At 48.2% G+C, this 57,671-nt stretch carries 41 protein-coding genes and 2 pseudogenes (2 of these 43 running past the window's edge); 29 read left to right on the top strand and 14 right to left on the bottom strand.

Annotated features, from left to right (window positions below; translation table 11 throughout):
- The 3 genes from MHB80_RS25735 to MHB80_RS25725 form a co-directional block, all read left to right on the top strand.
- Positions 1–2,072, top strand: partial view of a hypothetical protein gene (locus MHB80_RS25735; protein ID WP_341279631.1) — the 3' portion only. The gene continues 337 nt to the left of window position 1, outside the view; the window shows 2,072 of its 2,409 coding nt (coding positions 338–2,409); its start codon lies off the left edge, out of view; it ends in the stop codon at positions 2,070–2,072.
- A gap of 50 nt (positions 2,073–2,122) precedes the next feature.
- The gene (locus MHB80_RS25730) at positions 2,123–2,437 is read left to right on the top strand and encodes a cupin domain-containing protein (protein WP_046232396.1); all 315 of its coding nucleotides are present in this window, start codon (positions 2,123–2,125) and stop codon (positions 2,435–2,437) included.
- A gap of 185 nt (positions 2,438–2,622) precedes the next feature.
- Positions 2,623–3,420 carry a hypothetical protein gene (locus MHB80_RS25725; RefSeq protein WP_341279630.1) on the top strand — a complete coding sequence of 266 codons (798 nt, stop codon included), beginning with the start codon at positions 2,623–2,625 and terminating at the stop codon, positions 3,418–3,420.
- A gap of 93 nt (positions 3,421–3,513) precedes the next feature.
- Here the strand turns inward: MHB80_RS25725 and MHB80_RS25720 are convergent, their stop codons facing one another.
- Both MHB80_RS25720 and MHB80_RS25715 read right to left on the bottom strand, forming a co-directional pair.
- Positions 3,514–5,526, bottom strand: coding sequence for a methyl-accepting chemotaxis protein (locus MHB80_RS25720; RefSeq protein ID WP_341279629.1), 2,013 nt, complete (start codon positions 5,524–5,526; stop codon positions 3,514–3,516).
- A 359-nt stretch (positions 5,527–5,885) separates the two neighbouring features.
- The gene (locus tag MHB80_RS25715; RefSeq protein WP_341279628.1) at positions 5,886–6,494 is read right to left on the bottom strand and encodes a TetR/AcrR family transcriptional regulator; all 609 of its coding nucleotides are present in this window, start codon (positions 6,492–6,494) and stop codon (positions 5,886–5,888) included.
- Between the two features lie 180 nt (positions 6,495–6,674).
- Here MHB80_RS25715 and MHB80_RS25710 point away from each other — a divergent pair, with 180 nt between their 5' ends.
- Complete coding sequence (locus MHB80_RS25710; RefSeq protein ID WP_341279627.1) at positions 6,675–7,433, top strand: SDR family oxidoreductase; 759 nt, start codon at positions 6,675–6,677, stop codon at positions 7,431–7,433.
- Between the two features lie 131 nt (positions 7,434–7,564).
- On the opposite strand, the gene MHB80_RS25705 is transcribed toward MHB80_RS25710, so the two are convergent.
- Positions 7,565–8,698, bottom strand: coding sequence for an S-layer homology domain-containing protein (locus MHB80_RS25705; protein ID WP_341279626.1), 1,134 nt, complete (start codon positions 8,696–8,698; stop codon positions 7,565–7,567).
- Between the two features lie 198 nt (positions 8,699–8,896).
- Here MHB80_RS25705 and MHB80_RS25700 point away from each other — a divergent pair, with 198 nt between their 5' ends.
- The 8 genes from MHB80_RS25700 to MHB80_RS25665 all read left to right on the top strand — a co-directional run bounded on the left by MHB80_RS25700 (position 8,897) and on the right by MHB80_RS25665 (position 16,323).
- Positions 8,897–9,325, top strand: coding sequence for a MerR family transcriptional regulator (locus MHB80_RS25700; RefSeq protein WP_341279625.1), 429 nt, complete (start codon positions 8,897–8,899; stop codon positions 9,323–9,325).
- A 358-nt stretch (positions 9,326–9,683) separates the two neighbouring features.
- Complete coding sequence (locus tag MHB80_RS25695) at positions 9,684–11,894, top strand: HNH endonuclease (RefSeq protein WP_341279624.1); 2,211 nt, start codon at positions 9,684–9,686, stop codon at positions 11,892–11,894.
- Positions 11,895–11,945: 51 nt separating this feature from the next.
- Positions 11,946–12,413: an SMI1/KNR4 family protein gene (locus MHB80_RS25690; RefSeq protein WP_341279623.1), complete on the top strand. Its 468-nt coding sequence runs from the start codon at positions 11,946–11,948 to the stop codon at positions 12,411–12,413.
- Between the two features lie 262 nt (positions 12,414–12,675).
- Positions 12,676–13,944 (top strand): HNH endonuclease, encoded by a 1,269-nt coding sequence (locus tag MHB80_RS25685; protein WP_341279622.1) that lies wholly within the window; start codon positions 12,676–12,678, stop codon positions 13,942–13,944.
- Positions 13,945–13,959: 15 nt separating this feature from the next.
- Complete coding sequence (locus MHB80_RS25680) at positions 13,960–14,427, top strand: DUF2004 domain-containing protein (protein ID WP_341279621.1); 468 nt, start codon at positions 13,960–13,962, stop codon at positions 14,425–14,427.
- Between the two features lie 277 nt (positions 14,428–14,704).
- Entirely contained in the window at positions 14,705–14,791 is an 87-nt protein-coding gene (locus tag MHB80_RS25675; protein WP_341283077.1) for an HNH endonuclease, read from the top strand.
- Between the two features lie 51 nt (positions 14,792–14,842).
- Entirely contained in the window at positions 14,843–15,277 is a 435-nt protein-coding gene (locus MHB80_RS25670; protein WP_341279620.1) for an SMI1/KNR4 family protein, read from the top strand.
- A 245-nt stretch (positions 15,278–15,522) separates the two neighbouring features.
- On the top strand, positions 15,523–16,323 hold the full coding sequence (locus MHB80_RS25665; RefSeq protein ID WP_341279619.1) for a GNAT family N-acetyltransferase: 801 nt from the start codon (positions 15,523–15,525) through the stop codon (positions 16,321–16,323).
- Between the two features lie 65 nt (positions 16,324–16,388).
- Here the strand turns inward: MHB80_RS25665 and MHB80_RS25660 are convergent, their stop codons facing one another.
- From MHB80_RS25660 to MHB80_RS25640, 5 genes are all read right to left on the bottom strand, one after another.
- Complete coding sequence (locus tag MHB80_RS25660) at positions 16,389–16,727, bottom strand: L,D-transpeptidase (protein ID WP_341279618.1); 339 nt, start codon at positions 16,725–16,727, stop codon at positions 16,389–16,391.
- A 188-nt stretch (positions 16,728–16,915) separates the two neighbouring features.
- A complete protein-coding gene (uraA, locus tag MHB80_RS25655; RefSeq protein WP_341279617.1) occupies positions 16,916–18,229 on the bottom strand; it encodes a uracil permease in 1,314 nt (437 codons plus the stop codon).
- Positions 18,230–18,565: 336 nt separating this feature from the next.
- Positions 18,566–20,500 (bottom strand): S-layer homology domain-containing protein, encoded by a 1,935-nt coding sequence (locus MHB80_RS25650; RefSeq protein WP_341279616.1) that lies wholly within the window; start codon positions 20,498–20,500, stop codon positions 18,566–18,568.
- Positions 20,501–20,595: 95 nt separating this feature from the next.
- On the bottom strand, positions 20,596–21,930 hold the full coding sequence (locus MHB80_RS25645) for a dockerin type I domain-containing protein (RefSeq protein WP_341279615.1): 1,335 nt from the start codon (positions 21,928–21,930) through the stop codon (positions 20,596–20,598).
- Positions 21,931–22,131: 201 nt separating this feature from the next.
- Positions 22,132–22,887 carry an exodeoxyribonuclease III gene (locus MHB80_RS25640; RefSeq protein WP_341279614.1) on the bottom strand — a complete coding sequence of 252 codons (756 nt, stop codon included), beginning with the start codon at positions 22,885–22,887 and terminating at the stop codon, positions 22,132–22,134.
- Between the two features lie 182 nt (positions 22,888–23,069).
- Between MHB80_RS25640 and MHB80_RS25635 the strand changes: the two genes are divergently transcribed.
- The 14 genes and pseudogenes from MHB80_RS25635 to MHB80_RS25570 all read left to right on the top strand — a co-directional run bounded on the left by MHB80_RS25635 (position 23,070) and on the right by MHB80_RS25570 (position 38,996).
- Positions 23,070–23,282 (top strand): hypothetical protein, encoded by a 213-nt coding sequence (locus tag MHB80_RS25635; protein WP_341279613.1) that lies wholly within the window; start codon positions 23,070–23,072, stop codon positions 23,280–23,282.
- 60 nt (positions 23,283–23,342) lie between these two features.
- Positions 23,343–24,155 carry an undecaprenyl-diphosphate phosphatase gene (locus tag MHB80_RS25630; protein ID WP_341279612.1) on the top strand — a complete coding sequence of 271 codons (813 nt, stop codon included), beginning with the start codon at positions 23,343–23,345 and terminating at the stop codon, positions 24,153–24,155.
- Positions 24,156–24,983: 828 nt separating this feature from the next.
- Positions 24,984–25,363: pseudogene (tnpA, locus tag MHB80_RS25625) on the top strand (IS200/IS605 family transposase).
- A 27-nt stretch (positions 25,364–25,390) separates the two neighbouring features.
- Positions 25,391–26,464, top strand: a complete 1,074-nt coding sequence (gene tnpB / locus MHB80_RS25620; RefSeq protein ID WP_341279611.1) for an IS200/IS605 family element RNA-guided endonuclease TnpB — start codon at positions 25,391–25,393, stop codon at positions 26,462–26,464.
- A gap of 143 nt (positions 26,465–26,607) precedes the next feature.
- On the top strand, positions 26,608–27,624 hold the full coding sequence (locus MHB80_RS25615; protein ID WP_341279610.1) for an ABC transporter ATP-binding protein: 1,017 nt from the start codon (positions 26,608–26,610) through the stop codon (positions 27,622–27,624).
- Complete coding sequence (locus MHB80_RS25610; protein WP_341279609.1) at positions 27,611–28,549, top strand: ATP-binding cassette domain-containing protein; 939 nt, start codon at positions 27,611–27,613, stop codon at positions 28,547–28,549. Before MHB80_RS25615 ends, MHB80_RS25610 begins: the two co-directional genes overlap by 14 nt.
- Positions 28,550–28,551: 2 nt before the next feature.
- A complete protein-coding gene (gene opp4B / locus MHB80_RS25605) occupies positions 28,552–29,514 on the top strand; it encodes an oligopeptide ABC transporter permease (protein WP_341279608.1) in 963 nt (320 codons plus the stop codon).
- Positions 29,515–29,535: 21 nt separating this feature from the next.
- Positions 29,536–30,426 carry an ABC transporter permease gene (locus MHB80_RS25600; protein WP_341279607.1) on the top strand — a complete coding sequence of 297 codons (891 nt, stop codon included), beginning with the start codon at positions 29,536–29,538 and terminating at the stop codon, positions 30,424–30,426.
- Between the two features lie 20 nt (positions 30,427–30,446).
- Positions 30,447–32,291 carry an oligopeptide ABC transporter substrate-binding protein gene (locus MHB80_RS25595; protein WP_341279606.1) on the top strand — a complete coding sequence of 615 codons (1,845 nt, stop codon included), beginning with the start codon at positions 30,447–30,449 and terminating at the stop codon, positions 32,289–32,291.
- A 220-nt stretch (positions 32,292–32,511) separates the two neighbouring features.
- Positions 32,512–33,030 (top strand): DinB family protein, encoded by a 519-nt coding sequence (locus MHB80_RS25590; RefSeq protein ID WP_341279605.1) that lies wholly within the window; start codon positions 32,512–32,514, stop codon positions 33,028–33,030.
- Between the two features lie 31 nt (positions 33,031–33,061).
- Entirely contained in the window at positions 33,062–34,510 is a 1,449-nt protein-coding gene (locus MHB80_RS25585) for a DEAD/DEAH box helicase (RefSeq protein WP_341283076.1), read from the top strand.
- A gap of 361 nt (positions 34,511–34,871) precedes the next feature.
- Entirely contained in the window at positions 34,872–36,167 is a 1,296-nt protein-coding gene (locus tag MHB80_RS25580) for an IS110 family transposase (protein ID WP_341279604.1), read from the top strand.
- A 401-nt stretch (positions 36,168–36,568) separates the two neighbouring features.
- Complete coding sequence (locus tag MHB80_RS25575; RefSeq protein ID WP_341279603.1) at positions 36,569–37,951, top strand: cohesin domain-containing protein; 1,383 nt, start codon at positions 36,569–36,571, stop codon at positions 37,949–37,951.
- Positions 37,952–38,168: 217 nt separating this feature from the next.
- Positions 38,169–38,996: a GNAT family N-acetyltransferase gene (locus MHB80_RS25570; protein WP_341279602.1), complete on the top strand. Its 828-nt coding sequence runs from the start codon at positions 38,169–38,171 to the stop codon at positions 38,994–38,996.
- A gap of 69 nt (positions 38,997–39,065) precedes the next feature.
- Here MHB80_RS25570 and MHB80_RS25565 read toward each other — a convergent pair whose 3' ends face one another.
- A complete protein-coding gene (locus MHB80_RS25565; protein WP_341279601.1) occupies positions 39,066–41,459 on the bottom strand; it encodes a transglutaminase domain-containing protein in 2,394 nt (797 codons plus the stop codon).
- 339 nt (positions 41,460–41,798) lie between these two features.
- Here MHB80_RS25565 and MHB80_RS25560 point away from each other — a divergent pair, with 339 nt between their 5' ends.
- Together MHB80_RS25560 and MHB80_RS25555 are read left to right on the top strand one after the other, a co-directional pair.
- Positions 41,799–48,206 (top strand): immunoglobulin-like domain-containing protein, encoded by a 6,408-nt coding sequence (locus MHB80_RS25560; protein WP_341279600.1) that lies wholly within the window; start codon positions 41,799–41,801, stop codon positions 48,204–48,206.
- 271 nt (positions 48,207–48,477) lie between these two features.
- Positions 48,478–48,975 carry a DinB family protein gene (locus MHB80_RS25555; RefSeq protein WP_341279599.1) on the top strand — a complete coding sequence of 166 codons (498 nt, stop codon included), beginning with the start codon at positions 48,478–48,480 and terminating at the stop codon, positions 48,973–48,975.
- Between the two features lie 66 nt (positions 48,976–49,041).
- On the opposite strand, the pseudogene MHB80_RS25550 reads toward MHB80_RS25555, so the two are convergent.
- The 5 genes and pseudogenes from MHB80_RS25550 to MHB80_RS25530 form a co-directional block, all read right to left on the bottom strand.
- Positions 49,042–49,326 (bottom strand): annotated as a pseudogene (locus tag MHB80_RS25550) (YbaK/EbsC family protein); the annotation flags it as partial.
- A gap of 18 nt (positions 49,327–49,344) precedes the next feature.
- On the bottom strand, positions 49,345–52,485 hold the full coding sequence (locus MHB80_RS25545; protein ID WP_341279598.1) for an ATP-binding protein: 3,141 nt from the start codon (positions 52,483–52,485) through the stop codon (positions 49,345–49,347).
- A 183-nt stretch (positions 52,486–52,668) separates the two neighbouring features.
- Positions 52,669–53,742: a substrate-binding domain-containing protein gene (locus MHB80_RS25540; protein WP_341279597.1), complete on the bottom strand. Its 1,074-nt coding sequence runs from the start codon at positions 53,740–53,742 to the stop codon at positions 52,669–52,671.
- Positions 53,711–55,369 (bottom strand): response regulator, encoded by a 1,659-nt coding sequence (locus tag MHB80_RS25535; protein WP_341279596.1) that lies wholly within the window; start codon positions 55,367–55,369, stop codon positions 53,711–53,713. The genes MHB80_RS25540 and MHB80_RS25535 overlap by 32 nt, the downstream gene beginning before the upstream one ends.
- Positions 55,347–57,176 (bottom strand): sensor histidine kinase, encoded by a 1,830-nt coding sequence (locus MHB80_RS25530; RefSeq protein ID WP_341279595.1) that lies wholly within the window; start codon positions 57,174–57,176, stop codon positions 55,347–55,349. Before MHB80_RS25530 ends, MHB80_RS25535 begins: the two co-directional genes overlap by 23 nt.
- Before the next feature lie 277 nt (positions 57,177–57,453).
- Between MHB80_RS25530 and MHB80_RS25525 the strand changes: the two genes are divergently transcribed.
- Positions 57,454–57,671, top strand: the start of a protein-coding gene (locus MHB80_RS25525; protein ID WP_341279594.1) for an ABC transporter substrate-binding protein. It continues 826 nt past the right edge of the window; only the first 218 of its 1,044 coding nucleotides appear in the window; the start codon lies at positions 57,454–57,456; the stop codon falls past the right edge of the window.

Here is a 57,671-nt window from a genome sequence, read left to right as displayed (position 1 = left end):
CAGCGATAGAAGTATGGCTCAATGGGGAGAAGGTAAGCTCCGTTGCCGAGCCGGTTTATAAGCCGATTAATAAACAGGAAATGCAGCTGCCTTTGCGCAAGGGCAGCAACACCATGGTTATCCGCATGCAAAATTTGGCGGTGCGAGATACGCGGAATATTTTTGGCATTCAATTAGTGGAGCATTTGGACCAAATTACAGTGACGCTGCCGGATGCGGAGCAGGCCGAGCCGTTTCTTGCGCTGGACCGCTTCCTGTCAGGCATTACGCTGAAAGGAAGCGAGCTTTGCTTCCCGGTGGAAGCGCCGTGCAGCATCTATCTGGCATACGGGGAAGACTTGAATGATAGCCTGATTAGCGAGGACATTAGCGGAAAGAGCAGTGTGAAGCTTGACGATGGTGCACCAATGGGCATAGTATATGGTGAAATCGGAACGAGAAAGCTGATTCGCAAAATCGAGCTGCTGCAAAACAAAAAGCCGACTTACCGTAGCGGAGCGGCGGTGTCCGAGGTCAAAGGCGCCATGTTTGAGGAGATTGCCGCCATAGGCACAGAGAAGGCGTTTCAACCGCTGCGCTTTGGTTTATTTTACGTGCTGGCGCGCTGGAACTTGGGACAACCCGGTGTTCATGATGAACAGCATATTCTGCACGCGCTTGGTCAAATTGAGCGGCGCGAGGATTGCTCGGACTTTATCCTCGCGGGCTTGCTTCGCTTCATGCAGCAGCAAAAGCTGCCAGCCCATTTAACGGAACGTACCAAGCAGGCGATTTTAGACTATCGCTTCTGGATGACCGAGAATGGCTCCGACGGCATGTGCTTCTGGAGCGAAAATCACGCGCTGATGTTCTATATTTGCGCTTATATGGCGGGCCGCGAATACCCGGATCAGCTATTCGCAAGATCGGGCCGCACAGGCGTCCAGGCAAGCGAAGTCGCGCTCGGCAAAATCCGCGAGTGGCTGGCAGATGTGGAGGAATACGGCTTTGAGGAGTTTCTCAGCGCCGACTATATGTGTGTGACGCTTGGCGCACTGCTAAATGTCGTCGATTATATGGAGGAAGAGGAGTCTGCTCGGGCCAGCCATTTAATTGACGAAATGCTGAAATCCTTCGCCTACCATACGTTCCGCGGCTCAATCGTCGCGCCGCAGGCCCGTATTTACCGCTCCGTCATTTTGCCGTTTACCCAGTCAGCCCAGTCTTTAATTCATCTGCTGAATCCTGATACACCTATGGGCAACAGCGAATGGATCGTGTTTCTGATGAACAGCAAATACGTGATGCCGCAGCATCTCACAAGCCTGATGAATGAGTCCTTGGAGCTGGAGTATCAGACTGGCAACGCATGGGTGAAGCTTAATAAACAGCCCGATTATATACTGACCTCGGTTCAATCACCAAGATATGATGCGAACCCGTCCTTCTGGCCAAATATTAGCTTTGACGAGTCCGTTGACACCGAATCGGGCGAATATGTTAAATCGTTTAATGAGCGTTTTCACGGCACCTCGCGTTTCGAGCCGGGCGTGTACGGGTATCAGCAGCATATGTGGTATGCGGCGCTGGACAACGATACGGTGCTGTATACGAACCATCCAGGAGAGCTGGCTGACGATGGCGGCATGCGTCCAGGCTATTGGTATGGGAATGGCATCATGCCAGCGGTCAAGCAGCAGGGCAGCGTGCTGGGCGCGATTTATGAAATCGGGGAGGACCATCCGGTTGCGTTTACGCATCTCTTTTTCCCGGAAGCGAAGTTTGATGCGTTTGTTCAAGACGGACATTGGCTGTTTGGGAAAAAAGGCAGCGGCTATGCCGCCATCTGGTGCAGCGAGCGCATGGTTCCCCATCATGACCGCTTGTTCCATTGTGAGTACCGGGCATACAGCCGCCTGAACGCGTATTTCTGCAAGCTGGGCTCGGAGGAGGAATTCGGGAGCTGGGAGCAGTTTAAAGCGGCTTGCTACAAGCTTGCTCCTGCCTTCGATTCTGAGGCGCTCAAGCTGACCGCAGCGGATGCTTATGAGCTTAGCTTCGTCCGCAGCAATAACAAAACGCAATATGTTTAGCCGCAATATGTGTATACCAATCCAATAATAGTTGAGAGGAATGACGAATGATGAGCAGATTGAACAATTGGGAAAATGCCGAGCCAGGCGTAAAACGGAAGATCTTCACACCAGGCGATACGATTATGATGATGGAGGTGCATTTTGAGGAAGGAGCGGAAGGTTATTTGCACAGCCATGTGCATGAGCAGTTTTCCTACTGCCTGGAAGGGCAGCTGGAGTTTTCTATAAATGGAGAAAAGACCGTCATTTCGGCGGGCGAGACGATCTTCATTCCTAGCAATGCCGAGCATGGCTGCCGCGCTTTGAAAGCAAGCAAGCTGCTTGATACCTTCACGCCGCTTCGGCAGGACTTGATCAATTAGTTTATAAGGCTGTACTAGAGCGCTAAGCTGAGTGAGTACGCTATGCTGCGAGGGTTGTCCCAAAGTCATGCTTGATGGCTTTTGGGACAACCCTATTTTTATGGAGATAAGTACAGCGCAGCCGTTCCCGTATTTCTGAAACATTGACATGGGCAGAAGCGTCTAGGGAAATGAGGTGATTGAAGATGAATGGAATCAAGCTTACTAGCCAGACTTTAATCGTGCTGCTCCTTATGCTGACAGCTGCCGGCTGCGGCGGTGGGAGTATCGCGATGGAAAGGGGAGCGTCCAAGGTGCCGGAGGTCCAAGTAAAAGCTGCGGGGCCAGAACCCGAGCAACCAGCTGAATCATGTAATGCGATTATTGAGTGGGTCGATTTTCTGATGATTAATGGCATCAAATATCAATATAACTACGAGGGGACTGGGAAGACAGCTGACGATCAGCTTGGCGAAAAAGTAGGCGAGGTATCTTATATGCTGAACGACCATGCTTGCACGGATCATGTGGAGAAGGATGGGAATGCCGCCTTTTTGCCAATCGGTACAGAGATTTTTGCTATGAAGGGTTATAAACCGGAGTTCCGTGTCATAGCCAGCAACAAGGTTTATGAGGTGATGGATAATCCTAAGGCGGCAACGCTAGGGCAATTACTCGATATTGAAGGCAAAGTCGATAAAGTCGGCCTGGAAAGTGCCAAGGATGGCAGTCCAATCGGCGACTTCAGTGCTGAAGCGTCAGCACAATTTATTCAAGAGCTGCTTCCTCTGCAGCACGTGGGGTTTAATCAGGTTTATGAAAAAATCAAGCATGAATCCGGTGTTTTTCTGAGAGTGCATTTGCTGGACGGCACCTCATTCCGGCTCGTTTATTATCCCGAAGGGAACGGCTTTACGGCTGGGGCATTCGGAACAGACAGCCTGAAAGCTTTAATAATGGAGCAGCAGGCCCAAATCAAAGCGGCAGCAGGTCTGGATAAATAAGCAGCAAAAAATCCCGATGAATCGTCAGCAGCAAAAGCACGAGGCTTTTTGCTGCTTTTGACCATGCACCGGGACTTTTCTTATCATTCCATGCTACAGCTTGAATTTATTAATTTGAATACGCAGCTTCTCTGCCATATTAGCAAGCTCTGCGGAGGATGAGGCAACTTCCTCCATCGAAGCCATTTGCTCCTCTGCCGCAGCGGAAACATTTTGTGATTCTGCCGCCGTTTCACTAGCCGAGTCGGAGATGAGGCGAATGGATTCCACCAACGTGGTTGTACCGGACACCATCTCGCCGGATGCTGCTGATACGCCTTGAATGCTCGCTGCTACCTCTTGAATAGAAGAGCGAATGCGAGCGAACAGCTCACGGGCTTCTTCACCTGTATGTCTTCCTTCAGCCGCTTGGGAAACAGTCTGTTCGGAGGCCTGCAGCGTCCGATCAATTTCGAGGCGGATACTTCCGATGAATCCGGCAATTTGCTCCGCTGACTCCATCGATTGGCCTGCAAGCTTGCGAATTTCATCCGCTACGACGGCAAAGCCGCGCCCCGCTTCTCCAGAACGTGAAGCCTCAATCGCTGCATTCAACGATAAAATATTCGTTTGGCGGGCGATTTGGCTGATGCTGCCCACGACATCGCCGATTTTGCCGGACAATCCGCTCAGCGCATGAATCGTTTGGGCAAGCTCGCCGATGCCTTGCTCCATCTCCGCCATTTTTCCATTAAGCTGATCCATGGAAGCCGCTCCATCATCGGAGAGATTGGAGGCCTGGGAAGCGATGTCAGACGCATTTGTACTATAAGAAGCGATACCATCAATTTGCACCGCGATGCTGTCGGCGGCTTGGCTTCCATCCTGCAAGCTGGACGTTTGGCGCTCCGAGCTTTCGGCTACGACGAGAATCGCTTCGGAAATGCTTTGCGCGGCACGCGCACCTTGATCCGCTCCCTCTGCAAGCTGCTTCGCAGAATCCGTCAGCTGCTCGGACAAGCCGTTAACCTCCATCATCAACAGCTGCATTTGATCCCCAGCGGCATTAAAGGAATGCAGCGCCTTGCTAATATCGGTTTTGCCTTTGACCGGAATGCGATACGTTAAATCGCCTTGTGCCAAAACATCAATGCCATGTGTTAATTGGCGAATAGGATACACAATCCGCAGAGCAATCAGAATCGTTGTCATCAGCGCAAGGATGATAATGCCTGAACCAACCAAGAGAATCAAACTCAGCAAAGTATCGACAGGCTTTAAAATTTCATTTTCTTCCGCATACATCGTAATCACCCAGCCCAGGCCAGTCACACTCATAAACCCAATTTTTTCAACGCCATTTTCCGTATAATGAATCGGGGCGGTAATGCCTTGGGTGGCATTGGTGAGAGCTTGATCAAGTGGGGCGATGCCCAGATCGGACAGTTTTTTGTTTAACACAAACGATTCATCCGTGTACGAAAGGAACGTTCCGTCCGCTAACGTCATATAAGCTTTTCCGGTCTCGCCGAATTGAGCTTTGCTGACGCTTTCTACCGCTTGACTAATCGAATAGGAGGCACCGTAAAATCCATAGGCTTTGCCGTCTTTGATTAGTGGAGCGCCGACAATAACAACCATCGTGCCCATCGTTTTGGAAATTACCGGCTCAGAAATGAATGGTTTGCCTTCTTGGGCAAGCTTAATGTAAGGCCGATCAGCTAGATCGACGTCCGTATTTTTAATGTTAACGGCGTTGGCGCCTATTAAATCAAGCGAGAAAAAAATCGATTCAAACTCGGGATGCTGATTATGGGCTTGGATGAGAAAATCAAGCTGCTGCTGCCGATCTGCTTCCACCTTGGAGCCTTGCTCGGCGATGACCTGCATAATAGCCTGCTTTTCTACTAAGTTGGCATCAATCTCTTTAGCTAGAAGACTGGAGTAGAGCTCCATTTGCTTTTCGGCTTGGATTTGGACTTCTCTGGAGGTTGGTACATAGAACGTGTACGAGAGGACGGAGACACAAACGACAATAATAAGCAGTGTGGACAATACAATTCGACCTGCGGTCTGACGGATTGAACCCAGAATAAGCAAATTTCGAATAAAACGTGAATTCTTCAATGGCTTTACTATTCTCCTTTTATAAAAGTTTATATACTATTAATATCGGTTGCTGCCTGCAGATTTATGACTATTATTTTCATTTTATTTTGAAAAATCTTGATTTTAAATAAAGCTAAAATGTAATCGCTTGCAAAAAAGTTTGGGAAAGTCTGTTTAATTATGATTTATAGTGGAGGAAAAATAATTTATTAAGAATTAGTGGAAAAGAAGTTTTTACGAGGGTGGTTTTATGGGTATTCTCCGCTTGGAAGATGGAGGGTGCGGGGAACGACATGGCAGGCGCAAGGGGCATGTGATGAAAATGCTCCTGCGCCTGTTTCATTCTAGCTAAATAAGGAAGCGTTTTGTTAGCACAGCTATTTGGGCTGCTTTCCTGTACGCGCCATATTTGCATGGATAGGATTCAAATTAATGATTTTAACGAGCTGTTCCTGCATGTATTCAGGTGGATGCTTAAAGCCAGTTTCAATCCAGTGCCATACGAGACCAAGCACAGAACTCATGCTATAGGTGGCTAGCAGCTCTGAATCAATATCAACCGTAGGATCAAAAAGCTCTGCCATCGAAATTTCCTTAAGGACATGAAGCATTTTTTCCTTCATATTGGGCAGTACATCATTTTTCATAAGAATCGTGTAGACGCCCGAATGCTCGTAAATATGATTGAAAATCGTGACGGCATGGGCAGGCAGCTCACTAACGTTAAAGAACTCGACATGCTCGTAGGGTGCCCGAAACGATTGCAGCAGCTTATCCAGCAGCTCAGTCGTAATTTCATCCAGCAGCGCTTCTTTACTATCATAATTGGCATAAAAGGTTCCCCGGTTGTAGCCAGCGCATTCTACTATATCCGTAATGGAGATCGCTTGGAATGGCTTATTCGCCATCAAAGTGAGCAGCGCTTCCCGCATAGCGCGTCTGCTGCGCAAAGTTCGACGGTCGACTTTTTGGTTGTTTTCGGACATTATGCTCCACCTTCTTGAAGTGTTCATAGACATAAAATCGGTTTTTGTCTGTTACCATGCAAATACGGTTTTTTTGCTGATTGTCAGCGGTTTCTACACTTTATTATACTCGAAGTAACAGATGCTTAAGTAATGAGCATGTGTTTATTGTATCCCTGATTCAAAATGGAGGAATGAACCGTGAGACTAACAGGAAAAGTGGCTGTCGTAACTGGCGCAGCATCAGGTATGGGTAAAGCGATTGCGGAGCTGTTCGCAGCAGAAGGAGCTAAGGTTGTCGTTTCGGATCTTCGCGTAGAAGCTGCACAAACGGTTGTTGCTGCTATTGAAGCAAGTGGTGGACAAGCGGTTGCCATCGCTGCCAATGTTGCCAAAGAAGAAGATGTCCATCAATTAATAGATACGACCGTAGCAACTTACGGCACAGTGGATATTTTAATAAATAATGCGGGAATTATGGACAACTTTGTTCCAGCGGCGGACGTAACAGACGAGCTGTGGGAGCGGGTATTCGCGATTAATACAACAGGACCGATGCGTACGATCCGGAAAGTGCTGCCTCTTTTCACCGAGAAAAAGAGTGGGGTTATCGTCAATGTTGCTTCTGCTGGAGGTCTGCAAGGCTCTAGAGCGGGCGCTGCTTATACAGCTTCCAAGCATGCCGTTGTGGGCCTCACGAAAAATATTGGGTTCCAATATGCCGATCTCGGCATTCGCTGCAATGCGATTGCACCAGGTGGTGTGAAAACGAATATTTCGACGACGATTAATGAGCCTAACCCCTTCGGAGCATCGCGCGTCATGGCAGGCATGGGTCTTAACCCGCGTACGGGCGAGCCGGAGGAAATCGCTAAGGTTGCCCTGTTCCTCGCTTCTGATGACGCAAGCTTCGTTAACGGTACGGTTGTAACCGCAGATGCGGGCTGGTTGGCTTACTAATACAGGTCAAGCACAAAAATCTAATAGACCAAAACAATAAATTCCCTCTTGCGATATCCAGCTCCTCATACACAACTATGGAGGAGGCTTGAATCAATCAAGAGGGATTTTTATGCTGCAAGCATTAAGAGTTAATTGTAGTCATAGTTCCCCAATGCATTTGGCAGCCAACTAACCATTATAAAATCGACTTTTGAAGTCTCTGTATTGAAGCTAAAGTAGATGGTGTAGGTCTTTTTTTCGTTTAAAGTTTGTGATCTACTGAAAGCGGGGGCCAACGGCGTATAGCTGCCATCCTCTGCTTCTTCATAAAAATAAAAGGCACTACCCGGACTTGAATATCCGGCTGTTCCGTATTGCTGTAGAACATCCGATATCGTACTTTTTTCCAATACAATGCCTTTATAAGTTGAGAAGAGCTTGCTCGCTTCCAAATGGTCTTTATCGCTAGCTATATTCCACGAGTCCACTTGGCCTGCTTTATTATAATGAACCGTGAAAGTGGAATATTGGTTGCGTTTAATCATACCGGCCTGCTGTGATTCACCAAAGCGAGAGTCAATGGCCTGTTTACTTTCCCAAAGCTTTACGCCCATAGCTGGATTATTTCCAATTAGATCAAAATCTGCTCTTGTAACAGGTTGAGTACTGAATAAAGGCAGCGCCTTGGGAGCAGTTGCAGGATCAGGCAGCTTGCCGAGTTCGGAAAGTGCTTTCGGCCGTTCTTTAATGTCAAGCATACCCGCAACTGTCAATTGTCTTATCCATTGAATCGCTTCTGCGCGTGTTAAAGCAGCATCAGGTTGAAAAGTCGATAATGTGGCATCAGGGCTGCTTCCCATTCCATTCCCGAGCAAGTATATAATATTATTATTACCCTCGTAGTGGACTCCTCTGGCTGATGCGATAATGGCTGCTGCTTGACCTTGCGTTATAGATACTGACCTCAGGGCAGGCTTGGAATAACCAACAATGGGGTGGTTCCAGCTTTTCGCAAGCTGATAGGCTGTGCTAATTGGATGATTGTCTAGCCGGACATCAAAAGCTCGATACAAGACGACTAAAAACTCTGCCTCGCTTATTAACCTGTCCGGCTGGAAGCTTCCGTCGGAATACCCCTCCATTATTTTTACATGGCTCGCCCATTGAAGTAGCATATCAGCCCAATGACCATTTGGTTTATATGAATCGGCGTAAGCCGTTATTCCTCCAGTCATAGTCGATATAAGCAAAAGACAAATGAACGTCCGACGAACAATAGACATGTGTATCTCAGCCCTTCTTATTTTTAGTGTTTTTGTGAATGTAGTCCCTTAAATGGAGCTTTCTAAATAGTATTATCGGTTGAAAAGTGATTTTTTGTAAGGTTTTACCTTAGGGATTGCACCTCAGCTTATGAACTGGTAATTTCTCCGAAACCTTGTTACGCTTTCTATATCTAGGTTGAAACAGGGGGAAGCGGGATGCCGGAAGCAAAGGAAGTACTGGAAGGAAAGACTACGCCGGAAATAAAGAGGGTACAAGGTAGTGAGAACAAATACACGATTAAAGAAGCGGCGGAACAAAGCGGCTTGTCGGAGGATACCATTCGTTATTATGAGAAGATCGGCGTTTTGCCGCAGGCGGAGCGTAAAAACAATACCCATCGTTTTTACCGTGAAAAGGACATTGAAACGATGAAAATGCTCGTTTGCTTGAAAAAAACAGGTATGTCGCTAGACGAAATAAGACCGTTTATAGGTGTGTCCTTCATCAATATACCGTCGGATTACCCCGAGCTGGTGCAATTAATGCTGAACCATAAGCAGCAAATTCGGCGGCAAATAGCGGATTTGCAGCAGGTGCTGGACTTTATTGATGACAAGCTGAAAATCACCTCTTTGGAGCAGTGAGGAATTGTTTTTTGCAGCGTGGATAGGGTAGAAAAGGGGGGAGCACATAAAACTAGGTTCAGAGCTACTGACAGTTCTCAAATTTATACATACATGAAATCGAATTGAATTTTGCGTGGGTATAGCTAATAATTCTTGTTAATTCTCTCTTTTAAACTACAAGGACTGTGTTTAACAATCGCTATCCCGTACAATATATACAAGAATATGTGGTAAATTAGGTATTTAAATGTGATAATGAGTAAGGTAATTAATTGGAAATAAAGTTCTTATATTTCATATAAGAAAGAAGTATTTCTCAGTGGGAAACGACTTCCAAGGCACGGGGAGATAGAACGAGTGGGCAAGGAGGTGTACAATGGCTGGAAAGCAGGTTGTATTTAAACCAGATGAAGTGAGGAATTTGCAGCGCCGAATGATTCAAATCGGGGCAGACACGGATGAGCTGCGACGGCGGGTGAGCGGGAAGATCGCGAGCTGGGATCGCTCTTTGCCGATGCTGAGCAGCCTGGAGCAAATCCAAAGGCAGCTGACGGGCTTGACGCAGGAAGCAGAGCAGATGACGGAAGTGATCAGCAAAGCGCTGAAGGGCATCGAGCGGGTGCAGGCGGAAGCGGCGCAGGAAGCGAAGCAGCTGGCGAAGGGGCTGAGCGGGCTGGAGCGTTTTGACCTGTTGAAGCGGGTAGGGACGACAGGCGGCGGCAGCTACACGCCCGTACCCGTCACCTTCCGTCCGATGGTGACGGACCTGATCGACCGAATCTTGCCGCAAGCCAGCCGGGACCGCTGGTCGAGCGATCCGTTGGTGAAGGAGCTTCGGCGGATCGCAGGTCTCCAAGGTTCGACAGCAGCAGAGAAGCTGGATGCGGAAATGAAGCTGGAGGCGATCTTCGCGGAGCGGGATCTGATCGCGAAGGCGCAGACGGCGTATGCGGTGTACAAGCAGTTCGGAAACCATCTGCTGATGGCGGAGATGCACAAGCAGGCGGAGATTAGCCGGGAGAAGCTGAAGGCGCTTGGCGTAGCAGAGAGCTATTTTGCCCCAAATGTGAATATGACGAGCTATTTCAAGCAGGTGCCGCTACTGGCGTGTGACTATGATCCATCGTTTGCGCTGGAAGGGGATCTGACGACACGGGTGCCGCTGCCGGACAACGCACGTTATTTGTTTATGGTGATGATGGCGCAAACGCAGGGTCCGGCAGGTGAACTGGCGAGGGTGCAGCTCAAGGAAATTCATGCGCTGCAGCAAACGATTCGAACAGCGGCTGGAGGATTAGTAACGGATGTACAGCAGGGGCAAGTAAAAAGCGGGCTGCTGAACGTGCTGACGATTTTGCAGAGCATGCAGGCATTAAGCAAATACGATCCCCCACCAAAGGAAGTTATCGTCGAGGAAAAGCCGGGCATGCTGGAGAAGTTTGGGCAGGATTCGATGCGAAGCCTTGAGATCTACTGGAGCGTGCTAAAAAACCAAGCATCAGTGGAATGGGCTGCGATTAAGCAAACCGGAAATAGCATAGCTGAAGTGGGAACGGATATATATAATGCTCATGTAGAACGAGCGAACAAAAGCAACGACTCCGTCTATGATTTTTTTAACCACGCGACGTTGGGCTTGATCAGTGTACCTGGGGCGCTATGGAAGGAACATGAAGATCGAACGGCGAATCGGAATGAGTCGGTGTCTGCCTATTTGGATTATTTGAGCCTGGGTCTAACGGGGATGGTGCAGGGAGCGTTTGCACCGGAAAATCCGAATTCCAAGGAGCATGTGCAGGATGTAATCGGAGTGCTCGGCTTATTGTTCTCGGTTAAAATAAAGGCACCAGGAGGGATGGAACCAACAGTACCGAAAAGTCCAGCGGTCAAACCGGAGGGTGCAGGAAGTGGCCGTGGATTAGGCTTTGGCAATCAGCTTGTGACCCCTGAAGGGTTCCAATTCATGGACTCTTTTCCTAACAACAAGTCGCTAATTGAACTTCCAAAAACAGACGTGCAGAAGCGGTATCTGGAAGAGATGGATCGACTGAAGCGAGAGGCTGAGGGGACGGGGAAAGGTAATAAGAATATAAGCGAAATCAATTTAAGAAATATAAATGATTTTATTAATGGTACAAAAAAGTTTCAAGATGTACTTGATGACTATGCTAAACTTTATGCAGAGAGAGTGAACTCTAATGAGTTCTGGTCTTGGAACGAAGATATATTAGGTTCAGAAAGTCTTACATTAAAACAAAAGCGTCTTATCAAAGAACAAGCTATCTTAAATGGACAAATTCCTAAAATTACAGTAAATAAAGTCGAGGGCATGAGATATGGATTTGCAGATTTTGCTGGTGCCGGTGTAGTTAAAGAAACTGTTTATTTACCAGAACAATACTGGAAGTTATCTGATAAGGAGCAATTTAAATGGCTTGATGAACAGATTGGAGGTCATCAAGAGGGGATGACTTGGCACCATACGGAGATTTCTGGTAAAATGGAGCTAGTTCCTTTTGGGATTCATAACATTATTCCTCATAATGGTGGTAGGACAACTGGTATGTGGGCAGATGCCCCTAGATAATAAATTTAAGAAGCCGTTCCTGTAATGAATTAAGTAGTGGGAGGTATTTTTGTGGAAATAGATAAAGCGACTATAATTTATCCATTGCCAATTGATGAGTTGTTTGAGAGAAAAGAAAAGTTCTGGCGAGTAAAACTTCCAAAGGATTTTATTGATTTTTTAAAGGAAAATAATGGAGGGAGAACGCTAGAAGGAGCTTTTGAATGTAATGGACGTGAATATGCAATAGATCGCTTTCTATGTTTACTTCAAACACCCAGAGAAAATAGATTAGGTATGTATGATATAGATGTCACACTAACACAACTTGAAGATAGATTAACTGATAATGAAGAGTTAATTGGTGCAGATATTTTGCCAATTGTTGTTTTGTTTGCAGGTGATTTTGTTTGTTTGGATTTTAGGAAGGATAGAGAGAATCCAAGTGTATGTGTTTGGAACCATGAAGAGTCAGGTGATTTAGAACCGGTAACATACTTTGTAGCAGATACATTTAGTGAGTTTATTTCAAAACTATAATTAAAATCTTAAAATTTTTTTTCTCATTTTAATAGAAATTCAAAATGCCTATTCCATCGTGCAATTTAAGATGGAATAGGCATTTTTTTGAGTAGGAAACAAGTTGCTGATGAATCCCTAAACGTTTGAAAATCATAGAGGAAACGTCTCTATTCAGACGGCAACGGAGTCGATTGACTTTGGGAAGAAGTAAATGTAAAGGGAAGAAAAATTTGAGTTAAAGGCGAGTGTAACGCAAACGTATGAGCGAATATTAAGTCGTTTGAGCAACTATGACGAGTTATTTCAAACAGGTGCCGTTGCTGCACAACGCACGTTATCTCTTTATGATGGGTCTGATGGGGGAACTGGCGAGGGTGCAGCTCAAGGAGATTCACGCGCTGCGATTAAGCAAACCGGAAATAGCATAGCTGAAGTGGCGACGGATTTATACAATGCTCACGTTGATCGAGCGAACAAGAGCAACGACTCGGTCTATGATTTTTTTAACAACGCGACAATGGGCTTGATCAGTGTACCTGGGGCGCTATGGAAGGAACATGAAGATCGAACGGCGAATCGGAATGAGTCGGTGTCTGCCTATTTGGATTATTTGAGCCTGGGTCTAACGGGGATGGTGCAGGGAGCGTTTGCACCGGAAAATCCGAATTCCAAGGAGCATGTGCAGGATGTAATCGGAGTGCTCGGCTTATTGTTCTCGGTTAAAATAAAGGCACCAGGAGGGATGGAACCAACGGTACCGAAAAGTCCAGCGGTCAAACCGGAGGGTGCAGGAAGTGGCCGTGGATTAGGCTTTGGCAATCAGCTTGTGACCCCTGAAGGGTTCCAATTCATGGACTCTTTTCCTAACAACAAGTCGCTAATTGAACTTCCAAAAACAGACGTGCAGAAGCGGTATCTGGAAGAGATGGATCGACTGAAGCGAGAGGCTGAGGGGACGGGTAAGATTGATGATACTCCACCTGCCTTCAAGCAAACTGAATTTGCAAGTTCATACGAAGCAAGGTATAAGCAAACACCAGCTCCAGATAACCCGAAAATTGGTTTTGAAGGAGAAAGGGGTGAGTCTAAAGCGATCCTAAAGCCACCTCCTGATCCTAATATAAAGAAGATATTAGACGAAGCTGGAATTGATGGTATACAGTATAAAAATGCAGTTCCTGACTTTTCACCAGTTGCAAAAGCACAGTTAGAAATTCAATATATGCTAGGTGGAAAAATTATTAATGGGAAAAACTTTGGTGGAAAAGCAAGAACATATAATTTTGCTCAAGCAGATGCTGAGTTGGCTAATCAGCTCAATAAATCCCCTGAATTAGCACATCAATTTGGGATGGAGCCTGGTAAGATTACTGGGAAAGATATAAATAAATACAGAGATAAAAACAAATTAACATGGCATGAATTAAATGACGGTAAAATCATTCAACTTATTCCAACTATTATAAACGGTAAATTTGGTCATCTTGGCGGAGTTGGAGAGATAAATGCAGGTGCCTTTGAACCTAAAGGATTTGCCAATAAACGTTAAAGAGGAGCTTTAATAATGAAAATAAACGATCCAATTTTTGGTGAACTTGAGTATGACTACATTTGGTCTAAAGCCACCACAATTAATTTTTTTGGAACAGTAGTGGATATAGACCTTATTGTTAAAGGGGACGAAGATGGAGAATTCGAAGAAGATCAGTATAAGGCGTATCAATCACTAATGAAAAGTTGGGATCAATTGCATCAAAGCCTATTGCAACCTATTTTAGAATACTACCAAGAAAAGCGGCATGAGTTGGGTTATGATATTGCATATGATGAGAATTATCCGTTGGTAGAAACAACAGATAAACTTCTTGAAATGATAAGTTTAGATTCAATTGTTGTTCCATATGCAGGTATTTATGAAGGTCGCGATATGGGAGTACTATTTCAATGTACGTGGGATGTGGAAAATGGAATTGGACTTCGTTTATTAGACGAAGAAATAACTGAAGTAGGTTATCAAGATGTTGCTATTTAAATGAATGGGATAGGGGCTTTATTACACCGGTTATTCAATTAAAAGTATAGTAAAGATCGCACAATACACCAACAATGCCACAATGCGAGCTATCCGCCCGTGTTGTGGTTTCTTTTTTATACAACAATCTATCATAAACGGACAAATTCCTAAAATTACAGTAAATAAAGTCGAAGGCATGAGATATGGATATGCAGATTTTGCTGGTGCCGGAGTAGTTAAAGAAACGGTTTATTTACCAGAAGACTACTAGAAGTTATTTGATAAGGAGCGTAAAATGGAGCTAGTTCCTTTCGGGATTCATAACATTATTCCTCATAATGGTGGTAGGACAACTGGAATGTGGGCAGATGCCCCTAGATAATAAATGTAAGGGGTCATTCCTGTAATGAATTAAGTAGGGGAAGGTATTTTTGTGGAAATAGATAAAGCGACAATAATTTATCCATTGCCGATTGATGAGTTGTTTGAGAGAAAAGAAAAGTTCTGGCGAGTAAAACTTCCAAAGGATTTTGTCGAATTTTTGAAAGAAAATAATGAAGGAAGAACGCTAGAAGGAGCTTTTGAATGTAATGGACGTGAATATGCAATAGATCGCTTTCTAGGTATGTATGATATAGATGTCACACTAACACAGCTTGAAGATAGATTAACTGAAAATGAAGAGTTAATTGGTGCAGATATTTTACCAATTGTTGTTTTGTTTGCAGGCGATTTTGTTTGTTTGGATTTTAGGAAGGATAGTGAAAATCCTAGTGTCTGTGTTTGGAACCATGAAGATTCAGGTGATTTAGAACCGGTTACATACTTTGTAGCAGATACATTTAGTGAGTTTATTTCAAAACTATAATTGAAATCTGTAAAAAATTTCTCATTTTAATAAAAGTTCAAAATGCTTATTCCATTGTGTAATTTTAAGATGGAATAGGCGTTTTTCGGATATTCGCTCTACTGGATGGGTACCACAGACTAGAATGGTTTCATAGATTCGTTCCATTTCAAGAGATTTTTAAACCAGTGGTAGGAAAGAGGAATGGGAAAAACGTATTTAGGTTCTTCGTTGTAAAGCGATTTGTAAACAAAGGAGCAGTTCCTATGCATGAGCTAACAGCAGCAGAGTTTTATATTGTAAATCCAATGCTTGAAAAGGTGGGAAATAAAGCGGTCTATGCTTTATCGGTAATTCAGCAGCTGCAAACAGGAAAGGTGCTAGTAAACGATAGGAACAATGCTACAGCTGCTTTAATAACGAGTGTTGGTGGATTCTACTGCTTGTTAGGAGCTGCAAACGATGCTCCTTTTAACGAAGGGGTTATCGAGTTCCTAAACAATAAAAATAGCCATCCTATTGATTTTTATGCTCTAGCTTTATTTTCAACGGATTGGGAACAACTGCTGGCTGAAAATAATCTGATCAATGCGGCCAAAATTAAACGAGCCTATTTTCATTTTAACAAGGAAAAATTTCTTCAAGCTTATCGCGATTATCCATTTGTGCTCAACCCTGAATTCAACGAAGAAGGATTAAATCCAGAAATAGCAGACCAATATAGAGAGGACTTTTACTCGTATTACAAATTAGTTTGGGATTCGGCCCAACAATTTATCGATAATGGTGTCGGTCATTTTGTGACAAAAGACGATAAGATTATCAGTGTGTGTTCTTCTCCCTATGTTGGAGGTGGCTACGCTGAAATTGACATCATAACAGTAGAAAAATACAAAAGAAAAGGCCTGGCAACGTTGGTTGGTGTCCGTTTTATTAATGAGTGCCTAAATCGAGGGCTGACACCAAATTGGTGTTGTCATTCTGATAATATAGAGTCCTTAAGTGTGGCGCATAAGCTTTGTTTTGAGCAAGTAGACGAACATCCTATGTATTGGTACAACGCTTAGTAATTACGTTACTAGTATAAGGCGAAGGTCAGCGCTTGCTGACCGCCGCAGGTTCTTCCCAATCTTTATTCCCGAATGGTCACGCGGGTATTAATCGGAACCAAATGGGCGAGCGTGACAACATCGTCATTGTACATGCGGATGCAGCCATGCGACACCATACGCCCGATAGATGCAGGATCATTGTTTCCATGAATGCCGTAATGCGGCTTGGACAATCCCATCCAGAAAGCGCCGAACGGCCCGCCGGGATTGGCTTGTTTATTTATAATCGTAAATTCGCCGAGTGGCGATTGTGTCAGCATTTTGCCGATGCCAACAGGATAGGCGTTTACGACCGTATTGCCATCAAGCAAATACAGCCTGCGGTCAGAAAGATCAACGATAATGCGGTATGAAGGCATGAAAGGTTTCCCTCCTCTGCTTCTATCCTATGTAAGAGTGGGATGGAGGGCGTTAGGCATTTCTCCTCCATAAGCCTTTTGATGTTACAGTAAAATGACGCATCAAACTATGGTTAGTTTGTGCGTCATTTTATAGTTAATTTGATACGAATGACTAGCCGCTGCTACTTCGAGCTTTGCTGCTGGTTCTAGTGCCCAGATGCCTCGTGATCGTTGGACAGCTTCAGCACATCAAACAGCTTGAACAGCAGGCTTAGCAAAATCGCTACGACTGTCGCAAGCGCCATACCGGAGATGGCGAAATCGCCTAGCTTGATGGTGACGCCGCTGAGTCCAGTTACCATGACAACTGTCGTCAGAAACAGATTAGTCGGCTTGCTGTAATCGACCTTCGATTCGACAAGCATCCGGAAGCCAGATGCGGCGATAACGCCGAACAGAAGCAGGGAGACGCCGCCCATAACTGGAGTCGGAATGCCTGAAATGAGCGCCGAGAATTTTCCTGAAAAAGAGAGCACAATGGCGATGACGGCAGCGCCGCCAATGACAAAGGTCGAATAAACCTTCGTGATTGCGAGTACGCCGATGTTTTCACCGTAGGTTGTATTCGGCGTGGAGCCGACAAAGCCGGAAATCATCGTGGAAATCCCGTTGCCCAGCATGGAGCGGCTCAGCCCCGGGTCCTTCGATAAATCCTTTTCCACGATATTGCTCGTTACGACCAGATGTCCGATATGCTCGGCAATAACGACGAGCGCAGCCGGAGCGATGGCAAGAATAGCGGCCCACTGGAAGATGGGCAGCGTAAACTCAGGAGACTGCAGCCAGCCGCTCTTCCCCACACCAGAAAAGTCGGTCATACCCATACAATAGGCAATGACATATCCAGACACAATTCCGATTAGAATCGGAATGATCTTCATAAACCCGCGGAAAAGCACGGAGCCGAACACGGTTATGCCCAGCGTAATCGTTGATAAGGCAACCGTAGCACCGTCCATTTTCCAGTTCGCTGGGTCCGGGTATTTATCCGGCATAATCCAGCCAGCCATTTTCGCTGCAACCGGAATGAGCTCCAGCCCGATAATCGCTACAATCGCGCCCATCGCCGCAGGAGGGAAAACGACGTTAATCCAGCCTGTTCCTGCATAATGAATAATTAAGGCGACAAGTGTGAAAATAACGCCTGCGGCGATAAAACCGCCCAGTGCCGCAGCGTAATTGCCGGGCTCTCCGGCGGCGTGCTCGCCAATAACGGCTCCCGCAGGAGCGATAAAAGCAAAGCTTGAACCGAGATAGGCAGGAATTTTGCCTTTGCAAATCCATAAATAAAGCAAGGTGCCGATTCCGTTCATCAGCAGGCAGACAGCCGGATCGACGCCAAGCAAATTCGGCACGAGTACGGTGGAGCCGAACATGGCGAATAGATGCTGCAAGCTCAGCATCAGGCTCTGCCCTAGCGGAGGGCGATCCATAATTCCAATTGTATGACGTTTTTCCATAAACCATTGATCCTCCCAAGTGTTCTATGTCTATAATCCTTGTCGATTCTACCGAGTTCGGTGAAGGTTGGCAAGCTTTTTTTAAAATTATAGAGAAAGTTTGATTTTTCCATAGACCACTGGCTTGTATCGTACAAGCTCTTGCCGATTTGCCCCGATTTTCGTACCATTGTACCACCGCTTGGGTTGCTGTAAATTTCGACAGCTGGGTACTCATCCTCAAGTAAAAATTCAGAAATATAAACGGGCGAGGCTGTGAAATATAATCGGAGGAAAAAGGCTGCAAAATTCTAGAGATAGAATTTTGCAGCCTGATTAAAACCATACAGATTAAGCTTAGCCGTTAATCAGTCCAGCTTTGACAAGCAGGCGTTTTACGATAGCAGCCGTTTCCGCCCGAGTCACATTGGAATCCGGGTTCAGAGAGCCGTCAGCGCCCTGGACAATGCCGTTTTTCAAAGCGCTGGCAACAGCGGCTTTCGCATATTCGGACACCGATGCACTGTCACCGTAAGCAGCCAGCAGGCTGTCGATTTCAGCGGCATCTTTGACTGTTGCCAAGGTTGTAAGAGCAAGAGCACGATTCAAAATAATCATCGCTTCTTCACGAGTAATCAAACCGTTTGGACGGAAGGTGCCATCCGAATAGCCGCTGATCAGCTTGTTGGATACCGCGAGCTTCACTTCATTTTCGTACCAGCTGCCTGCCTTTACATCGGAGAAGGAAACCGAAGTGGTGCCAGAGGCCTTATGAATACCAAGCGCGCGCAGCAGGGTTGCTGTAAACTCAGCGCGTGTAATAGAAGCGTTCGGTGCGAACTCTGTGCTTGATACGCCCTTCATGATCAGGCGGGAGCCGAGATCGTTGACGTCATTTTTGCTCCAGTGAGTTTCAACATCCTTGAACGAAGCAGGGGCATAAACGACCGCATAGCTGCTGTTCGTCAAGCTGTTGATGTTGGCAAAATACGTGCTGCCTGTAACGGAAATATAGGTCGGTACATGGTGCAGCGTACCATCTTCGCCAAGCACGACACCTGTTGTCATTTTCGAGCCATCGGAGCCGGCAGGCAGAGTGATCGAGCGCTCTACATAATGGTTAAATTGGCTGATGCTAATGTTTTGTCCATTGTATTGCGCAATCACTTCAAAGTTGACCGGAGCGCCGACGAGGGCTACACCCTGCTGGGACGCTTGGTTTTGCACGGCATTTGCGGTAGCATTGTCCGCTGCGGCAATGGTGATGATGATTTTAATATCAGACAGCTTGACAGTTGAGCCAACCTGAGCGGAAATCGCATCAATGTTGATGTCGCCGGCAGGCAAGGTGTAGCTAGCCGAAGGCGTCTCAATTTTAACAGTGGCACCGCGTTTTTCCAGCTCCTTCACGAGCTGGCCGTTCAGTCCGCTGTTTACAACAGCAGCCGTGCTGTTCGGAATCGGAAGTCTCAGTTCCTTGATACCCGACGTGTCGATTTGCTGGATGACCTTGTCATTGTCAACTTCAAGCTGAATCGTTGTGCGTCCGTTCTGTACAGAGGTTTGAGCGTTCGCATATTGCTGCTCCTTGCCGTCGATGTAAACGATAACCGGAGCGGTTGTCGGAGCTGGTGTGCTCGTAGGTGCCGGTGTTGCAGAAGGAGTCGGTGTTGCGGAACCACCGCCTGATGAGCCAGAACCAGATCCTGAACCAGAGTTAGCCTTCGAAATGACGATATCTCCACCCACAAGGGTAGAATGAATAGCGTAAGATGAGCTGCGGTAGATGGCCCATTTCTCATTGTTCGAAGTATCTACAGTCAGGTGATAAGTGCCTGTCGTTTCGCTGCTGAGCGATTTGACTTCAATGGCGAACAGTTGGGCTGGATCATTAATGCGCGCATTTCCGCCCGTGGAATCGATCCAGATGACGCGAGCCCAGCCAGCGGTGTTGTCAAAGTTAGACTGGAAATAGCCGGTATCTGATGGAGCGCCGTCCTCCGGAGCCACTACTCCATGCGTAGGCGTAATGCTGACAATGCTCAGCACGGAAGGATCGAAGTCAATTTGCATATTGTAAGCGCCGACGCCATCACCTGGATCGGTGAGCATAACAGGCACCGTTGCCGATTGTCCGGCTGTCACATTCGTATTCGTAATGGTAATCTTAGCAGGGGCGTCTGATGCAGCATGTGCGGCAGTTGGTAAAAGAACGGCTGGCAGCACGAGCAGGCAGCTCAGCATGAGCAGCAGAAAATGTCTTGCAGGAGCTTGTTTCAATAATGTTCGCATATTAACCTCCATGAATGTATGGGTAGAGTGCGGAACGGTAGCTTTGCCGCCAGAGGACGACGATAGCCTGTTCACCTTGAATATAAGTAATGGCTTTAGATCCCTACGGAATGAGCAAAGATCCATTCCGCTAATACAGTGCCTGCAAAAGCATTGCCATCGAGATCCTCGAAGGCTCCCTCCTCAATGATGATGCTAAGTGGTGTATTTGATGGCAGCAACCATGATAATACTTTAATAGTGACCGTATTGCCGTCAATGAGAACATGATCCGGATAGTCGGATGGGTAGCTTAGCGCTTCAGTGTTTTCCAACATACTAATAATTTTAATATATTTTCCGGGAACGGCAACAATGTCTCTATCAAAGGTGAAAACAATATCGTCACCTGGATTGGCATTGTTGCTTCCATGCAGAGGAGTCCGGCTTACAATGATAGGAGTAGCGCTTGCCACGACAGAAGCCGGCTTCAAGAGGACAGTCTGGCCAGTCAGCAAATCACCCGATGCGGCAACTGGTGTTACCTCAGCGAACACATAATAATTGATATCGGCTTGCTGAAGTGTATAGGTGTAAGACGTTTCGCCTATGATTTCCGTACGGTCGGAGCCATCGGCTTGCGAGCTGCGGAACCATTTAAAGCGGCTATTGCCTTCGAAATCATTTTCAGGATCAAAATAACTGTATTCCGCGGTCACTGTTTGGCCTGTTACCCATGTATCAGCGTATAAAGAGCCGCTATATATAACTGGAGCATCGTCAATGGCGCTTAAGGTGACGACATATTTTTCAGACGAGTCTAGGACGGTTTTGCCCGTGTAAAGGCTCATTAGGGCGGAAGCATCTGCTGCCGTTACGGACCTGTCGCGGTCGATATCATATAGATTGAAGTCGCCATTAGTAAGAGCGGAATTTCTGTTTAGCTCCCGAACGATGTGAAAGGCATCCGCTGACGTAATAATGCCGTCCTTGTTCGTATCCGCGAAGCGGTTTACCGTCACGCGAAAGTGTTCGGTCAGCTTTTCATTTTCAGCGGTAACGCCTTCAACCCTGATCTCAGTCGTTCCTGGGCCGAATATTTCCATCTCAATGTTGGGTAAATAAGCGTTCGCAGACGCGACGCTCATATCGCTGGAAGTAGCAGTTAACATCGTAATGACGGTTGATGGGGGGAAGAGCTTCTGTGAATCCAATGCGAAATAGCTGCCATAAACGTCAATGGTTGATCCCATTCCCGCATTCGCATTGGAATCAAATTTAACCCATTGTAGATCATTGTTTACTACAGGAAGAAAGTAGTTCGAAGATTCTGGAATTGCATATGCCGGAGCAGATAGTGACAAGGTGGTTCCCAATACTGCAGCACAAACAAAAAGAGAGGGGCCCTTTTTCAGGGATAATGCGGTCATTTTGCGCCAGTAATCGTTCATTTGTCCGAGTCTCCTTGTTACGAATAGTAAGATGCTTAGCTTCATTTTACTGTTTAGGGCTGAACCGATTCTGAACGAAAGAGTCTAATAGGGGGAAATGAAGTCGGAAAACGTCGAATAATGTTGAGATTAAAAAGGGGAAAGCAAAAAACCGTCAGATTCTGCAAACAGAATTTGACGGTTTAAATTATGATTTCTTCATTATAGGTTAATATCGAGCAGTACCGGACAATGATCGCTTCCCATAATAGCGGAATCAATGGCCGCGTCCTTCAGCAACGGAGCGAGTCGCTCCGAGATCAGAAAATAGTCAATGCGCCAGCCGACGTTCCGCTCTCGGACCTTCGGCATGTAGGACCACCAAGTATAGGCATCGGTGCGGTCAGGGTAGAGATAGCGAAAGCTGTCGACAAAACCGGCGGCCAGCAGCTCGGTCATTTTGCCGCGTTCTTCCGGGGTGAAACCAGAATTGCCGTGGTTGGCTTTGGCATTTTTGAGGTCGATTTCCTGATGGGCGACATTGAGATCGCCGCAGACAATGACGGGCTTCACCGCATCAAGCTGCTGCAAATAAATACGGAAGCGATCCTCCCATTCCAGTCGATAATCCAGCCGCAGCAAATCGCGCTTGGCATTAGGCGTATATACATTAACCAAATAGAAGCCTTCGAATTCCAACGTCAAAATGCGGCCTTCCGGCTCTTCATTTTCTTCAATGCCATAGCGGACGGAAAGAGGGGGGGCCTTCGTAAACACTGCCGTACCGGAATAGCCCTTCTTAACAGCATAGTTCCAGTAATCCGAATACGCCTCACCGAGCTCCAGCGAAATTTGCCCCTCCTGAAGCTTCGTCTCCTGCAGACAGAAAATATCCGCATCCATCTCGGTAAAATAATCATTAAACCCTTTATTAACACAGGCTCTCAGCCCGTTAACATTCCATGAAACCAGCTTCAAGACGGTCCATCTCCTCATGTTGATATTTCTGCTAAATGGGCAGCAGGATGAATAGCTTGCCATCCGCATTCAAAAACTGGCTTCCAAGACATGCGATTAGGCTTGTCCGCTCGTCCAATAATGCCGCCTAGATCGGCAAGGCGGAGTCCTAATATTTCGGTCAAAGCTGGCAGGTCTATGAAATGCATGCAATCGCTAGCGGCGAGCATCTCCATATGCGCAGACTCCATTATATCATGGTTGCCGGGTACACCTGCGACCCAGCCGAATGTTTCACCGAAAGCGAGCCAGACGGGAAGGGGGTTGCCGCTGCTGCCCCTTTGCAACTGGAAGTGAATTTATGCTTTCGCTATTTATACCATGATTGCGAGGAGCGGGCAACTCGGGAGATTTGATCATTTTTACTAGGGTGCGTTATGATAGGTGAGGTAAATACAAGCAAAAAAGGAGACGGTATGGACAATTTCGTATTATGGCTGAAGTATTTAATTCTCGGTATTATTCAGGGCTTTACGGAGCCGATCCCCGTATCATCAAGCGGACATTTAATTATTGCCCAGCAACTGCTAGGCGTAGATCAGCGAGGACTGGCATTTGAGATTTTAACGAACACGGCATCGCTTATTGCGATTGGCTACATTTTTCGCCAGGATATTAATCGGCTGATCGTTAACACCATCAAATATATGAGAACACGGGACAAGTCCTACAAAAGCGACTTTCTGTTCGCTATGTATGTCGTTATTGGAACGGTGCCGGCCGTCATTATCGGGCTGCTGTTCAAGGATCAAATTGAGTCTTATTTCTCCTCCGTGCGCACGGTGGCGATATCGCTGCTCATAACGGGTGTGGCACTTTGGCTAATCCGCAATTTGCAAGGGCGCAAGCGGGATGGAGACCTGACGGTCAAGGATGCTTTAATTGTAGGCTTGGCACAGGCAGTAGCGCTCATTCCGGGTATTAGCCGCTCCGGCTCTACCGTCATTACGTCCATTGCGGTCGGCATGAAGCAGGAGACGGCGCTGCGGTTTTCTTTTATGCTATACATACCGATTAGCTTGGGCGGACTGGTGCTGGGCGTATCGGACATCGCGAATGATCCTAACCGGGCCTCGCTGATGATTCCTTATCTCATTGCCTTTATCGCTACTTTAATTGTTACCTATTATTCTATGCGCTGGTTCATGAACATTATGGCGCGCGGCAATTTGAAATATTTCTCCTATTATTGCTTTGTCGCGGGCATTCTGCTGCTCATTTTCCTCTAGAACGACTGCTGGAGGAGAGGGCGCACAGGTCCGGGGAAAAAAGGGTTTGAGAGGCTGGTATCCGAATAGGGATGCCAGCTTTTTTTGAATTCTAAGAATGTATAAGTTTGATCCTTATATCCCCTTAGAATTCTAGGGCCAAGCTCTTCGCACGTTTCAGAAGGACGACGAAGTCGTTTTTGCTTGCGACCAGAGGAAGGCGACAGCCGTTTCACTTTCACCTTCACTTTAGCTGCTCCTCCTGTGATGGGCGTTTATGCATGCCTGCGAATAAAAAAAAGGGGTTGGCGAATTGTGATTTCTTTTGCTATCAATAAAATTTACAACTTTTTCCTGTCTAGATTAAGTAGAAAATCGTTATTCCTTTATGAAAAACTTACAATATCTAAATTCAGGAAGAATTATATTTAAAATATACATCAAATTACTTGCATAATTAATTTACAAATATGAATATTTATTTAAGGTTTTAAATAAATATAACTCCATCTTATATGTTAATACTTGACTAACATTATCCACTAAGTAAAACTAGATGTTAAAAAAAGAGAGAAATATAAATAAAAAGTATTGTAACTCTATTCTTAATGATATAAAATATGACATAGATTGAAGCTCGTAGTGTCACCCTTCAACAGCTAGATTCGCCTAATCATACCGAGCCAAACTCGTCATTATTTTCAGAATTATCAAATTAACCATCATTTTCCACCCCCCATCTTCTCTAAGTGGGGGAGAGTGGAAACGGTCTAATCTACATTGGCCCTTACCACCTAAAATACTATAATTTTAGTGTTCAGTCGTATACCATAAAAGGTTATGTAATCAATAAAATTAGACTCCAATAACCATTCAGTATTTCTGCTCCATTATCACCTTATTCTAGTCATCAAATATCGTAAGGAAGTCATTACCGCTGAAATCTCCGAACGTCTGAAAGAGATATTCGAATACATTCAGCCTATGTACAAGGTGACTTTGTAGGAATGGAAGCCTGACAAGGATCATGTTCACGTACTCATGAAGACGCATTCGAATATCGACATTTCCAAATTTCTCAACGCTTATAAGAGTGCATCCTCCAGGCTGATCAAGAAGGAATTCCCTATCCTCCGAGAATTGCTTTGGAAAGAGCATTTTGGTCACGATGCTATTGCTTACTTACAACGGGTGGAGCGCCACTAGACGTAATCAAAACATACATCTAAAACCAAGGCATGAAAGGATGATCGGAATTGCTGAAAGCCTACAAATACCGTATCTATCCTAATCAAGATCAACAACCATATTTAGCTAAAGTATTCGGTTCTGTTCGTTTCATCTACAATAGAATGCTTGCAGATAAAATGGAGCATTACAAGCAAACGGGAACGATGCTCAAAAATACACCAGCGCAATACAAAAAGGAATTCGACTGGCTGAAAGAAGTGGATAGCCTAGCACTCGCGAATGCACAACTAAACTTAGACAAGGCGTATAAGCATTTCTTTCGTGATAAAAAAGTGGGATTTCCTAAATTCAAGAGCAAGAAGACGAATCAGCATCGCTTCACAACCAATAATCAAAATGGAACCGTGGACATTGAAGATGGGTATATCAAAATTCCAAAACTAAAAACTAGAATCAAAATCAAGCTGCACCGTCCATTCGAGGGGCTTATCAAATCTTGTACGATTTCCAAAACACCAACAGGGAAATATTATGCTTCCGTATTGGTTGAAACGGATATCGTTCAGTTACCCAAATTGGAAATGAAGATTGGCGTGGATCTTGGACTGAAAGATTTTGCGATTACGTCACAAGGCGAAACTATACCCAATCCTACCTACTTGCGTAAATCTGAAAAGCGACTAGCTAATTTACAAAAGGACTTATCCCGCAAGAAGAAGGGAAGTCATAACCGTCACAAGGCTAGGCTGAAGGTTGCCAAACTACATGAAAAGATTAGCCATCAGCGCAAAGACTTCTTGCACAAAGTCTCTTCCAAGATGATTAGCGAAAACCAAGTCATTGTCATGGAAGACCTTCGAGTAAAGAATATGATGCAAAATCACAAGTTAGCGAAGGCCATCAGCGAAGTATCTTGGAGCTTGTTCCGTTCGATGATGGAATATAAGGCTGGGTGGTACGGCAGAGAATTGATAATTGCCCCAAAGAACTATGCAAGCAGTCAGTTGTGTTCAGGTTGTGGTTACAAGCATGCAGAAGTGAAGAATCTTGCCTTGCGTGAGTGGACTTGTCCAGCCTGTAAGGCACATCATGACAGGGATGTAAACGCTGCTCAAAACCTACTGAAACTAGCCATGTGACCTTGCATACTAGGGGTTAGGAACGAGCCTATAAGCTTGGGTAAACTTGGAGCGGTAGCTTCATTGACCAAGAAGCCACCACCTCTTAGGTGGATGGTAGTTCACTTAACGCTCGAAATTATAATTCGTTAGGGTGATTAAATATGAGTGAGGAATTGCTGAGAATGGAGCATTTAACGACGTCCTTTCGTATAGCTGACCACTATTATGCGGCAGTGGATGATGTTTCGCTAACCGTCAGGAAAAATGAAATTTTAGCGATTGTCGGCGAATCCGGCTCAGGGAAAAGTGCATTGGCCTTTTCGATTATGGGGCTCCACACGCGGGCGAAAATCGAAGGGCATATTTATTATAAGGGGCAGGATTTGGCTCATCTGCCGCCAAGCAAATTAAACAAGCTGCGCGGCAATGAAATGGGTATGATTTTTCAGGACCCGCTGTCGGCGCTTAATCCGCTCATGATTATTGGCAGCCAGATTGAGGAGGCCTTGCTTCTGCATAACGACAAGCTGACGGCGGAGCAGCGCAAGGTGAAGGTGCTGGAGCTGCTCGATAAGGTAGGCATTCCGCGCCCTGAGCATACGTATCAGCAATATCCGCATGAGCTGTCCGGCGGAATGAGGCAGCGCGTCGTCATTGCGATTGCGATTGCCAATGAGCCGGAGCTGCTCATTGCCGATGAGCCGACGACGGCGCTTGATGTAACGATCCAGCTGCAAATTTTGGAGCTGATCCGCAAGCTGAAGAGCGATATCGGAGCCGGCATCATCCTCATCACCCACGACCTCGGCGTTGTGGCGGAAATGGCGGATCGCGTAGCGGTGATGTACGCAGGGCAGATCGTGGAAATCGCCGATATTTATACGCTTATTTCGAATGCGCAGCATCCTTATACAAAGTCGCTGCTCAGCTCGATTCCGGCGGCCAGTGCCGAGAAGTCTCGGCTGCATGTCATTCAGGGCATCGTGCCCTCCTTGCAGAAGCTGCCCCGCGAGGGCTGCCGCTTCCGCTCCCGCATTCCGTGGATGCAGGAAGCGGCGCATGAGGCGGAGCCTGCGATGCACGAAGTAAGTCCCGGTCATTTTGTCCGCTGCACCTGCTATCGGACTTTTTATTTTCCTAAAGTGGACGGGAAGGGGGCTGACTATGGCGCTTCTTGATATTAAGGATTTAAAGGTGCATTTTCCGATTCGCGGCGGCTTATTCGGCAGAGCGGTTGGAGAGGTCAAAGCGGTTGACGGCGTAAGCTTGTCGATTGAGCAGGGCAGCACCTACGGACTTGTTGGTGAGTCCGGCTCGGGGAAGACGACGACGGGGCGGGCGATCATCGGCCTGAATGCGATTACGTCCGGCAGCGTCATGTTTGAAGGGAAAGACTTGAACGAAGGCGGCAGGCGAAGCTTGCTGAATGCCCGCCGCGATGTTCAAATGATTTTTCAAGATCCGTATTCCTCGCTTAATCCGAAGAAGCGTGTCATCGACATCGTGGCGGAGCCGCTGCGCAACTTCGAGCGGATGTCTCCGCAGGAAGAGAAGCGGCGCGTGCGAGAGCTGCTTGAGCAGGTAGGCTTAAGCGCAGAGACGATCTATAAATATCCGCATGAGTTTTCCGGCGGCCAGCGGCAGCGGATCGGCATCGCCAGGGCGATTGCCTTAAAGCCGAAGCTGATTATCGCCGACGAGCCCGTATCGGCGCTGGACGTATCCGTACAGGCGCAGGTGCTTAATTTTATGCAGGACATCCAGAAGGAATTAAACCTCACGTACTTGTTTATCAGCCATGACCTTGGCATTATCCGGCATATGTGCGATCACATCGGCATTATGTACAAGGGCAGACATGTTGAGCAAGGCACCACCTCAGATATTTTTCATAACCCTCAACATATTTACACCAAGAGGCTCCTTGCAGCCATTCCTGATATCGACCCTACACAGCGAGAGAAGCAACGACAGTTTAGAGCAGCGGTAAAAGCCGAATATGATCAAGCCTACAGAGACTATTTTGACGAAGAGGGTCTGGCCTATTCACTAAGGCCCATCTCAAGCACGCATCTAGTAGCTCTGCCTGGGAAAGGTGGATAGCGATGTGGAAAACGATTGCTCGCCGTATATTCATTATGATTCCGCAATTATTTTTACTTAGCATTCTCGTCTTTTTGCTCGCTAAAGCGATGCCCGGCGATGCGCTCACAGGCCTTGTTGATCCGAGTCTGGACCCAGCGGCGCTTGAAGCGCAGCGCGAGCGGCTTGGTCTGAACGATCCGTGGCATGTGCAGTACTGGAACTGGATGATCCATGCGCTCCAGGGCGACTTTGGACAATCGTTCCGCTTCAAAATGCCTGTGTCCGAGCTCATTGGCCAGCGCATTTTTAATACGATCTGGCTGTCGGTCGCGACGCTGATATTGACTTACTTAATCGCGATTCCGCTTGGCATTACGAGTGGCCGCTACAACGATACTTGGGCGGACCGCCTGATTACGGGCTATACCTATTTGGGCTTTGCTGCACCGCTGTTTATTTTTGGCTTGGTTATGCTGTGGCTGTTCGGCTTCCACTTTGACTGGTTCCCTACAGGCGGTAGCGTCAAGCCGGGGACAGAGCCTGGCACGGCTGCGTATGTATTTAGCAAAATCTATCATTTGCTGCTCCCCGCTTTGTCGATGGCGCTGATTACGACCGTGACGACGGTACAGCTGCTGCGCAGCGAAATTATTGATACGAAGCAGCGTGATTTTATTTTGACCGCAAGGGCTAAGGGGGCTTCAGAGTCCCGCGTCTATAACCGTCATATACTGCGCAACTCGCTGCTGCCGATTGCCGCTTTTTTCGGCTATGAGATTACGGGCCTGATTGGCGGCACCGTATTTATTGAGAGCATCTTCAGCTACCCTGGCATGGGACAGCTGTTTCTAAGCTCCATCTCCTTGCGGGATTTCAGTGTCGTGACGGCGCTGGTGCTGCTGTATGGGCTCGCATCGATTTTGGGAGCTTTAATTTCGGATATGATTTTGAGCATTGTCGATCCCCGGATTCGGATTAAATAAGCGCGCAGGGAGGCTTAAACTATGAGCAAGCTTGCAACCGCCGAGGCGGACCGAAGCCCCTCCGGCTGGAAAATCATCTGGCGGGAAATTGTCCGCGACAAGGTGGCGTTTGCTTCCTTTCTTTTTCTAGGACTCATCATCATCTTTGTATATGGCATTTCGCTTGTGCTGGATCAGAAGCAGATCGTGACCGTGGATTTGTTCTCGCTGTACAAGCCGCCTTCCGCCGAGTTTTGGCTGGGGACGGACTATGGCGGTCGCGACGTATTCGGGCAGCTGATCATCGGCACGCGCAACTCCTTGTCCATCGGGATTATTGTGACGCTGATGACGGGGATTATCGGCATTCTGATTGGGATGCTGTCGGGTTATTTTGGCGGCAGCGTAGACAATGTGTTTATGCGCTTCGTCGATTTCTTTATGATTTTGCCGACGCTCATGATCGTTATTGCGTTCGTAACCGCTGTGCCTAAATACAGCATTATTTCATTTTCGCTTATTATGACGGCATTCCTGTGGATGGGCATTGCTCGGCTGATTCGGTCGAAGGCGCTGCAGGAGCGCGAGCTGGATTACATTCAGGCGTCCAGAACGCTGGGGTCCTCCCACCTCAAAATCATGTTTACACAGCTGCTGCCGAATCTCAGCTCCATTATTATTGTGACCATGACGCTGAATCTGGCAGCGAACATCGGCCTTGAATCCGGCCTTTCCTTTCTTGGCTTTGGCTTTCCTGAAAGCACGCCGAGCCTCGGTACCTTAGTCAGCTATGCGAGAAACCCGCAAACCCTGGAGAGCAGATGGTGGATCTGGTTACCCGCGTCAGTGCTGATTTTGGTATTGATGTTGAGTATAAATAATGTTGGTCAAGCGCTGAAGCGCGCGACGGACGCAAGACAAAGAAAAGGCTAATAAAAGGAGGAGATGGTGTAATGAGAAAGGTTATGGGGACAAGGTATGTGTTCGTTTCGCTGATGCTTGTGCTCGCGCTAATGCTGGGGGCATGTACATCAAATGGCGGAAGCGGGGCGGCCGAGAGCGCAAGTCCTGGGGCGAGCGCTGAGCCTACGGCTAGCGCAAGTGCAGAGCCAGCTGAAGATGATGGTCTTTATTCGATTGAGGATTTTAACAAGGTGAAAATTAATGAAGGTACGGCGCTGAAGGGCGGCTCCGTGACTTACGGCTTGGTGTCCGATACGCCATTTGAAGGTACGCTGAACTTCAATTTCTATTCGGGCAACCCGGATGCGATGGTCCTCCAATGGTTTGACGAAGGACTATTGACTTGGGATGCGAACTACGTCTATACGAACGATGGGGCAGCTACCTATGAGGTTGCTGAGGATGGTCGCACGTTTACCTTTACGATTCGCGACAATGTGAACTGGCAGGACGGCAAGCCTGTAACGGCTGAGGATTGGCTGTTCGCGCATGAGATAATCGGTCACAAGGACTATGACGGTCCGCGCTACGATTCCAATTTTACGAATATTGAAGGCATGCAGGAATACCATGACGGCAAAGCCAAAACGATTTCTGGCATTAAGGTGCTTGGAGACAAGCAGCTGCAAATTACGTATATTCAGTCTACTCCGTCTCTACTGACGGGCGGCGTTTGGATATATCCGCTGGCTAAGCATATTTTTGGCGAGATGGATGTAGCGAAAATTTCCGCTTCCAAGGAAGTGCGCGAGAAGCCGATCGGCTTCGGACCTTTTAAAGTGAAAACAATTGTACCAGGCGAGTCGGTCGTCTTCGAGAAAAATGCCGATTACTGGCGCGGCGAGCCTGCGCTGGATGAGGTTGTGCTGAAGGTCATCAACCCGACGACGGTTGTACAGCAGCTTGAGAGCGGCGGCGTTGATCTCGTCGATTCGTTCCCGGTTGACCAATATCCGGACAATGCGGGCATGTCGAACGTCGAGTTCCTTGGCATGATTGACCGCGCGTATACGTATATCGGCTTTAAGCTTGGTACATGGGATAAAGAAGCAAAGGCTGTTAAGCCGAATGACAAGGCGAAAATGGGCGATGTGAATTTGCGCAAGGCGATGTGGCAGGCGGTGGACAATGATGCTGTCGGCAAAAAGTTCTATCACGGCCTGCGCTGGAATGCAACGACGCTGATCCCGCCGTCCCACCCAGAGTTCCATGATTCTACGAACAAAGGTGTAACCTACGATCCGGAAGCGGCGAAAAAGCTGCTGGATGACGCAGGCTACAAATTGAACGGTGAATTCCGCACCAATCCAGATGGCAGCCAGCTGGTCATCAACTTTATTTCGATGACGGGCGGAGATATTGCTGAGCCACTGGCCCGTTATTATGTGCAATCATGGGCCGCAATCGGTCTCAATGTTAACCTGGAAATGGTCGAGTTCAACTCCTTCTATGACCGTGTAGGTTCTAATGGCGATGACGATCCGGCGGTTGATGTTTACCAGGCAGCGTGGTCTGTTGGCATCGATGTAGACCCTGCGGGTCTATATGGCAAAGATGCGATTTATAACTTCCCGCGTTTTGAGACGGAGGAGAATAGCAGGCTGCTTGCCGAGGGCGTGTCGGAGAAAGCCTTTGATGTAGAGGTGCGCAAAGGCATTTATAAAGAATGGCAGCAATACATGGTCGATCAGGTTCCGGTATTCCCAACGCTGTACCGCTCTGAGCTTGCTCCTGTCAACAAGCGGATTATGAACTATGCGATTGGCGACGGCACAGGCATTTACTTGTATCAGCTGGCTGTTTCGCAGGATAAACCGTTTGTGGCAACGAAATAGCGTATAATAGAGCTTAGAGTAGCAAAAAAGATAACAGGCGGGGCTTAAGTCCACCTGTTAGACGAGGGCTGTTCACTAGGGCGGAGGATTCCGCCTTGGGGAGCAGCCCGCTTTGCGATTGCAGCGGGGAGGACGCGGCAGCGCTCTTTTCAAACGGGGGCGGGAATGCTACAATCTCTGAAACTGAAGCTTTGAAAATAAAGAAAGGCAGGTAACGAATATGAGCAATCGACCTTCTATTAATGACTTTAACCCTTTTTATCAAACATACATTGAAAAGGTGCCGGAAGGCAGCATTAAGGATGTGCTGCTTGAGGCCTACGATACGACAAGCGAGCTGCTCGCAAGCATTCCAGAGGAGCGCGGCGACTATAAATACGCAGAAGGCAAATGGAGCATTAAGGAAGTCATTGGCCATATTAATGATACCGAGCGCGTCATGAGCTATCGCCTGCTGCGGGTTTCGCGGGGCGATTCGACGCCGCTGCCTGGTTTTGAGCAGGAGGTGTTTGTAGCGGGCGCGAGGTTTAATGAGTATACGACCCAGGAGCTGGCCGAGGAATATCGGGCGATCAGGCAATCGACGCTTAAGCTGCTTAGCAAGCTTTCCGATGAGGAGCTGGCACGGCGCGGCAACGCAAGCAGCTCCGAGGTAACGGCATTGGCGCTGGCCTATATTATCGCTGGTCACGAGCTGCACCATTTGAACGTATTGAAAGCACGATATTTAATTGACTAGCTTATACAACAGTCACCAAAGGAGCTCTATGATGAGTGAAGCAAGCTTTAAGGATTATCAATTAAGTGAAGACATTACCCGGGCGCTGGATAGCTTAGGCTACAAGCAGCCGACCATTGTACAACGCGAAGTGATTCCGATTGCGCTGAGCAAGCGCGATCTTACGGTCAAGTCGCACACCGGCAGCGGCAAGACGGCAGCCTATGGCATTCCGATCTGTGAAATGGTCGATTGGGACGAAAATCGGCCGCAGGCGCTCGTATTGACACCGACCCGAGAGCTTGCTGATCAAGTAACCGAGGATATTACGAACATAGGCCGTTACAAAAGAATTAAAGCGACGGCTATTTATGGCAAGCAGCCCTTTGCCCCGCAGCGCATGCAGCTGACGCAAAAAAATCATGTGGTCGTCGGTACGCCGGGGCGCATTATGGATCATATCGAAAAAGATACGATTGATCTGGAGAAGCTGCGCTTCCTCGTCATTGACGAGGCGGACGAAATGCTGAGCATGGGCTTCATCGAGCAGCTGGAAATGATTATTCAGGAGCTGCCCAAGGATCGGGTGACGCTTCTATTCTCCGCTACGCTGCCGAAGGATGTAGAGCGGCTGTGCCATCGCTACATGAACGATCCCGTTGATATTGAAATTAAAGGAGAGGGCAGTACGAAGGCTGAAATCGAGCATTCGCTGTTTATCGTACGGGATAATCGCAAGCTTCAATTGCTGCAGGATGTGACCGTAATGGAAAACCCGGACAGCTGCATCATTTTTTGCCGGACGCAGGTCAATGTCGATGAGGTGCATCATGAGCTGACCCAGCTCGGTTATCCGATTGGCAAAATCCACGGCGGCATGGAGCAGGATGACCGTAATCGGGTAATGGGCGAGTTCCGCAGAGGCGAGTTCCGTTATTTGGTGGCGACTGATGTAGCGGCGCGAGGCATTGATATTGATCGGATTTCCCATGTGATCAACTACGATTTTCCGATGGAGAGGGAAAGCTATGTCCACCGCGCAGGCCGAACAGGACGAGCTGGCAACAAAGGCAAGGCGATCTCGTTCGTGACGCCAAATGAGGATTCCTTTCTCGCGAATGTTGAGGCGTACATTGGGTTTAAAATCCGTCAGGCGGAGGCTCCGCCTGAAGATGTTGTGGACAGCCGCAGGGAAAGCTTTGAGCTGAAGCTGAAAGCAAGTCCCGAATTGAAGCAAGACAAGAAGTCACAGCTGAGTGCGGACATCCTCAAGCTGCATTTCAATGGCGGCAAGAAAAACAAGCTCAGAGCAGTTGATTTCGTGGGCACCATTGCGAAGATTGAGGGCATGACAGCTGTCGATATCGGCATTATTACGATTGAGGACAATAAGACGTATGTGGAGATTTTGAATGGCAAAGGCAACCTCGTGCTGCAAGCAATGAAAAATACGACGGTTAAAGGCAAGCTGCTTAAGGTGCAGCCTGCAAGGAAGCTGTAGTTAAGCTTGGATATGCTTAGCTGTGCTATAGCAAAAACGAGTTTCTTAAAGTAAAGGCATCTATAGATGATCTTAATTGGTTCTGATTAAACCATTTAAGGGCATTAGTAGGTGCTTTTTATTTTGAAATCAATTTATCAACTGAATTTTAAAATCAAATAAAGTAATGTAAATACAAATTTCGACAAAATTCGCTATAAATAAAATGAAAATAGTGTCGATACTAAATGAGGTGATCAACAACTTAGGAGTCATTCCTGTAATGAATTAAATTGAGGTTTGAACAAAAAAAGCGCCTCCTGTATGCTGGGTCATGGAATGGTGGTCATTCACTGCCCGAATTAAAAGGAGGACGCTCATTATGAAGTATAAACAATCGAAGAAACAGAATCAACGGATTACACGAATTTCGGAAAAAACGTTGGTGGTTGGTGCAGACATTGCGAAAGAAACCCACGTGGCCCGCGCTATCGACTTTCGGGGGATTGAACTCGGAAAGGACTGCGTCTTTTCCAATACCCGTACCGGACTGGAGCAACTGGTTCAGTGGATGAAGGAACTGCAGCGGGAGCATGCCAAGAGCGACGTCCTCTTCGGCATTGAGCCTACCGGACACTACTGGTTTAACCTGGCGGAGTATTTAAGCCAGCAAGGTATTCCTTTGGTTATTGTCAATCCGCATCACGTACACAAGAGCAAAGAACTGGAAGACAACTCACCGACGAAAAACGACTATAAAGATGCTAAAGTCATTGCGGACTTGGTACGAAACGGGAAGTACAGCCAGCCGAAATTGCCGACGCGTGTCTACGCCGATCTGCGGATTCTCATGAATCTTCGCGAGAAGATCATGGTGAATCTCGGACAGGTGCAGAGACGAATACAGAACTGGCAAGATCGCTTTTTCCCCGAATATACGGAGGTATTTAAAGATTGGGAAGGGAAAGCCTCGCTCCTTACACTAAGGGAATTTCCGATGCCAAGTGAGATCGTAGCCCTCGGGGCAGAAGTCATCGTTCAGCGATGGAAGAAAGACGTGAAACGAGCGATCGGAACGAAGCGAGCCGAGCTGCTGGTTGAAACGGCGAGAAGTTCGATCGGTTTGACGGAAGGTCTTCCGGCAGCCCAAATCGAGATTAAAGCGCTTTTGGAGCAGTACGACATGTTTGTCAGACAGCTCGAAGAGATTCTAGTCGAGGTCGAACGTCTACTTGGGCAAATCCCAGGAACGAAGGAAATGCTCACCGTGCCGGGGGTGGCGGTGGTCACCTTAGCAGGATTCTTGGCGGAAGTTGGAGATCTGAGTGGTTACGAGCATGGACAGCAGATTATTCGGCTAGCCGGACTGAATCTCAAAGAGAACAGTTCAGGAAAGAAAAAAGGCAAATCCAGTATTACCAAACGTGGACGTGCAAGATTAAGGGCCCTGTTGTTTCGAGCGGTCATGCCCATGGTGGCAAAGAATGCGGAGTTTAAGGCCTTGCACCAGTACTTCACCAAACGAACGCAGAATCCATTGAAGAAAAAACAATCGCTTGTGGCGTTGTGTGGGAAACTCATACGTGTCCTGCATACGCTGGGCACCAAACAAATGCCGTATGACGCAAAGCACGTGTTAGGGCCAGTACGTCAGGCTCAGTTACAGATGATAGCTTAAGAAAAACCGAATTCAGGTTTCTCACCAAACGGGAATGACCAAAGACAAAAGAAGCACGGAGTAGCCGTAGGATCGAATACCATAAGGGCAACGACCCCGTAAAGGAGCAAGAAACGGCATCCACCTCTTGAGAGGCAGAACGAAGGAATGTAAGGGCAGCGACCCCGCGTGACATGGGAGGGTAAGCCGTCAAGAGAACGTGTGGATATCCAAGGTGCGATCATCGGAAAAATCCATGGCTGGGGACAAATATCCCCAATCTCTATTCCCGCCACCGGCTCCGCCAGAAAATATTGTCATCCTTACATGACTTCTCCAACTCTCGATCTGTCAATGGCTGAAAATCTAAGAATGAGTGAGCAAACAAGAGAATTTATTAATTTATAGTGGGAGGTATACTTGTGAAAAAAATATTTAATTTGTTTCTTGCTTTAAGTTTTGTAGCACTGATATTTACAGGGGTTAAAGTGTCGGCAGCGGAAGAGGATGGGAATCTCATTCCTATAATGACAAGTAGTGCTGCTCCTGCAGGTAAAGCTTCAGCAAGTTCAACCCTGACTTGGCAAGGTACAACTTATAGTGCATTTCGGGCTTTTAGCGACCAAGGAGAGTATGCCTCGGACGAGGGTGTTAAAGTAGCTTCGCTTCAATACGAGTTTAATCAATCTCAGAAAGTTAATCGCTACTCTGTAACAGGCGGGACAGGAACATTTTTTCCGCAATCATGGGATTTTCAAGGGTCAGACAATGGAGCTACATTTGTAACCCTTCATTCCGTTTCAACGGCTAATCTAGCTACAGTAACAAATAGAACGAGAAGCTACAGCTACGTTAATGAGCATGCATATAAATACTATAGAATAAATGTGAAATCAACCTATAATAATGCAGATCATATTGGTATTGCTAGATTGAAAATGTTCTATGATATTGAAAAGCCTGCAAATGTAGTTGCAGAGCTTAATGCTAGTAATAATGTAGCGATTAATTGGAATGCGACACAAACAGCAGATAGCTACAATATTAAAAGAGCGGAGACTGCTGGCGGCCCATATACAACAATAGGGACTTCGGTGACTAATTCAACTTATTTGGATTCTAATCTGACCGTAGATAAAACGTATTATTACGTAGTTACTGCGAATACTGTAGATGGCGAGAGCAAGCTATCAAATGAAGTCTCTATTTATATCCCTAAGAAAGAAGCAGCATTGGAAGTGCTTTCTGAATTGGACGAAGTATATTTGAATGATACGTTTCAAGTACAAATCATGCTTAAAAATGTAGAGAATATCTATGCAGAGGATTTCAACATAAAGTATGATACTACAAGGTTTCAATTAGTAGGAGTCGAAGAGGCTGAGCATATTGGCATCATACATCAAGCTGCGGTGGCCTCTGATACACTAAGGTTCATAACAGCGAGTTTAGGTAAAGATTACGGGATAAATGGCGAAGGTGTTCTGGTCAATTTGACTTTCAAAGCCATTGGTCTAGGTCAAGGTAAAGTAGATGCAGTTAGAGGGAAAATTGCTGATAATGGAACTACCGAAACCACGTTAAAAGATGAGAATAATGGCGAAAAGATCATTAATGTAATTAAACGTACAGAATTTACGCTTAAGCATATTGGGGCATTGGGATACTCTTATGGGGAAACCAAAGTTGAGTTGCCTGAAGACCTGAAGGGCTTCTTAGGTGATGTGGGTAGTGTTGAGAAAGTTGATTTGCTAGAGGTAGTCGATGCGGTATTGTCGAATCCTGCATATGATTTTAATGCTTAAAGTTTGAAAAGATAACTTTATTGTAGAACGAATGGAGGGCCGCTATCTAAGCGGCTCTCTTTTTTTGAAAATTGTCCCCGACCTACAGCACCTACGCGGGAACGAAAGGGGCAGTGGCTAACGGGGCAGACGATGCGAGTGAATGGCGGCTTCATTTAAAAGGATAGTTTGAAGCCCCTGTGCAGCTATGGTATGGTTCGTATAAAAGGGGAGAGCGATGATGCAGCATCTGGATCAAATCGTGCCGCTTCTGGAACAGGACACGCTTACGAACATTACGCTGCTGAAAATGATCGAGGCTTATGAGGCATCCATCATCAGCAAGCTCATAAAGGATTCTGAAACGTCGCGATGGGGACTGCTCCTACTGCTGCCAGTCGAAGCTTATCCCTATGATCAGCAGACGTATCCCGGCACCGACTTTATCGTTTTTGTCGCGTATACGGAACAGTCGCTGCTGCCCGAGCTGCTTAAGGCGGTTCCTGCAGGCGCCCGCCTTGTGTTCAAGCTGCAGAAGGATGAGTACCGAGAACAGCTTGCCCACTATTACGAGCTGGAGCAGGCTAGAGCTTATATTTCCTATACGAGCCAAAACCAGCTTACAGGCAGCAGCGTGCAGCAGCACAAAGGGAGTGGGAATGATGACGTTGTGAAGCAGGAGGCGCTGGCAGAGGAACTGCTGCCGCTGCTTTGCAGCAACGGCTATACACCGGAGGAGCTTCGCGACTATTTTGCCGCAGGCGCCTATGCCTTCATCATTTGCCGGGAAGGTGAGGCTGCTGCCGGCTGTTTTATTTTTTGCAACTATGACGACGTTTGGGAAATTGCAGGCGTCCATACCCGGGAGCGCTGGCGTGGGCAAGGCTTGGCGAGGCAGCTTGTGGCTGCCGCCTTGGAGCATTTGCAGCAGGGTGGGCTGAGGCCGAGATACCATGTGCTGGAGACGAACACTGCCTCGATCCGCCTCGCGGAGTCGCTGGGCCTCCAGCCCTTCATGAAGCTGACCCATCATACGATGCAAAGACCAACTGCGGAACAGCGGTAAATTTAGCCGAATCAACAAAAGCCCGCCCTTCAACGCTAGCTGAAGGAGCGGGCTTTGCTTCGTCAAACCTTATAATTCCAGCAGCACGTAGCTGCCCATATAATACATTTCGGCATCATCATATTGATCAGGTACTTCCTCCCATACAATATCCCAAGTGTCATCCAGCATTTCTGAATAATCAACCTCAGGGGAGAGGCGCAATATAATTTGCTCCTGCCCGCTTTGCACGAGCTTCTTCAATTCGATACGAAACTGCTTATTGGAAGTCACTTCGAGACCATTTTTCACATAGTAGTCGTATTTATTGCTCTCGCCCGTATATTGATCGAGCTCATCATCCAGCCAATAAGAGACATCCTCTATATATTCCTCATTGATTGCAGTAGCATCGTTGGCGTTATACAGCATATAGGGAACGTCAGAATTGGTCGCATTGTTGGTCGGATCGACGTTCAGCCATTCTCCGTCAATGTTGACCTTGTTCCACGCATGCGGAACGCCATCCAAATAGCCGGTTACGACAATCGTCTCCACGCCAGCGAGATCGTTCAGCAGCTTATAGGTGTAGGCATAGCTCATGCAGACGCCGAGTTTATTGATCATAATGCCATAGGTGCTGTAAGCATCATAAAACTCGGGGTCCACCTTGCGAAAATCATATTTATACGCATTATCCAGCGCCTCATCATCATACACCGTCGTATCGTTCAAATAGTCATAAAGCGCCAGCCGTTTTTCCTCGTCGCTCATCTCAGGCGTAATGGTGGCTGCAATAATGCGCTCGGCCTCCTGCATAATTTCCCGCTGCTTGGCGCGCATCTCCTTGACGGGATTCTCGTAGGACACATAAAGCGTAAGTGTGCGGTAATCGTAGCCGTAGCTTGCCAGCCCGATAATATAAGGATTTTGGTACATGACCTTCTCGACGACATCAATGAGAACCTCGGTATTTTGCGCTTCGGGAAAGGACATGAGCGAAATGTCTTCCTCTCCGGTCATTAAGTTGCGAGCCAAATATTCTTCCAGTGCCGAGTCAGCAGAAATATGGAGCTTCTCCAGCAGCTTGTCGGTTGGGACGGTTTCTTTATCGCCCTTGGCGACGACCCGGCGCGTATTCTCGATTTGCCGATCAATCAGATTGTCTGTGGCTGAAGACGCTTTGGTGAAGCGGGTAATAATCGTCGGCACATTGGCATCCGGTATAAAATAGGTCGTATTTTCCGGCTGAACATAGCCGGTATTAGCTGTACCCTCGGCTTCCCCATCCTCGTCTTCATACCAAGAAGCGATATAATCGATATCCTCCTCTATGACATTTTCAACCCAGACGACGCCTGTCAGCACAGTGCCTTTAATGGAATACGGAATGCTCAGGGGGCTCGATGGCTCAAGGACAAGCTCATCCGTTTCATATACGATGTCCTTAAAGCTGATAGAGCCATCGGTATGCTTTACTTCGACACTGTAGGGCAGATCATCCACGTACTCGTAGGTGTTGCCGAACAGCTCTCCTTCATATTCGTCCACAACCTCCGTCGGAAGCTGGCTCGACAGATCGGCCGTCACGACGGGAACGCTGAAGTTGGATTCCTTGCCGTTTGCAACGGCGGTAACATAGAAGTTGCCCTGTACACCGGTATTTTGCGCGAGTGTAAAGCTCTCGCCGCTATCGAGCTCTATTTGGTCATAAGTGCTATCGCCAAAATCGTCTAGCTCCGTTCCTTTGACCCGCTCAATCAGGACAGGGGATTCCAAATAAAAAGCGGATTTTTTGCCGGGAGCGCTTGTTATGCCATCCGTTTTCCGAGCTTCAGGGAAGGTCTGATACACCTTGTATTCGCTGATCCCTGTTATTTTATCCCAGACGAGCTTTAGCCTGCCATCCTCGCTAATTTCGTAGCTGAGATTCGGAACGGGCAGCTTGGACTGTACCGTGAATGGGATAATGAGCGGCTTCTCCAGCTTTTGGGGCGTAGTGGAAGCCATGTCATAATCAATGCGGAGATAATAAATCGGCGCATTTCCCCAGCCCAATTGATCATAGGAGGAAGCGGAAGGAAGCGGCAGCACACCTGAATCCAGCGGCTCGACCGTAATCATGCTTTTGTTGCCCTCTACAGGGGTGACCCGGTTGAATGAAGCCATTTGGCTGGAGGGCAGCGCCTGCCGATCGGTATGAACGGTGATCGTTTCCTCCCATTTTAAAATGTCGAGTTGCGACAAATCGGATTGGAAATTAAACTCGAACTTCCTATCTTTTGCTACATTGTAGAGCGGCATGATCGTTTTCTTGCTGGTTTCGCCGTATTTCTGCTTTAGTTGCTGCACGGACAGCTTCTCCGGCGTCTGCCAAGCATATTTAAGCAGCTTAATGCTGAAATTGAAGCCATTGGCGGCATCTGACATACAGCCCGTCAGCAGCAGGCACATGACCAGCAGGCTGAGCAGCATTTTTTTCATTGCGCAGGTCTCCTCAGGACAATAATGAATTCTTATCGTTAGCAATATGAAAATTTTACCTTGTTAAATTAAATTATTCAATTCATTTCATAGCCATGACTAAAAGGGAGTCTCCCATTTGAGCCAAAAGCAGCATGTTAATGGCTCCTATACGCAGCGTTTACCCTGAGAAAAGGTGAAAAACAACCTTTCAGCCTGCTTATTCTATTTTTTAGATCGCTTATCCTGAATTGAACAAAAAATTAAACGTCTGGCATAAATAATCCTATTGATTAGAGGAGCGCTATGCTATTTAATTATTACGAACCAATGAAAACGCATACATCTAGGAGGGGGAACATGAAACAAAGAAAAATAGTAGCTGTGCTGATGATTGCGGCTATGCTGCTCAGCACGCTTACGGGGCTTGCGCCACGCGTGGCTTGGGCAACGGAGGAAGAACCTGCAAACTCGAATCAAGGCATGTCGGCAGCGGCGTCGGTGTACGAGCCCGGCCTGATTTTACACTATGATATGAAAACGACGGCGACCGACGCAGGGCAGACGATTGTGAAAAATGTAGCTGGCGGAACAGGCGCATATGACGGTATTTTCCGCAATCCGTCGAACGGCCAGCTTGTAGGGGATGGGTCTGCTGGTTTTGCTGGCTTTAACGGAGGTGCTGCTTCCGCGAACAGCGGCTATATTGAAATACCGAAAGGCGCTGGCGGAGAGGATCTGCTGAGCGGATTAACCGATGTCACGATTTCCTCGCTCGTTAATTGGGAGAACGATGGTACAAATCGTTGGATATTCGGATTGGGAGCAACGACGAACGATGCTGAGAACGGCAACAAATATTTGTTTGCTACGCCGCGTCATGGCAGCTCAGGCAATTACGTGGCCGCGGGCATATCGAAAAGCGGCTGGCGCAATGAAGCGATCTGGAAAGGCACTACCTCGCTTGCAGCTGGAGTCTGGAAGCAGGTTACGGTCGTATTCTCCGGTGCAGCAGATACGATAACGCTGTATGTGGACGGCGCGAAGGTCGCCTCCGGCTCGGCGAAGGGCATTAAGCTTGCCGATATTATAGCGACAGGGACGAATTATTCCGGTTATATTGGCAAGTCTATTTTCGCGGGTGATGATTTCTATCGCGGTTTGGTAGGCGACTTCCGCGTCTACAATTATGCGCTGAATGATCAGCAAGCGTCTGAGCTGTATACGCAGACTACCAGCACCATTGCGGATCTCAAGCAGCTTGTGCTGACAGCAGCAGCGGATGCACTAGCTCCAGCGGCGATGCTTGCCTCAGGCGATGTGAGCGCTGATGCGGTTACGAAAAATCTGACGCTGCCAGCAACTGGACGCAATGGCGTAGCGATTGCATGGAGCTCCAGCGATGCATCGGTCATCGCCGCAGATGGAAAGGTGACACGTCCAGCGGCATCAGGAGCGGATAAGTCGGTACAGTTAACGGCGAGCCTGACCTATCAGGGGCTTTCCGTGCAGCGAGTGCTGAGCTTTAAAGTACTGAAGGAATATTCTGAAAGCGCTATTGCTCAAGCAGATGCGGACGCTCTGAATATTCCTCATCTCGATCAGGTTAAGGGCAATTTGACGCTGCCGCAGCTTGGAGTCAATGGCGCAAGCATCGAGTGGGAATCAAGCGATCCGGCGATCGTAAAAGGCTCGGTACAGGCGGCGAGCGATGTGACGCAGCTCGGCAGAGTGCTGCGTCCTGCGGACAGGGATGCCGCTGTTACACTGAAGGCCACGGTGAAAAAAGGCAGTGCAAGCGTGGAGCGGCTGTTCCAACTGACCGTGAAGCAGGCTCCGCCGAGCCTTGATTATGACGCGTATTTCTTTGCTTATTTTACCGGGGAATATGAGGGCGGAGAGGAAATTTCCTTTGCGACAGCCGAGGACCCGCTCAAGTGGCGGGCGCTGAATAACGGCAAGTCGATTATTCAATCGACACTTGGCGAGAAGGGGCTGCGCGATCCATTCATTATGCGCTCCCATGAAGGCGATAAGTTTTATTTGCTGGCGACGGATTTGCACATGGGCGAAAGCACGAACTTTGACCAAGCGCAAATAACGGGCAGCCATTCCATTATGATTTGGGAATCTGAGGATCTCGTCAATTGGAGCGAGCAGCGCATGGTCGATATCGCGCCGAAAAACGGGGGCAACACTTGGGCGCCAGAGGCCATTTACGACGAGAAGACAGGTCAATACGTCGTATTCTGGGCTTCCTCGATGAAGGTTGCTGATACGTATGGTAAGTATACGGGCGGCCGCCCATCGGGGCAATACAATGTCATGTATTACGCGACAACGCGGGATTTCTATACCTTCTCCGAGCCAAAGGTGTATATGGATGAAGCGTTCCCGACGATTGATACGACGATGGTACAGGAGGGCAATAGCCTGTATCGTTTTACGAAATCGGAAATCGGCTACAAGGTGTATTACGAGAAGGCAGCAAACGTCTTTGACGATGTGGATGGCATTGCGGCCAATGGCTATCAGTTCCCGGCGATTGCCGGTACGAAAAATGGCAACCAGGGACGAATTGGTCATGGAGGCAATAACGAAGGGCCTACCGTATTCAAGGGTATTCGGGACAATAAATGGTATATGTTCCTCGATTCCTGGCCCTATCATGTGCGCGTCTCGAACAATCTGGAGGACGGAGCGCAGTTCAGGGATAATCTGCTCGCTGAGGATCAATATGCACTGCCGCCAGGGCCGCGCCACGGCACGGTCATTCCGGTGACGCGGGCGGAATATGATGCGCTGCAAGCGAAATACGGCGTATCTGGTCCAGTGGAAAAGGAGCAGCCTGTCGTGCATTACACGTTCGACAGCAGCAGCGTAACGGGCACGCTTGTGAAGGATATGTCCGGTCAAGGACATGATGCGGAGCTCGTTGGCGGAGCCGCCATAAACGAGACAGATAAAATCGGCGACTCCGGCAGCTCGGTGGAGCTGAACGGCACAACGGGCTATGTCAAGCTGCCAGACAATCTTGTTCGCGATTTGAATTTGGAGAAGACGACTATTGCGACTTGGGTGAGGGCGGATCAGAACAAGCTCAACCAGCGGATTTTTGACTTTGCCTCAGACACGGGCAGAGCCGCTAACCGCAATACGATGTATTTGAGCACGACAGGCGATAATGGAGGCCTTGAGTTTGCGATCGTGACACCATTCACAGAGAAGTTTGCCAATGACTCGACACTGCTTGGCGCAGGCTATAAATATGCGCTTCGCTCGGCGAAGCCAGCGGCAAGTGCTTGGCATCATGTGGCGGTATCCATTGATGGCTTCGAGGCGGTCATGTATGTGGACGGGAAAGAAGTATCGCGCAGCAGCACCTTCAACGTAGAGCCGCGCATGCTGTTGCAGACGACGATGAACTACATCGGAAAATCCCGTAATGCGAGTCACAGCTTGTTCGACGGCAAGCTCGATGATTTCCGTATTTACAATCGGGCGCTGACGAAGGAGCAGGTTGCTGCGCTTGCAGCAGACATGCCGGAAACACCGGGAGGCGGCGGGCAGCCGGAGGCGCCTAAGGCGATCGTCCATTATGATATGGGTCAAGTAGATGGCACGACGGTAAAGGATTTGGCTGGAAGCTTTAATGGCACTTGGGTCAACTCGCAAAAGGCAGAGTGGATTCATGCGGGGCAAAATGGTGTTATCAGCTTCGCAGGCGGCACGGCCAACTCCTATATTGAACTGCCAAAAGGAGCGACCGATGGCCTGACCGATACGACGGTATCCATGCTGATGAACTGGAGCGGCAAGGCTGGGGCGGAATGGGCCTTCGCATTGGGGCAGAACAGCACCAAATATATGTATTTTACACCGCGTTATAATACGTCATCCGCGAATGCGCGTGCGGGCATTGCGACAAATTCATGGAACAACGAGGTTGCGGCGCAGCATACCGTTGGACTGCCGAGTAATCAGTGGAAGCTGGTCACGGCGGTTTTATCTGAAGAGGAGCAGACGCTAACGCTCTATATTGATGGCGTTATGGTAGGAGCAACACCAACGGGCGGCAAGACTATGGCCCAAATTCAAAATGCAGGCGGCATCAGCGGTTATATCGGCAAATCCTTTTATTCATTGGATCCGTATTTCGGCGGCATGATTGCTGATTTCAAGCTGTTCAATGGCGCCTTGAGCGGAGCGCAAATCGGAGTGCTTCAGCAGGAGGCAACAGCGAAGATTGCCGCGCTAGATGGACTTACGCTGGAATATGCGGCGAACCAATTGGATTACAGCGCTTTCCTGAACGGCAATACGAGCAAGGATAGCGTTCGCACGAATTTGAAGCTTCCAGCAAGCGCTGGACATGGCACGACAATCACTTGGGCTTCGGGCACACCGAGCGTGATTTCAAGAACGGGCATCGTGACTCGTCCTGCCTATGAGGCGGGCAATCAGAGCGTGACGCTAACGGCGACAATAACAGATGGCGCCAAATCAGTGATTCGCAGCTTCACAGTTACCGTGGAGAAGGATGCGAGCCTCATGGAAAAAGCGCTGCTGGACGCGCAAACTCTAGTGGTCCATAACCTGGCTGATGTGCGCGGTCATTTGACGCTGCCTGTCAAGGGAGCGAACGGGTCTACCATTGCATGGGTCAGCGAGCAGCCTGCTGTTATCACGGCAACAGGCGAGGTTACACGTCCCGCGCATGGCGCAGAGGCTGTAACCGTTAAGCTGACCGCCATCATCTCGAATGGCACAACCTCTATTTCGAAGGCGTTTATAGCAACGGTGAAGCCGCTGCCTGCGCCAGTTGATTATAAAGGCTATGCATTCACTTATTTTACAGGTGAAGGCTCGGCAAGCGGTGAGCAAATTTATTTTGCACTAAGCAAAGGCAATGACGCGCTGCATTGGCAGGAGCTGAATGACGGACTTCCAGCAATCACTTCAAATTTGGGTGAAAAAGGATTACGTGATCCGTTTATTATTCGTTCCCCAGAGGGCGATAAGTTTTATCTGATTGCAACCGATTTGAAAATTTACGGCAATGGTGATTGGGGTGCCTCCCAAACGAGCGGAAGCCGTTCGATTATGGTTTGGGAATCGACGGATCTTGTGAATTGGTCGAACCAGCGAATGGTAGAGGTATCACCGCCAGAAGCCGGAAATACTTGGGCTCCTGAAGCATTTTACGACGAGAAGACAGGAGAATACGCCGTATTTTGGGCATCGAAAATGTATGAAGATGAAAGTCACAGCGTAGGTACGCATCAGCGCATGATGGTAGCTAAGACACGTGATTTCTATACGTTCTCGGAGCCGATCGAGTATATGAATGATGGTTATTCGATTATTGATACGACGATGATTGGGCATGATGGCAAAGTATATCGTTTTACCAAGGATGAGCGCAGCACTAGCAACGCAACGCCGAATGGGAAGTTTATTTTTCAGGAGTCAGGCAGCAGTGTCTTTGACAGCAGCTTTAAGCTGATCAAGGAGGGCATTGGGCGCGGACAAATTGGTCAAGGGGAAGGTCCAACTATATTCAAGTCCAATACCGAGGAAAAATGGTATATGTTCATTGATGAATTTGGCGGCCGCGGCTATGTGCCGTTTGAGACAACAGACCTCGATTCAGGGGAATGGAAGCTATCAACGAATTATGACCTGCCGTCAAGGCCGCGCCACGGTACCGTTATTCCTGTAACACAAGCGGAATATGATCGCCTGCTTGTAAGTGTACCGAAGGCCGGACAGTCCGATTCAGGAACAAAAGTAACAGGTGTACAGCTAACGCCTTCAGCGCTTGCACTGAAAGCAGGGGAAGGAGCGCAGCTTACAGCAAATGTTGCGCCTGCGGCTGCGACGAATAAATCTGTTGTTTGGTCGAGCAGTAATTCGGCGGTGGCAGTGGTGGATGCAGCAGGCCGTGTGCAGGCAATTGGAGAAGGTACAGCCAATATTAGCGTTGCCACGGTAGATGGTGGATTTATCGCCGTATCGGCAGTGACGGTAACCGCAGGGGAAGATAACGGTGGTGGAACACCGACACCAACACCGACACCAACACCGACACCGACACCGACACCGACACCTAGTCCAACACCAACACCGACGACACCAAGCTCGGGTTCAACGGGAACCCAGCCAAGTTCGACGCCAGCAACACCTAGTCCAAAACCGAGTGTGGCACCTAGCACACCGCCGACTAGCGCTTTTAACGATACAGCGAACCATTGGGCAAGCGCTTCGATTACAAAGCTGACGGAAAAAGGATTAATGAAGGGTTATCCAGGCGGCAGCTTCAAGCCAAATGCCGCGATGAGTCGTTCTGAATTTGTGACGGTCGCCTATCGCATGCTTGGTCTCGACTCTACTGCTGCTGCTGGATCAACGGCAAGCTTCAGCGATGTATCGGCAGATGCTTGGTACAGTGAGGCGGTTCATGCTTTGCGTGAAGCAGGAATTGTTAGCGGCGATGCCTCTGGCATGTTCAGGCCTGGCGATGCCATTACACGAGAGGAAGCTTTTGTGCTTGTATACCGCATTATGAAAGAAAAGCTTGCGCTCAGTGGGGATAGTAATGAGCTTACATTTACTGATGATGCAGCGATTTCAGAGTGGGCGAAGGAGGCGATAGCCGCCTTGTCCACAGCAAATGTACTGAATGGCTACGACGATGGTACGCTCAAACCACAGGGCAGCATTACCCGAGCTGAAGTCGCAACGATTTTGGCCGCATTCGTAGAATAAGCAATAGAAACCAGCTGAAAAATCAGCGAAATAAAAATACGGCGGAGGCTCCCGAAATTATGCTCGGGAGCTGCCGCCGTTTTATTTTCAGAAATACGTATGGCTAAAAGCTCCTCAGCGATAGCTTTAGTCGAAAGTGCTAGGAGAAGCAGAGTTAGCTGGTTATGAGCATAGGAGAGCAAACTGGACATCGCTTTTCACGAAGAGGTACAATCTAATACAGATCATTCATGCCTGTGGCAGAAGGGTCTACAAGAGAGGATGAAGATACATGTCCAATGCAAATCATTTATTTGGCCAAGCCCTTGTCAAATCGCTGGTAGGGGAACGCGGTCATATCCGTATTGCCCGTGCTTTACCTGACATTAATGCTGAGTTAGCTGGGCGCGTACATCAAAATATGCCTTACAGCATCTACCAGCTGCTAAAACACATGCATTACTGGCAGCATTTCATGCTGGAGCATTTGGAAGGACGTAAGCCGCAGCTTCCCGCAAACGTCATGGAGAGCTGGCCTGAAGAGACCGCTCCGCAAGATGAGGTATCTTGGCAGGCGGATATTCAGGCCTTTCTGGCCGGGGTTGATCAAGCAGTAGCTATGGCCGAAACCGCACAGCTGGATGAGCCGCTTCTTTATTTTCCGGGTGAGACAAAGGCGGGTCTGCTGCGCAATATTGCATCCCACAATTCGTACCATCTGGGTGAAATTGTGCTGCTGCGCCGCTTTTATGGTGCATGGCCGCCACCAGGGGGCGGATTCCCGGCGTAACGGGTAGAAGTACCTTTTACAGTTGCTTAGGGGCAAATGCTAATTAAATTAGCAGCCCCTAGCTGCTTATTTTATGGCCTCAGTAAATGATGCAGCGACAGTAGCAGTGAGCTGTTCAGGGGAAAGCTCCAGTTGCAGGCCAATCTTCCCGGCGCTGACGACGATCGTCCCCTGTCATTCAGCGCTGCTGTCGATAAAGGTAGGATACCGTTTTTTTATACCGATTGGAGAACAGCCGCCGCGTATGTAGCCCGTCCACTTTTGCAAATCCTTCACTGGAAGCATTTCAAGCTTCTTCTCTCCGGCCGTTTTGAACACGCTATCTGGAGCTTTTCCAATTTTTTCAGCTACAGCACTGCTGGGCTGGGCCTATCGATCCGGTATAACAAACGACACCGTTGTTCCTTCATTAATGCTGCTCACAATTGACAAGCCCTGGCCGTATAGCTGCTGCAATCGTCGATTCGTATTAGGGATGCCAATTCCAGCTTTTTCACTCAAAGCAGCATTTTGCAATTGAACCACCTTCTCCTGATCCATCCCCTTGCCATTATCTTTTACTTCAATAAGGGTAAAGCCCTCCCGGCGAGTGATGGAAAGCTGAATCGTACCTCCCGCTTTTCGGCTGAGGAGTCCGTGCTTGACGGCATTTTCGATCAGCGGCTGAATAGAGAGCGGGGGCAGCAGCAGGCGGATGCCCGGCTCCACCTCCCATTCAATCGACAGCCGATTCCCGAACCGCGTTTTTTCAATATATAGATAGGCTTCGACGAGCGCGAGCTCATGAGACAGCTCTACTAACTCTCCTGTATTCAGATAATCAAAGCTAATCCGTAAAAAGGACGAGAAAGCCTCACCCAGCTTGCGCATGCTCTCCGTATCAATATCACTTAATGCCATTAATGAATTAAGGGTGTTGAATAGGAAGTGGGGCTGGATTTGCGCTTGCAAATAGGCGGCCTCCATACGGAGACGCTCATTAATGGATTGCTTCAGCGCTATCAATGCTCTGATCCGATATTTTAACTCCAGAGCATCTACGGGCTTCGTCACGTAGTCGCTTGCTCCCGCTGAAAATCCGGTGTAAATGTCAGCTCGCTGGCTGCGTGCGGTAAGAAGCAATACGGGCAGCTCCGACATGGAAAACTTCTCTCTTACTTTCTGTGTTAATTCATAGCCGGACATTTGTGGCATCATGACGTCAGCGATAAGCAAATCCCACTGCCTTGTCCCAAGCAATTGCAGCGCTTCACGTCCGGAACGGGCGGTTGTAATGGTGTACGGTTCGGTCGAAAGAATGCTCGCGAGAACATTCAGATTGATCGGATCGTCATCAACGGCAAGAATATGGGTGTACTCTTCCTTGAGCAGCGGCGCAAGTGTGGCAGCAGCCTCTATTTCTCCTGGGAAATGATGCGGGAGCAGGAAGCCAGCGGGCGTCTCCTCCATAATTGCTGGCACTTGTCCAGAAGTTTTCGGGAACTGCGCTAGCAGAAGCTTAGCCTCATCTGCCAAAGGCAAATTAAAGCTGAATACAGAGCCCTTGCCCAATTCAGAGCGAACCGTCAATGCTCCGCCGTGCAGCTCGACAAGCTGCTTGCAAATGCTTAAGCCCAGTCCAATGCCTTGCCCGTCGCTTGTTCCAAAAGAACCTTGCTCATAAGGGAGAAAAATCTTCTCCTGCGTTTCTTTATCTATACCGAGTCCTGTATCGGAAATATGAATAATCGCTTGCGTGTCTCTTATTTCGGCTGAGATGACAATGCTTCCTTCCTCCGTATACTTGAGCGCATTATGCAGCAGGTTATATAAAATTTGAACGAGCCTTTTCTCATCAGCCATAACGAAGGGCAGTGATTCGGATATATCCATATGCAGGTTAATTGGCTTGTGCTCCTTCATGAATTGCAGCATCGCGATAACACCGGGTGCGATAGCCTGAATGCTCAAGGGCTCCCGCTGCAAAACAATGCGTTGTTCCTGAAGCCGAGCAATATCAAGAAGATCGCCAAGCAGATGCGACATTCGCCTGCTGATCGTAATGAGGAGCTGCATATCCTCAAGACTGCTTTTCGCAAGCCTAGTCTTCTCTTTGGTGACAACATTATAAGCAATATTCATAATGCCATGCAGTGGGGTACGGAGCTCATGAGACGTATTAGCCAAAAACTGGTCTTTAATTTTATCCGCTTTTTGCAGCTGCTTGTTCAAATCTCTGTTTTCTATCGCATTTCGAAAATATTTTTTAAACCAATAGGCCGAAAAGCCAATAATGGCAAAAATAATGTCGAGGGGATAGTAGACGGTGGTAGCATCTCTTATATTTTCAGCCATACTCCATAATAAGTTGGAAAGAATGCCTGCTGCAGATAACAGCAAGAAAATGATGTCATTATCTTTATTTTTTTGCAAAATCATCGTTCCTACTATGTAGATAAACCAAACGAATGAGATGAAATTTATCGTATTCAATACATTGAAATGGATAAGTCTATAAACGATTGAGACTGGCGAAACTAGAAAAATGACGGTAAGAACAACGACGGCCGCATGGTATGTGCGGAACCAGTTCTCTTTCAGTGGGGCGGTGTTGAAGCTATTGAATAGCAGCAGCAGGAACACATTTTGCCACAGCAGAGCGATCAGTCTAATCTTGAACGCCCAAGTATAGTTGATCGGTAGCCATAATAAAAGTATATTGTCGTGACCAATTAGAATGGTAATGCCAACGGATAACGTTAATAGCGCTGCGAACAACAAGGTCTTCTCTTGCGGACTTAATAGGTAGAGAATGCAAGCATATGCGCAATGAAGCAGCAGAATAAGAAAAATGAGCATTTGAAACCCAATCGAGTACCAGCGTACAAAATCAATAGTGGCGGTACTGCCAAAGCGAATCGGCGTTACAATTCCGCCCTTATAGGGGCTGTCAAAATTGGCTGCACGAATGACCAATTCGATCTCTGTCGTTCCTTCGATGCCATACATAGAGGTGAAAGAGGCGCTTTTCGGCGTATATTCATAGGCAGAGTCGGCAAGCTTGCCCTTGCCCCCATCCTTTTTTCCGTTAATTTCAATTTCTGATGCCGCCTGAATGGTTTTAAACCAGAATGAAACAGGAGTCTGAAGCGGATCGATCAAAAGGCGAAGACGATACGTTCCATACCCGTACGAGTTGCTTGAATGATGCGGCAGCACGCTGCTCCAATCGCCTGGAACGACAACGTGACTTGCATCGGATTCCGTCTCCGAAAGCTCGCTGCCCGTTAAGAATTTTTCAGAATAGAACTGCCATTCTCCATTCAAATTGAGCACAGAAGAATTTTTTAAATCGATACCGCGAAGGTCAAGCACGCCGCCAACGGCACGCGGTTGCTGATCAGACATGGGAAAAACGACAGACCACGCCCATCTCATGCCAACTAATACAGCAAAAATCAATAGTATGATCGTTATATATTTAAAACGTGTGATAGGTTTTGTCTGCATGATGTTCATCAATTTTGTCATAAATGAATAGAACCTCTTTGATCGCTCTATATTGTTATTCCTACACATTATAGCACAGGAGGTCGCCATTCTCTTACTTGGCTGCTAGAGGGAAAAGAGGGGAAGAACTCAGTGTGCGCGAAAATAAACAACGCCCCTTAGAAAGAGCATTGGAGACCTATGAAGGCTCACCAGTGCTATTTTCTAGGGGGCATTTAAAAGGGGGATGTCTTCCTGCGTAATCTCTAGCGTACCTGTATCGTCAAATAGAGGAAGCGTCTCGCCTGCGAACGCTTGCAGCAGCCGCTCGATAATGCGTGTGCCCCACAATTGTTCATTTTGCGATAGCGACGCTGTAATTTGCCCATTGTGAATGGCTTCTTGGATTTCCGGCATCATGCCGAAGGTTAGGGAATAGCGGTTTAGACCCTGCGCTTTCCAGACGAGCACCGAGGCGGAGCCGGAGAGGGCATCCATCGATACGAGCGCGTCAAAATGTGGGTGGTCGTCGATCATTTTTTCCAGCTGCGCCAAAGCGCGGGTTTCGTTGCCTTCGTTATACTGCACTTCGAGCACTTGAATGTCGGTCTGCTCGTTAATATAGGTCAGCATGCCTTCTAGGCGCTCGCTTAAGCTTTTCATCCGCGTCATCCCGTTCTCGACAATAACCATTCCCCGCCCGCCTAGCAGCTCGGACAGCATATGCCCCATCTGGGCACCCGCAGCAGCATGATCCGTTCCGATGAACGCAGCGCGCTTGCTGCTTGGTGAATCGGATTCAAAGCAAATGACCGTAATGCCCGCCTGTACGGCTTTGTTAATGACAGGCACGAGCGCTTCCGCATCAATCGGATCAAGCGCTATGCCGTCTACCTGCGAGGCAATCATCGTCTCCATCATGCGGATCTGCTGCTCCAGATTCGCTTCATCCGGCGCTTTCACAATAAGCTGCACGCCGCGCAGAGCTGCTGCTGCTTTAGCGGATTCCGTCACCGTCTCATAATACGGATGCGCCATCGGATATATAATGCCAAAGGTGGCGATGTCGGGTGCTGCTGTTGAAGCAGTTGATGCGGTTGATGCAAAAGGGGTGGATGATGGCGAGCCGCTATCCCAGTTGCTCGATGAGACGCTGCGGATATCTTCCGCTGCTTCATCATTTGTACAGCCTGTCATTAGCAAGGTGAGCACCAGCAGGGCTGTAAGCAAAGCAGCGAGCAAGGCCCTTCTTCGTAAAGCAGCCCGTCTATGGAAGAACAATGCCGCTAGTGCTTGCATGGTGATACACTCCTCCTGCAGCGGGCGAGCTGCCACCTTGTTCTTGCTGCTTGCGAAACTGCGTTGTCGTCATGCCGGTTACCCGCTTGAACAAATTAGAAAAATAATGTGCATCATTATAGCCGACCTGATGGGCGATTTCATACGACTTTGCATTCGACGCCTGCAGCAGCTCCATCGCTTTGCGGATGCGCGTGTGGGTTAGAAATTCAATAAAGGTCTGGCCCGTCTCTTGGCTGAACACTTTGCTAAGATGGCTGGGGCTGACGCGCACATGCTCCGCCGCATCATTCAGCGACAAATGATCATCGCCATAATGCTTCAAAATATAGTCCTTTACCTGGCTCAGCATCTCGGCGTACTTATCCGCGGCGCCAGCGCGCCATTGCCAGAACTGCGCCAGCAGCGTTTGGAGATAGCAGCAGGCATCCTCTTGGCTGCGGACCTCGCTCATTGCCAGCTGCAGCTTATCCAGCTGCTCCTTCGGCATATCCGGATTCCGCTGAATGGATTTGGCAATATGAACAGCTTCAATCGTCAGATCATTAAGCAAATAATAGCCGTAAAAGGCACCGCGCCAGTCCAGCTGCTGAAGTCCTGCCGCGAAGCTGGCGACGAAAGCCTCCGTCTTGGCGGGCGTGCCGAGCTTGAGAAAGTCGATGAAGCGCTGGCGCTGGGCGACCACCGATTGCTCGGATAAGCCGGAGGCGGCATCGCGCAGCGCCTTGCGGTTTTGCCCGGAGAGCCTGCGCCAATGCTTGTCATCCTCCGCCTCCAAATAGGAGGAGTGGATACCTTGCAGGCGATCCTGAATGCTGCCGATGCCGACGGCTATCGTGCAGCTGGCACTTCGCTCCGCCTGCTCCTTCCAGCTGGAGGCGAAGCGCGCCAGCACCTCTTGCAGCTGCGGCAGCGAATCGCTCTTGAGCAGCCAGATCGTCTCCGTCTGGCTGCGCTTATAGGAGAGCGCTCCCGGCAGGAGGGAGCTGATCGCTTCGTGCAGCAGCAGCTCCGTCTGCTGCTGGGTCGCTAAATCAACGCTGACGGAGCCTTCCGAGCAGCGAATGTCCGAGATGGCGGCTGCGTAATAGCTTGCCGTCAGTCCAATCGAAAGCGAGCCGGCCTGATGGATGGCTTCCGCTGTTGTAATAAAGCCGCTGCATAAATCGCTGAGCAGCTTATGCCGCATCTGTTCTGCGCTTCCGCCCTGAGCGAGCTGCTTCTTCTCCAGCAGCTCACGCTCATAGCGCTCGCGGTCAATGCTGCGGCTGACGTCATTCAGCGTCCGCACGATATCGGCAGCACTGACCGGCTTGAGGCAATATTCTTCTACGCCGACTCGCAGTGCCGCGCGGGCATATTCAAATTCGTCATGCCCGCTGAGAATAATGATTTTGATATCCGGCATCCGTTCGCGGACGATGGCGCTCAGCTCCAAGCCATCCATAAACGGCATCTTGATATCGGTAATGAGGATATCTGGCTGGCGCTGCTCAATAAGCGGCAGCGCCAGCTCGCCATCAGAGGCGTCCCCGCAAAATATAAAGCCCTCTTGCTCCCAATTGATACAGTCCCGAATGCTTTCCCTGACTAGAATTTCGTCGTCAACGAGCATAACCTTTTTCATTCGGCTTCATCCTCTCCATTGGAATGCGGATCGTAACCTTTGTTCCAAGCTGGTCTTCGCTTTCTACGATAACGGTATAGGCTTCCCCATAATAGAGGCGCAGCCGCTGCTGGACATTATGGAGGCCGAAGCCGCCGGATACCTCCGAGCCCGTTTCCTCGGGAATATGCTGCATGCGGAGCGCCTCACGCAGCTCGGCAAGACGCTCCGGCTTCATGCCGATGCCATTGTCTTCAATTATTAAATATAAGTCCGAATCTTGGCTGGCATAAGCATTTATGCGGATTAAACCTTTACCGCGTTTATTTTTAATGCCGTGATATAAGGCATTTTCAACGATGGGCTGGAGCGTCATTTTCAAAATCGGCAAATCCTTCAGCTCCTCCGGCACATCCAGCTCATAGTCCAAAATGTCGCGGTAGCGCATCTGCTGGATGATCAAATAGCTTTGCACATGCTCCAGCTCATCCTTGAGGGCAATCCAGTCCCGCCCCCGATTGAGGCTGATGCGGAAAAAGCGGGACAGCGCCTGCACCAGCTGGATAACCTGCCCGCTGCGTCCGGCTTCCGCCATCCACACGATGGAATCGAGCGTATTATAGAGAAAATGCGGATTAATTTGCGCTTGCAGCGTCCGCAGCTCGGCCTTCTGCAGATGCTCCTGCTCCTCAATGCTTTGCATGAGCAGCCTCTTGATTTTCTCCAGCATAATGTTGAAGCTGTTGCCTAAATCGGCAATTTCGTCATGGCCGCTTGGCTGCACCTTGACCTCGAGAAAACCGCCGGCTGCCAGCCGCATCTTGCTCTTCAGCAGTTGGATCGGCCGCGTCAGGCGGGCTGTAATGAAATAATGCAGCGTAATCGCAAACACGATGCTGAGCAGCACGCTAATAATGATCAGTTGGCGAATTTCATTCGCCTCGGCGACAATCTCCTGCAGCGGCACGGAGCCGACGATTTTCCAGCCTGTGGTGGACGAGGTTGTGAAGGCGACGAACTTCGGCCTGCCGTTGCTGTAATCCACATAGCTGTTATGCTCTAAAGCGAGCTGTGCGCTGAGATCAGCAGGCGGCTGGGCCTTCGCTACACTCGTCATGGCCGAGGGGAGGAAGATGGGATTGCCTGCTTGGTCGAGCACATACACGTAGCCGCTTTCGCCAAGCGTAATATTTTCACAGTAACGCTCAATGATCGAATCATCTAAATCGATGACGATAAAGCCGATTACCTCGTGGGTAATTTGCTGCTTGACCGTTGCCATGATAGAGATGACGTTATGCTGCGAATAATGAAAGCCGTCGAGACGGTCAAGCGGCGAGGCATCCGGCGGGGGAATGTTCAATACCTCATCCGGATGGTTAAGCAAATATTGAAAATGCGGGTTTCGCAGCGGATTCCTGTCCAGCTGGAACACGCCTTTGCGCTCGCTTAAGCCCCGTCCATACAGATTGACGACCGTAATGTTGAGTACGCTTTCATATTTATACGTTTCCCGATACAAATTCATCGTTTGAATAATGGCTTTGGCATCCTCATACGTATCCGTTTGCGAAAATAAATAATGCAGCACCTGCGGATTGTTTTCCAGCTCCAGCAGCCTGCCCGTATCCTCCAGCAGCGCATCAATGTCATTGCCAAGTTGGCCTACAACGAGCATCGTCGCCGCTTTGCTGTGATCAGATACCGCATTGTACGATTTCTGATAGGATATCAGGCCAACCGCGATCAGCGGAACGGAGGTCAAAATAATGAACATCATCAGCAGCTTGGCCCGAAGGCTTGAGAAAATCCAGCGCATCAGCTTCATAGGTTTATAGGAACCTTTCAAATTGGAAATGAATGCGATTTCAATACTGTCCAACCTTCACTATACCAAATTGTCGTTAACCTCGCTACGCACAGATGTTCGATTGACTAAATTTCCACCTTTCGCACAAAAAATCAAACCATTTGCCGATCTTGCTGAAAAATTACCCAAAAAATCAAATCGAAAGGCTATCGAACTCCGTATCCTGACCTTTTGTAAGCGTTCTATAATGAGGGCACGCCAAACGTTGGTGAATGACAGGGGAGGTAATACAAAGATGAAAAAAGCAGGAAAACTAGGCATGTCGCTTCTGATGGCGACGATGTTGCTCGTCACATCCGCTTGCGGCAATAGTGGAACGAATACGGCAGGTGCAGGCAATACTGGAGGGACAAGTGCTCCGGCAGCGGCGAGCAGTGAGCCAGCGGCAGCGCCAGCAGACAAAAAAGTAACGCTCGGCTTCGCACAGGTTGGTGCTGAAAGCGGCTGGCGTAC

Source organism: Paenibacillus sp. FSL H8-0537 (assembly GCF_038051995.1).
Lineage (GTDB): Bacteria > Bacillota > Bacilli > Paenibacillales > Paenibacillaceae > Pristimantibacillus.
This window is presented reverse-complemented; position numbering and strand designations above follow the sequence as displayed.

Coding starts and splice junctions, on each gene's coding strand:
- MHB80_RS25680 (WP_341279621.1), top strand. CDS start 13,960: ATGAAAATAAACGATCCAATTTTTGGTGAACTTGAGTATGACTACATT.
- MHB80_RS25530 (WP_341279595.1), bottom strand. CDS start 57,176: ATGAAGCTGATGCGCTGGATTTTCTCAAGCCTTCGGGCCAAGCTGCTG.
- MHB80_RS25560 (WP_341279600.1), top strand. CDS start 41,799: ATGAAACAAAGAAAAATAGTAGCTGTGCTGATGATTGCGGCTATGCTG.
- MHB80_RS25600 (WP_341279607.1), top strand. CDS start 29,536: ATGAGCAAGCTTGCAACCGCCGAGGCGGACCGAAGCCCCTCCGGCTGG.
- MHB80_RS25630 (WP_341279612.1), top strand. CDS start 23,343: ATGGACAATTTCGTATTATGGCTGAAGTATTTAATTCTCGGTATTATT.
- MHB80_RS25615 (WP_341279610.1), top strand. CDS start 26,608: ATGAGTGAGGAATTGCTGAGAATGGAGCATTTAACGACGTCCTTTCGT.
- MHB80_RS25675 (WP_341283077.1), top strand. CDS start 14,705: ATGGAGCTAGTTCCTTTCGGGATTCATAACATTATTCCTCATAATGGT.
- MHB80_RS25730 (WP_046232396.1), top strand. CDS start 2,123: ATGAGCAGATTGAACAATTGGGAAAATGCCGAGCCAGGCGTAAAACGG.
- MHB80_RS25535 (WP_341279596.1), bottom strand. CDS start 55,369: ATGAAAAAGGTTATGCTCGTTGACGACGAAATTCTAGTCAGGGAAAGC.
- MHB80_RS25705 (WP_341279626.1), bottom strand. CDS start 8,698: ATGTCTATTGTTCGTCGGACGTTCATTTGTCTTTTGCTTATATCGACT.
- MHB80_RS25580 (WP_341279604.1), top strand. CDS start 34,872: ATGAAGTATAAACAATCGAAGAAACAGAATCAACGGATTACACGAATT.
- MHB80_RS25695 (WP_341279624.1), top strand. CDS start 9,684: ATGGCTGGAAAGCAGGTTGTATTTAAACCAGATGAAGTGAGGAATTTG.
- MHB80_RS25545 (WP_341279598.1), bottom strand. CDS start 52,485: ATGACAAAATTGATGAACATCATGCAGACAAAACCTATCACACGTTTT.
- MHB80_RS25610 (WP_341279609.1), top strand. CDS start 27,611: ATGGCGCTTCTTGATATTAAGGATTTAAAGGTGCATTTTCCGATTCGC.
- MHB80_RS25570 (WP_341279602.1), top strand. CDS start 38,169: ATGATGCAGCATCTGGATCAAATCGTGCCGCTTCTGGAACAGGACACG.
- uraA (WP_341279617.1), bottom strand. CDS start 18,229: ATGGAAAAACGTCATACAATTGGAATTATGGATCGCCCTCCGCTAGGG.
- MHB80_RS25725 (WP_341279630.1), top strand. CDS start 2,623: ATGAATGGAATCAAGCTTACTAGCCAGACTTTAATCGTGCTGCTCCTT.
- MHB80_RS25590 (WP_341279605.1), top strand. CDS start 32,512: ATGAGCAATCGACCTTCTATTAATGACTTTAACCCTTTTTATCAAACA.
- MHB80_RS25700 (WP_341279625.1), top strand. CDS start 8,897: ATGCCGGAAGCAAAGGAAGTACTGGAAGGAAAGACTACGCCGGAAATA.
- MHB80_RS25650 (WP_341279616.1), bottom strand. CDS start 20,500: ATGCGAACATTATTGAAACAAGCTCCTGCAAGACATTTTCTGCTGCTC.
- MHB80_RS25555 (WP_341279599.1), top strand. CDS start 48,478: ATGTCCAATGCAAATCATTTATTTGGCCAAGCCCTTGTCAAATCGCTG.
- MHB80_RS25635 (WP_341279613.1), top strand. CDS start 23,070: ATGCATGCAATCGCTAGCGGCGAGCATCTCCATATGCGCAGACTCCAT.
- MHB80_RS25665 (WP_341279619.1), top strand. CDS start 15,523: ATGCATGAGCTAACAGCAGCAGAGTTTTATATTGTAAATCCAATGCTT.
- opp4B (WP_341279608.1), top strand. CDS start 28,552: ATGTGGAAAACGATTGCTCGCCGTATATTCATTATGATTCCGCAATTA.
- MHB80_RS25565 (WP_341279601.1), bottom strand. CDS start 41,459: ATGAAAAAAATGCTGCTCAGCCTGCTGGTCATGTGCCTGCTGCTGACG.
- MHB80_RS25645 (WP_341279615.1), bottom strand. CDS start 21,930: ATGAACGATTACTGGCGCAAAATGACCGCATTATCCCTGAAAAAGGGC.
- MHB80_RS25585 (WP_341283076.1), top strand. CDS start 33,062: ATGAGTGAAGCAAGCTTTAAGGATTATCAATTAAGTGAAGACATTACC.
- MHB80_RS25715 (WP_341279628.1), bottom strand. CDS start 6,494: ATGTCCGAAAACAACCAAAAAGTCGACCGTCGAACTTTGCGCAGCAGA.
- MHB80_RS25595 (WP_341279606.1), top strand. CDS start 30,447: ATGAGAAAGGTTATGGGGACAAGGTATGTGTTCGTTTCGCTGATGCTT.
- MHB80_RS25660 (WP_341279618.1), bottom strand. CDS start 16,727: ATGCCTTCATACCGCATTATCGTTGATCTTTCTGACCGCAGGCTGTAT.
- MHB80_RS25540 (WP_341279597.1), bottom strand. CDS start 53,742: ATGCAAGCACTAGCGGCATTGTTCTTCCATAGACGGGCTGCTTTACGA.